This is a genomic window from Mesobacillus zeae (genome assembly GCF_003570705.1).
GTDB lineage: Bacteria > Bacillota > Bacilli > Bacillales > Cytobacillaceae > Mesobacillus_C > Mesobacillus_C zeae.
This window is the reverse complement of record NZ_QWVT01000049.1, coordinates 1-41266: the sequence shown is the minus strand read 5'-3', so window position 1 is coordinate 41266 and position 41266 is coordinate 1. Positions and strand designations below refer to the sequence as shown.

Below are 41266 nucleotides of genomic sequence, written 5' to 3'. Positions count from 1 at the left end.
TTTTTCATTTACACAAGATATTTTACGCTCTCAAATAAATAGTTTACGACTTTAATATAAAGGGATATTTTTATAATATATGATATGAAGTAAAGCGTGTTCCAATGTTTATTACCCTTTAAATGGCATGGTGAAAATCAAAAACGAGAAAAAGGAGAAAAAATGAAAATCTTAAGCAAACTAAAGAAGCTCACGATAATTCAAGAAACCTACAAGCTGCTGTTTACACTTGTTGGGCTGCTTCCGGCTGATAGGAAGCTGGTCATGTTCGAGAGTTATCTTGGCAAGCAGTACAGCTGTAATCCAAGGGCCATTTACGAATACATGAGAGTGAATAAACCTGAATATAAACTCTACTGGAGTATTGATTCTAGATATACAGAAACATTTAAAGAGCTAGACATTCCTTATATTAAACGATTTTCTATCAAGTGGCTTTTTTGCATGGCAAGGGCCGGTTATTGGGTAACCAACTCCCGTATGCCACTTTGGATTCCAAAACCCAAACATACAGTTTATCTTCAGACATGGCACGGCACCCCTTTAAAACGTCTTGCACAAGACATGAAGGAAGTTCACATGCCTGGAACAAATACTGAAGCCTATAAGGAAGAATTTTACCGAGAATCGCGCAACTGGGATTTTTTAATTTCACCAAATGCTTACTCTACGGAAATTTTCAGGCGCGCGTTTCAATACGATAAACAAATACTCGAAACCGGTTACCCAAGGAATGACATGCTCCTTTCCCCTGAAAAGGAGAGGCTTGCCCAAGAAATAAAAAGAAAACTGAAACTTCCGATGCATAAAAAGGTGGTTCTCTATGCCCCTACCTGGAGGGATAACCAATACTATGAAAAGGGCCGGTATAAATTTGATGTTCAGCTTGATTTAAAAGAAATGCAAAGAGAATTAGGGGAAGATTACGTTATCCTACTAAGAATGCATTACCTTGTAGCAGAAAATCTTGACTTAAAACCTTTCCATGGATTTGCATATGATTGTTCCAATTATGTGGATATCAGGGATTTATATCTGATTTCTGATTTACTAATTACTGATTATTCTTCTGTCTTCTTTGACTTCGCAAATTTATGGCGTCCCATTTTGTTTTACGTTTACGATATTGAAATTTATAGGGGGGAACTAAGAGGATTTTATTTTGATTTGGAGAAAAATGCTCCTGGCCCTTTAGTTACCACAACTGTTGAAATCATTGACTATATCAAGACGCTAGACCTGGATACGCATAATAATCAAGACTATCAAAAATTTCACGATCATTTTTGCCATTTCGAAACTGGGGAATCGACCCGAAAGGTGGTAGGGTCTGTTTTTAATTAAGATCTGCCTATTTTTGAAAAGGACAGTTGCTTAGGAATTTTATTGTAAAACTGGACACATTAATTCAGATCTTCTTTTCAGGTTTTTCCGGAAGAAAAGATCTATTATTTTATGCTACTCTTTCATTTTACTGCGGTGTGCAAATCCGGCATTATAAAAGGAAAAGAACCCCTTAAGGGGCCTCAACACACTAAGGTATCCTTTTTATTCGGACTTTATAATTTTTACTTATGGCTTGGTTCATACATTCCCCTCAATGTATGAACCAAGCCATATTTTTTTCAAAATACTTGAAAGTAGTTAAGACTAGCAGGAATGGAGCTCCCATCTTTACAAAAAAAACAATTGCAAGGCTGGCCCCATGTTATTAACACTTGACGATTAACCATCTATATTTTTGGTCCCAACTAAAAAGAAAGATGAATACTTAATTTAAGAGGATACCTTCTGCTTTCCCGATTATTAAACAAAAAGGAAATTCATATGTTGCTTATCAGGCTAATGGTCACAGGACAATATGATGATATCTGGAGTATTTCGAACAAAACACTCTTTTGCGGATAAAAGTGGGGGTTTGCAATATTAGCATTGTTAAAATGCATTATAGTATAATATATCACGGGTCATGTGGAAAAAAATTAGGAGGCCTAACAAACATGAAGCGTGATTATTTTAAATTACAATCTACAATTGCCGAGTATTTTTCCGAGCTGTCACAGGAAGAATTGAAGAAAGAAATTTTTCCAAAACACCCCGATATATTTAATGCAGTTGCCGAAGTTCGTGAGTACGGAATAACCTGGCAATACAAAAGGGCTGTAGAAGCCTTTGGTGTAAATGACAGAATGTTCTTTTTTGAAAGCAATCTAGGTAAGCAATACACAGGCAATCCGCGATATATTTACGAACGAATGCTTGAACGGTACCCTGACTTTACATATGTGTGGTGCTATTCGGGAGCAGAAAATATTCCAGGTGAACCAATGATTGTAAGCCGCGGGTCTGGAGAATACTACAAACTCCTTGCCCAATCAAGATTCATAATTAATAATACAACGTTCCCTCTTTGGTATCATAGGCCGGAAACCTTCTATTTCCAAACGTGGCACGGTACTCCCTTTAAAAGGCTTCACTGGGACCTTACCTCACGGCCTGTGGAACGCCGTTCAACACCTGAGTTTTATGTGAAATCAACATGCTGGGATGCACTTTTGTCACCAAATGCTTTTTCAACAAAAACCTTCAAATCAGCCTTCAGATATGATGGGGAAATTCTGGAGTACGGGTATCCAGCCAACGATATCTTCTTTGACAACAAACGCTACTCAAAGAAAAGGAAGCAAATAAGGGAAAAGCTTGGTATAATTGATGATTCTCCTGTTTTCCTTTATGCACCTACCTGGAGGGACGGAAAGCATATTGGAAATGCAATGTTTGAATTTGATTTAATGTTGGATCCCGAGCAGTTCCTGAAGCATGCTCCAAAGGACTCGGTATTGCTGATACGTTCCCATCACATGAGCAGCTCTGATGGAAAGCTAGAAAGGCTGAAAGGACGGGTAATTGATGTTAGCGGCTGGGACGATGCCATCGAATTAATGTGCGCGTCCGATGTCCTAATCACCGATTATTCATCCATTGTCTTTGACTGGTACTGCAGCCGGAAGCCTGTAATCTATTTTGTACCCGATTACGAGAAATATGTCGGTCCGATGAGAGGCTCTTATTTTGATCTTTTCGAGCTTAACGCTGGGCCGATATGCAAGACTCAAGCTGAATTATTTAATGAGTTGGGAAAAGCAGCCCAAATAAAGCATTCGTCATATGGTGATTTTTATTCTACCTTCTGCGCCTCCCATGATGGGACAGCCTCCGATAGGGTAATCGATTACCTTTTGTCTAAGTAAACCAGATCATTGTATTGTAAAAGCACACCCTTTGCAGGGTGTGCTTTTTTAGAATGTTATTCTCTCTCTACTGAATCACTCCGACATAACTTCCGCTTACCCATCCCGTTTGTGTTGTGCCAGGCACGTATACTTTATACCAGCCATTTTTCATGACTTTTTTGCCATAGGCATCAAGCGCTGTTTTTAGGTAAGTTCCATTCGGGACTGTTTTAATACTGGCAGATGAAGTTGTAGCATCTGTCCTAATATTTAAAAAGTCACCGACCTGAACCTTAACGAGGTTCTGAATGGTAATGTAGTCACCAGATACCCAGCCACTCTTCCCAAGGAAGTTGGCACGGTACCAGCTGTCTCTTACATCCGTATTATATCCTTCCACCACAATGGATGTACTTGACGGAATTTGCGCGATGTAAGTGGAACTTGATACATATGGCAGATTCCTAAAGTTCACACTTTGTGTTGTCACAGCTTTTATCCCTGCTGGAAAATTGATAACAATTGATGAAGGGACCGGACTGCCTGCCGGGATATTCCGGCTGTACACTGGCGGAACAGGCGGCTTTACCGTGTTGGCCGGAACTTTGTTATAATAGGCCGCATCAAATGGCTTAATCTGCTCCATAAGATTGGCGATACCATTTTTCCAGTTTGGGTCCGTAGCATATTTTACATTCATCCCAATCAAGTCTGGCCCGTTATAATATCTTCCTCCTGGGGTAAGATAATCAGTTTTCACCTGGTAGGCAACGTAATTGATAGAATCGTAGCCCGTTGGAAAATAGTAGGCGCAAGTGAACGGGCAGGAATCATAAGCCCCGTAACCAAAGAAGTTCCTTTTGTATTTGGTTAGGGTGGAAGATCCCCATCCCGTTTCCCAAATCGCGTGTGCAACCAAGTACTGGGCGTTGACGCCTGACTTGTTCTGGACGTCAATGAAATCCTGCGCATACGCCTTCAAAGGACTCTCAGGCTTTTTAACGTTAAAAAAGTTAACAATATCTTGTGCTGTTATATTTGATGGCTTCCTCAAGTCAACCTCTATGAATGTGGCCGCTTGTATCTTCTGAAGATCAAACTTAACTGATGCCCCGAGCTTGCCATCATAATACTCAATGGTAATGGTGTGCACTCCGGCGGGTAAACTCCTTAAAATAACCTGCCTTTTATTTCCGCTGACATACTGCCAGGAATCAATTTTTGTGATGCCGTCGACCTTTACCCTGACTCCGTCGTCTGCATAGACGGTCATTACATAATCACCAGTTTCCGCCATATACATCTTTTTGGTAAACCTTGCGCTAAAGTAGTCTGCTGGAATTAACGGTGTAGGGGCAGCCTGTCCCCAGTTAAAGTTAACCGAGTCAACACGGAAAATAGGATTCTTGCCGCCTATGATAACGGGATTTCCTGATAATGTTGTATTCTTATAGAATTCCCCAAACCATCCATCATTCGAACCGATATTCACTGCATCGCTGTACGGCTGCAGATAAGCCTCAACCCTGCTTGAAGAAGAAGCCTCCTTGTACCTTACTTCAATCCAGTGGACATCTTTATCGGCTACAGTTCCCCTATCACTAATGTTTAACTTAATTGAGTCTTCCCTAAAACTGTTGTTGGTAAAACGGTCCAATACCAATTCTCCATCTACATAAACCTGTAAACCGTCGTCTGCCCCGGTTCTAAGAACGTAATCACCAGCAGGAATACGCTTGGCCGTCACGTACCTCGCGGAGAAATTATCTGCCGGGACTACACCAGGGACTGGTGAGGACATCCCATTATTTTCTGCAAGCTTCCCGTATAAAGAGCCTGCCCTCAATACCTTTGCCGATACAGGAATTCCTGACAATGTCTGATTAGGATAATAGTAAGCAAGCCAGTCTCCAAACTTCACCACTTCAGAGTATAGTGCTGCGTCCTTTATACCCTCATAATAGGCAGTAGAAATCTTCTGGTTGCCCGCCGAAAGATTAGTCAACAACGCTCTGTTAATAATGGAGTCATTGGAATAGCTTTTTCTGTCAATCACTCTGTTCCCATTCACATCAACAGTAATTCCATCATCCGCGAGAGTTTGCAAAAAGTAATCTCCCGACTCCAAATACTGGCTCTGATCATACATTGCAGTAAAATAATCAGGTTGGACTTCAACATCAGGGCTGTCTAAACCCCAATTGTACCGCAGAGTTTTTTGTGCGGCACCATAGCTCGTTTTTCCTTTGACTAGATTTAAACTGAGCCTTGCGCCGAGCTTATTTTCGTTGTATTCCACTCTGACTGTATGGGTTCCCGCAGAAAGCTGGATACCAGACTTCCTCATGGTAGGCGATTGGTAGTTCCAGGAATCCATTACCAGCCTGTCATCAACATATACCCTGACGCCGTCATCCGCGTCAGCCTTTATGACATAATAGCCAGCATCAGCGATATTAATCTTTTTGGTGAATCGGGCCGAAAAACCGTCACTTGGTATAAACGGGCTCGGCGACTCAGTTCCCCAATTGAAATCGAGGCTGCCGATTAAAGACTTTGCTCCTTTTCCTCCTAAGATAACAGGATTGCCGGATAGTGTTTGGTTAGGGTACACTTCCCCGACCCATCCAAACTCCTGTTCAGCTTTCATGACATCTGCAAATGGCTGTAAAGATACATTTAACCTGCTGCCAAGTACACCTTCTTTATACTTCACTTCAACCCAATGTATGTCGCTTCCCTCTGAGCTATTGCTCACTGTCACTTTTGCTGCATCTTCCCTGTAACCTGCAGGAGAGAATCTGTCTAACACAAGCTCGCCATCGATGTACACCTGCAAGCCGTCATCAGCCCCGGCTCTTAAAACATAATCGCCAGCAGGAATCCTCTTCGCGGTGACATATTTCGCAGTAAAATTTTCAGCGTTCACCACTCCTGGAAGCGGACTGCCCTGTCCATTAGTTTCAGTGAGTTCACCGTACTCCACGCCAGCATCGATCACCTTCGCACCAGCAGGAGCACCAGAAAATGAATCATTATTGTAATAATAAGCAAGCCAATTTCCAAAAGGGACTATATCTGAAAATAGCATTGCCGATTTTGACCCTTCCCTGTACAACGTAGTTATATTATGGTTACCACTATCTACATCAGTGAGTAAATGGCGGTTCATTGTATTTGGGATATATGTCCACCGGTCAATCACTTTTTGACCGTCAAAGTCCATAAAAATACCGTCGTCAGCCAAGGTTTGAACAAAATAGTCACCAGCACCTAAATACTGTGATTGATTGAATTCACCTGTGAAATGATCAAGCTTGTTTATGGGACTGCCAAGGCCCCAATTGTAATGCATAAAAGGTTCTGTTTTTTCGAAGTCAGCTTCCTCTTTTTCTATCGCTAACTTAATTCGTGCATTATAGATTGCTTCCCCGTAATCTACTCTTATCTCATGAGCCCCTTTTATTACAGGAAGAGTTATCTTTCTGTAACTACCAGGTATATACTTCCACGAATCAACGACCATCTTGCCGTCAATATAGACTCTAGTTTTATCATCAGCCCAAATATTAATTGAATAAACACCTGTTTTGTCAACTTCCCACTTTCGGTAAAACCGCGCTGAAAAGTTGTCTTTGGGAATGTTTATCCCTGGTGATCCGGATTTCCAATCAAAATCAAGGATACCAATTTTATTGGAAGCATTTCTTCCCCCTAATATAATCGAAGAGCCAGAAAAATTGTCTTGTGCAAAAACTTCTCCGACCCAGCCATCTTCTGCTGATGGCTGAATGACTTCTCTATAAGGCTCTATAGATACATTCACCCTGCTTGAAAGCATGCCTTCCTTATACCTAACTTCAATTAAGTGGATATCCTTTTGAGAAGTATCATTGAGAGTTACCTTGACGGCATCCTCCCTATAGCCAGTTGGTGTAAACCTGTCCAGCACTAGCTTCCCATCAATAAATACCTGCAGCCCATCATCAGCGCCTCCCCGAACAACATATTCCCCAGCAGCTAACCTTTTTGCGGAGTAATATTTGACGGAAAAGTTATCAGACAATAATTTATCAGGAAGCGGGCTTCCAAATCCATTCACTTCCTTCAGGCTCCCATTTATGCCGCCAGAAATAATTTTGGCACCAATTGGCGCTCCTGAAAACGTAGTGTTCTGATAATAATAGCCAAGCCAACTGTCAAAAGGGACAACGTGAGAAAAAACAGATGCATTTCCAGTTCCTTCTTTATAATGAGTGATGATTTCATGATTTCCCTCTTGTACATCAGTTAAGTAGCTTCTGTCTATTAACTTGGAAGAGTAATTAATCCTATCGATTACTCTTTTTTTATCTACATCTACTGTGACACCATCATCCGCTAATGTTTGGATAAAATAATTGCCCTTGTTTAAGTATTGGCTTTGGTCAAAGTTCGCCTCAAAGTTGTCAGTATAACCAGCCGGACCACCTTTTCCCCAGTTATATTCAACAATTGGTGTTTTTTCATTATAGACAAAAGTTTCAGCCTCACCTTTTTCGTAAACTACTAATCCAATAATGAAAGACAGTATTAAAAGCAGCACCGTTTTCTGTTGTATTTTCATTAAAACTTGTTGTTCCCTCCTATAATTTTTTAATCAAATCGTAAAGCACCCAAAACATCGTAACATAATTGCAACTTTTTTAAATTAGTAATATAGTTTTGTTTTTACATCTTTCTACAAAATTCTACATTAGCTTATTGCCCGAATTTCCTATTAAATAAGGAAATTATACGAACTTCTTTCGACAATAGCTTCAACCATTGGCGCACGATAAAAAACCCCAATCCTTTATTCCTAAAGGATTGGGGTTTTAGTAATTATACATATGAAGGAAGGGGTATGGAGAACCACTATTCATTACATTTATAGGACTTTTTCGTCCAGCAGTACTCTTTTCACTACTTTTTCCGTCGCCTTTCCATCATGCCAGCTGCAGAATTTTTCATAGAAAGCCGCATAGGCCAGCGCTTTGTCCTTTATGACTTGATCAATATTTATGATATTGTCTATAACCTCATCACTTGTCCTTAAAAGTGGTCCAGGAGCCTCGTTTTCAAAATCGATATAAAAACCGCGAAGCTGATCCCTATATTTATCCAAATCATAGGTATAAAATAAAATTGGCCTTTGAAGATTCGCATAATCAAAAAAGACAGAGGAGTAATCCGTTATCAGAATGTCGGAGATCAGGTATAATTCCGCAATGTCATCATACTTGGACACATTGTAGGCAAATCCTTCAAACTCCTCAACATTTAAATTGTCAGCAATAAAGTAGTGCATTCGTAATGCTATTATATATTCGTCCCCTAGCTTTTCCTTCATCTTCTTTAGATCCAGCCTAAGGTTAAACTTATACTTACCAGGTTCGTAAAACTCATCATCCCTCCAGGTAGGGGCATATAAGATAACTTTTTTTCCATGAGGAATTCCTATTGAACCCTTCACACGGTTTGAAATCACTTCTTTATCTGGTGCATAAAGGATATCATTTCTGGGATACCCATATTCCAGCATCTCTTTATCAAACTTAAATGCGCTTTTAAATACTTCTGATGAGTACTTGTTTGGGGACAATAGATAATCCCATGCCCTAGATTGATGGTAAAAATCACTCTTATACCTAGGGTTTGCAGAATAGATATCTTTCATATCAAATACCAGTTTCTTCAATGGGGTACCGTGCCACGTCTCCAAAAATACATTTCCATCCCTTTTAACGAGGTGCAATGGCTGACGCATATTATTAATCCAGTATTTCGAAACCGCAAAGTAGTAATAATAAGCCAGGCTGAACCTTTTTACTACCTTCGCATTCCCTGGGATTTTTCTTCTCTTGTCAGTGAAAACCCATATACATTTAAAATCCAGGTTATTCTCAATAATGTATTCATAAATATTCCGCGGGCTGTCAGAGTAATTCTTCCCAAGGAAGCTTTCAAAAACAATATAATTGTTCTTTAGCGGTAATTTGAGCAGAATCTTTTTATAAATGTATTTTTTTATTCTAGTGACACCCAGTGCATTTTTTAACTCCAATACTTCAGCGTGCAGTCTTAAGACTTTGCTAAATGAACGTTTATTACCAGCTTTGAGAAGCTTTAACTCTCTCTTTGTATGCATGGGTTGGGAAGATATTGCTTTCACATTCAAATGGGCGGCAGCATTGGACAGTAGCATATAGTTTGAATCAAAATCTTCTTTTTGCTGGTAAAGATTCATTACATTCCTTCTATAATAATGTAGAAATACTTTATCTAAATACTCCCTTACCCGTCCTGTTTCCCCCTGTGTTTTGTATAATCCAATCATCACTTCAGTAAAGTCCCTAAGGTCGGCACTAAGCTCCCGTTGTGAAATCCCCGGGTTTGTTATCGGGTCATTCCTTTCACGTTTAAAATAAGTCTCGATATTTAAACGCGGCAGATCTTTCACATACAATACAAATGGAATAATACCTGTTAAATCTGTATAGCCCAAGGTTTTATTCGAGAAATTCAAGTTGTATTCCCTGATAAAGTCTTTATGGATAAGTACATTCAAAATACTCATATCCTTAAAAAAGTGCTCCGGATTGTCCCTCGTAACAGTAATGTCAGTCGAATTAGAAGTTTGCAGGAAGTCTGATGGACGCACAAGTTTTTTAGAATATGCTCCGATTGCAGGATGCCTCCCAATATGTTCTGCCAAATACGTAATTGCATTACCGAATAAGAGATCATCACAATCTAAAAAGTATACATAATCTCCTGTAGCCCTTTCCAAACCAAGATTTCGTGAAAAAGCCACTCCTCTAGTCTGATCATTTTTTAAATAAACGATCCTGCTATCATTTATCAAAGATTCGATTTCTGCTGTATCATGATGACTTGATCCATCATTTATAATAATAATTTCCAGGTTATTGTAGCTCTGGTTTATCACACTGTTTAAACAATCCCCAATAAATTCTTTACAATTATAATAAGGAATAATAATTGATACTTTAGGTTCCATTGAATCCATTTGGACATCCTCCTCAAACACCTGAAAGAAACTATTGTTGATTTTATCATACAAAAGATGAATAAAACAGACTGCCTAAACCAGGTGAGTTAACGTCAACTCTTAGAGTTTACTGATTGGATTCCCCCATGCCTTCCCCTAGAAAAATAAACATGTAAATTCACGGAAACAAGTTAATAGTCACAGGACTAGCAAATCCCTCCTGAATTTATCTCGTACTTTGTTACTGCATTCAAAAGCTAATAGAATTACAAACTAGTAATAAATATGTGTTTTATATTACTCCATTTACACGGAGGGTTCGTATGACGATAATTATATAGGAAGTTTCAATATTTCGACATTCTTTGTAATTAAGGAGGTAATAGCATTACATTCCGTACAGAAACTTCCTTTTGCATATTTGATATGTCAGGAAACCCGCGCCTTCAGAAGTAAATTAAAGGAAGTGTAAAAGTGAAAAAATTAGGGAAAGTTGTTCTTCTTTCAACAAGCCTCGTACTGGGTGGAACTGCAGCTTTGACACCCATTTCAACAAAAGAGGTTCATGCCGCAATCATCACAAAAACAGATTTTATTACAACAGCAAATGTTAATATGCGTACTGGTGCAAGCACGAGTTACAGTGTCGTTATGACTGTGCCGCAGGGAAAAAAGGTTACTGCTACCGAAAAGGTTGGGAGCTGGTATAAGGTTTCCTATACTTATTCAAGCAACGGAAGTTCCGTTACCAAATCAGGTTGGATGTCTAGTGACTTCCTTGCCTTTGCAACCACCAAATTCACGAAAACAACCTACAAGACTACCGATAACCTCAACCTTCGAACAGGGCCAGGAACAAGCTACAAGACAATCATGACCATCCCGCTTGGGAAGATTGTATCTTCTTCGGAACGAATGGGCAGCTGGTACAAAGTAGCCTACACGTATACGTTGAATGGCACCTCTGTTACAAAGTATGGTTGGGTGAATGGCAGCTACTTAAAAGCTTATGACCGGTATTCTACCATAACAGGAAGCTATTATTTTACAAACAAGACAGCAAGCCTCTTCCCTACGCCTGACACGAAAGGTACTGCTGCATTTCAGCTTCCTAGTAACAACGGTTTTTATACTACCCAAAAAGTGACGAATAGATATGGAGAAACATTGTTTAAAGTAACTTATCAAGGCAAAACAGTTTATCTAAAATCAGCTGATTCTACAAGATATTATGCCCAAACAATCACTAAAACAGGGTATAAAGCTACAGCAGATACTTATCTTTATTCATCATATGGGAACGCATATACAAAACTAGTAAAAATACCAAAAGATGCAGTTTTATACACAACCTATAAAGTTGGGAACTGGTATAAGTTTACTTACGGCGGAAAAACCGGGTATGCCAAAAGTAGCAGCTTTACTAAATACTCAGCGCCGACTCTGCCACCTTCTGTTACTGAAACGGCAGTCAGCGGCAAGACGTTCCTGACTACTTCAGGCCTGAACTTGAGGAAGTCATACAGCACGGATTCTGAAATTCTTACTACCGTGCCTAATTCAACTTTTGTCTTCCCGACAGCCGTAACATCAAACGGATGGTATAAAATAAATTATAGCGGCAAAACAGGGTATTTATTTGGGGACTATCTCCTCCAAGTTGTTACAGGGGATCCGATGCACCGTAACGGCTACCAATTTATCGACTTGCGTAAACCTTCTAAAGTAACCGCAACGCAAATTAATAATTATATTGATGGCTATATAGCAAAATACGGAAATATTAGTGTGCTTAAAGGAAAGGGACAGGCCTTCATCGATGCCGGAAACAAATATGGCGTCAATTCCCTATATCTAGCAGCAAATGCAATCCATGAGAGTGCCTATGGAACTTCAAACCTTTCGCTTGGAAAGTACAATTTGTTCGGCTTTGGAGCCTATGATGCTACACCTTTCATCGCCGCCTATCGCTTTGCCACTGTTGACCAGTGCATTGCCTATATCGCTCAGGAAATAAAAGCAACCTACCATAACCCATCGAACTGGAAATATAAAGGAGCCTATCTGGGTTTCAGCACAAAAACTGTTGCCACCAATACAAGGGTTGATGCAAAGAGTGGAGGAATGAACTTCTACTACGCGAGCGATCCGAAATGGGGTCAGAAAATTGCCTCGCATATGGAAAACATCCTTCCATACAACAAAGCTGATTACGATAGCGCAACCCCAAATACGGTTGTTCCATCCTACCCGGCTAGGCCAGCGGGCTATGACAGATTCCCTGCAGGGATTGTGGCTGGAGCCAAACAAAACCTTTACTTGACTAGCCAAAAAGGAAGTACGACAACTGTCAAAACGATTGGTGCCGGCACCACTTTTACCCTGCTTGAAAAACATAACGATTTTTGGGTGAAAATCAGAGTTAGTGGTGTCGATTACTGGACAAATTCAATCAAGTTTGACAGGTACAGTCAATATATTGCTGTTAAAAACCTTGGGAGGGTTACCGTGGATGCACTGAACGTCCGCCCTACCGCATCCACCGCACTTGCTCCAATCGGCAAGCTTTATCTGAACGAGTATGCCCATCTCAAGCTCGACAGCACTGGCAAGCCGATCATGGACAGTACCGGAGGATGGTATAAAGTGAAGCTCGCTAACGGAACTGAAGGCTGGGTCAGCAAAACGTATATCGTTCAGGAACTGAAATAAGACTGCGAACGGAAGAAACCAAAACAGGTTTCTTCCTTTTTTTCATCCCTCCTTTTTCCGCATTCCCATTCTTCCCTCTTTTTTTCTATATTTTTCATAGAGTATGCCGATATAAACAATAAGGACTATTTTTCGCTCGGGTAAAAACATTTATAAGTTCATGGAACCGAATCAAATTTTATATAGGAGGCCTTAAAGGACGAAATAAGATTACAAGGAGAATAGAAATGAAGAAAAAAATTGCACTAGTTTTTTTTACTTGCCTGTTATTGCTCACCGTATCGCTGCCCGGATTCTCAAGCTCGATAGCTGTAAAAGCAGCCGGAACTGTTAAAATTGCAAAAACAGCCTATATAACTACCAATAACTTAAATCTCCGAACGGGTTCAGCCACTAAGTTTCCGGTGATTGTGACCATTCCAAAGGGCAAGACGGTAATAGCAACCGAACGACTTGGCGGCTGGTACAAAGTTTCTTATACATATAAGGTGAATGGTAAATACATTACCAAAACTGGCTGGGTATCGGGTACATATCTAAAAAAACCTGTTGTTAAGGCACCTGCGGGTACGAAAATTGTTAAAACAACTTTTGTGACAACGGCCAATTTAAATATTCGCTCCGGGGCTGGTACGAAATTTAAAACAGTCTACACTGTACGCAAAGGGCAAACTGTTTCCGCCACTGAAAAAATCGGCAGCTGGTATAAGATTTCACATTCATATAAGGTAAGAGGGAAAAACATTACTGTTACCGGCTGGGTGAGCGGATCGTTTTTAAAAGAGTATTACCAATATATCAAGACTTCCCGCTTGGACTATTTCACAAAAAAAGTGAGTTATTTCTATCAAACTCCTGATACAAAAAGGAAGCCTACGGTTAAAATCCCTGGCAATACAAGGCTTCAATCAACACAGAAAGTTATCAATAGTATTGGACAGACATGGTATCGTGTGTCTTATAAAGGAAAAAGCGGATATGTGAACTCTGCGGATGTTACCAGGAATAGCAGCACTCCTCCAATTAATCAGCCAGTGACTCCTCCAGACGAGCCAAAATGGACGGAAACCAGCCTATCCGGAAAAACCTTTGTCACTACGGACAGCCTAAATGTGAGGAGTAAGCCTTTCTCCACTGGTAAGCTTCTCAATACTTTACCGGACTCCAAGCTCGTGGTTCCTGCAAAGAAAACTTCAAATGGATGGTATAAAGTTACCTATCAGCAAAAGACGGGCTATGTTTCGGGAAAGTACCTGAAAGAAGTCATTACTGGTGATCCAATGACAAGAAAGGGCTACCAGTTTATCGATTTGCGGACAAAGTCACCCGTAACTGCATCGCAGATCAACCATTATATTGCTGTTAATGTAAAAGCCAAAGGAAAGCCTAGCGTCTTGTTGAACAAGGGACAGGCTTTCATCAATGCTGGAAACAAATATGGTGTCAATGCCCTGTACCTTGCAGCGCATGCCATCCACGAAAGCGGCTATGGCACATCGAATATTTCTCTTGGCAAATATAATTTATTCGGATTCGGAGCATTTGACCTGACACCATTTGTAGGTGCCTACAGGTTCAGCTCCATCGAACAGAACATTGACTATATCGCACGCGAAATGAAGGCCACATACCTCAACCCGCACAGCTGGAAGTATAAAGGTGCCTATCTTGGATTTACTACAAAGTCCTTAAGCAACTCCAGGTTGGATGCCAATAGCGAGGGAATGAATTTTTATTATGCCAGCGACTCTTTTTGGGGAAAAGCCATCGCTTCCCATATGGAAAGAATTCTCCCTTATAATGAAAACTATTACCGAAATGCAAAACCAAACCTGACCTATTACTCCCAGCCGGGCAAGCCAGGAGGAAAAGATGTCTTCCCTGCTGATACGCAGGCTGTGTCAATGAATACTCTCGTTCTTTCATTGACTAAAGGCGGCCCTGCAGCCAAAACTTTAAAAAAGGGAAACACTTTCACCTTGCTCGAAAAACATAATGATTACTGGCTGACAGTAAAAGTTGGAGGAAAAACATATTATGCAGGCGTGAAAAACAGTAAAGCCACTTCTCCGATTCCCCTTCATGCTTACAGGGATTATTTCACGGTCAAAAACCTGGGCCGCGTAACAGTGGACGGACTTAACTTTAGGTCTCAGCCATCGATGAATGGGAGCAGAATCGATGTATTGAAAAGAAATCAATACGTCCACCTGTTACTGGACAAGAATGGTAAACCAATTGTAGACAAGAGTGGAAGCTGGTATAACATCAAGCTGGCAAATGGAAAAAAAGGCTGGGCCAGCAAATCGTTTATCGAGCAGGAGCTTAAGTAATATAGAAATGGGAGATACTCAAAAAAGAGTCTTTTCCATTTCCCTTTCTAGCGACATTTCCATTTTGTTCATGATTTGTTTTAAATGGACTTAAAATGCTATATCCAAAAGTCCATATTTTTGGTATCCTTAAACTTATCTTATGCAAATTTTGTCAAACAATGGAGGATTAATTAATGAGAGCCGAAAAACACAATAAAAAGAAAAGAAAAGGGCTCAAGATTTTTGGGATACTTATTCTTTTACTCGTTTTAGGGTTTGGAGCTTATGCTTTCTCAATTTATAGATCATTATCAGACGCTGTCGATACGATGCACGAGCCAATTGACCGTAAGACTAGGAATATTGCTTTCAATAATAAAGAACCTTTCTCCGTGCTCATGCTTGGCGTTGATGAGCGCGAAGGCGATAAAGGGCGCTCTGACACAATGATTGTCATGACCGTGAACCCTGAAAAAAATTCAGTTAAAATGCTTAGCATTCCGCGTGATACACGCACTGAAATTGTCGGTCGCGGCACCCAGGATAAAATCAATCACGCCTATGCTTTTGGCGGCGTAGAAATGTCCATGGATACAGTCGAGAACTTCCTGGACATCCCGATTGATTATTATATGAAAGTGAACATGGAAGGCTTCAAAGATATTGTTGACGCCCTTGGCGGCATCACTGTCAACAATACAATTGACTTCACGCAGGACGGACACCACTTCCCTGTCGGAGAGATTTCGCTTGATGGAGACCAGGCCCTGTCTTATGTACGAATGAGGAAAGAAGATCCACAAGGCGACTTTGGACGCCAAAACCGCCAGCGTCAAATCATCCAGGGCGTCATGGAAAAAGGCGTCAGCTTTGGTTCGATCACAAAATTCGATGATGTATTCGTAGCTCTCGGAGATAATGTCAAAACAAATATCACTTTTGACGAAATGAAGGATATTCAAAAGCATTATAAATCCGCTGCCAGCAATATCGATCAAATGAAAATTGAAGGAAGCGGAACATCCATTGGCGGCATTTATTACTACGCTGTCCCTGAAACAGAAAAACAAAGAGTCCAGACAGAACTTAAGACTCATCTCGGCAAGTAAAATAATGGAAGGCCTGTTTGGCCCTCCACTTCATAAATGATCTGCTAACCCCGGCGCTCCTCAGAGCAGCCGGGGTTTTTTTAGCATAATCCCCGCCCCAACTCTTAAACTGAGAAATTAGTCGGAATTTGTCTGATTATTTACCTATAGTCCGAAGGTAATAAAATGTATAATTTTAGTAGACTAAAAAAGAAAGGAGAATAGCACCACAGCTTCAAAAAAACAAGGGTAAAGGGGTACACTATGAAAAAATCAAAAATGCTTTCTGTTTCACTTGCGACCATGCTATCAATCTCTGCTATTGCACCTGGTACGCTGCTAGGAGCCACCCAGGCTGACGCAAATGGCGAACAAGTGAGAAAAAGCCAGCTTACCGGTTCACCGCAGGCAAAAAAACGCGTTTCCGAAACAAAGTCACCTATGAATCCCAACGCAAAAAAACTTCGGGACCTCATTAATAAAAACGCTAAGAAAGAGAACATTGTAAAAGGGGAACTGATCGTAACCTACAAAAACTCTGCACCTTCCTCTGCGGTCAAATCCCTGCACAGCAAATATTCACTTAAAAAGGTGGAACGCCTGCCCTCCGTCAAATCAGAGGTCGTGAAGATTCCTGTAGGGAAAGAAACAGACTATATCAATCTCCTGAAAAAAGACCCTTCAGTCGCTTCCGTACAGCCTAATTATAAGTACTATCCAACGAGTGAGAGCAAAGCCCCAAATTACTATAAAGAATTATGGGGAATGAACAACACAGGGCAGCCAATCAAAGGGATGCCAGGAACAGCTGACATCGATATCGATGCGCCAGAAGCATGGTCAAAATTAAATACCACTAATGGCGAGAAAGTCGTTGTTGGGGTTATTGACACTGGTGTTGATATCAACCATCCAGACCTCCAGGGAAAAATCTGGACAAACCCAGGGGAATCCGGCGACAAAGCTAATAACGGAGTCGATGATGACAACAACGGTTATGTCGATGATGTCCATGGCTGGGATTTTTTCAATAATGACAATACCGTGATAGACGCATTTGACGGCGATGAACACGGCACCCATGTTTCCGGCACAATTGCTGCTGGCATGGAAGGCCCTTCAGTTGATGACAATACTGGTGTTGTTGGTGTCGCTCCAAACGTGGAAATCATGTCCCTTAAGTTCCTCGGACCCGATGGAGGAGACACTGCCGGTGCCATTAAAGCGATTGAATATGCCAAGAAAATGGGCGTGAAGGTCACAAATAACAGCTGGGGCGGCGGTGAGTATGATGAGCTGCTTGAAAAATCCATCTCCGAAAGCGGCAGCCTGTTTGTCGCAGCTGCAGGCAATGATGGAATGGATATCGATGAGGAAGCAGTATATCCAGCAGGATACGAATCCTCCAACATCCTGACGGTAGCCGCACTGAACAATAGCGGCAAGCTTGCCTCTTTCTCCAACTACGGAGCAGATTCCGTGGATGTAGCAGCACCAGGGGAAGATATTTTAAGTACCGTTCCAAAATTCCCGCTTGATGAGTATGAGAAAAAACTTGGCAATATTGCGGCGACTGTCGCAATCGACAATCCTGAATTTAAGTTCAAGGCGATTGTAGATGGAATCGGCTATGAAAAGCTTTCAGAGGAAGACAGACCGGCAGTTTTCGGAAAAGCGCTAGATTACCTCCTTCCTGAGCCTGCAAAATCAAAGATTTTGCTTGTGCAGGATGACGAACATGACCTGGCTGATATTTTCAAAGGCGAACCGATGCTAGAAAAGTACTTCAAAAACTACCTGCCAGTCTATGAAAAACTCCTTGGCAGCTATGATTATGATAAAGTAACGCTTGATTCATCTTCCTCACTGCCGAAGGATACCGATCTGACTGCCTATGATGCCGTCGTTTGGTTTACCGGGCACGGAATCGGATTTACCTCTGATGAGGGCACAACGCTAACTGCCCAGGATATTGAGGGGCTCAGCGCCTACCTGAAAGCCGGCGGAAAACTGCTGCTGACTGGACAGGATGCACTGATGTCACAGGAAGACTCCAGCTTCACCAAAAAGTTGCTGAAGCTGAACGTACATTCAGACATGGCGCCGCATTTGAATACGATTGGAACTGAAGGCTCCATTTACGAGGGGCAGAAATATACTGTCGACCGTTCAGAAGCCTTATTCCCTTCCGCTGATTTCTTTACAGCAGTCAGTCCTGAAGTGAAACCGGCGCTGAAATACACCTCTGACTACAGCCAGTCTTATGATTACTACAGCGGAACTTCCATGGCGACACCGCATACAACAGGGACCGCCGCATTGTTTATGGGCATGCATCCGGAAATGTCACCTGAATTCGTAAAGCTGTATTTAAGCCACCGGGGCTCAAAGCTAGACAGCCTTAAAGGGCAGGTTGGCAGCGGGAAGCAAGTGAAAGCATCCACACTCGACGTGGCGGATGATAACAGCATTCCTGGAGTACCTCTTAAGAAGTATACCGAGACAGGAAGCCTCGATATCCTAGCTGACAAAAACGATGTTTTTGCTTTTTCACTGCAGGAAGGCGAAACAATCCAGCTAGCGCTCAGAGGAAAAAGCGGTACTGACTTCGACCTTTACGTTTATGGCGAAGATAATTCCGACATCAGCAATGCTAATGGCATGCTGGCACATTCGGAAAACATCGGAACATCGACCGAAAGCATTACATTCACTGCTCCGGAATCAGGCTTTTATTTTGTCAACGCCAGTGCCTTCAAGGGCAGCGGGGATTACCAGCTTTCCGTAGGTAATTTTGGCGGTAACTATGAAAATAGTTCCAAGATGCTGAAATATGATGGCGAGTGGGAAACGGCAAGCAACACCAAGCATTCCGGGAAATCCGCAAGCATCCTGAAGGAAAACGGCGAAATGAACTTTACTTTTGTCGGCTACAGCTTTGAGTGGCAAGGCTTCAAAAATGGGACTCAAGGGATTGCCGATCTCTATATCGATGGAGAGAAAGTGAAAGAAGTATCCCTTTATTCCGGTGTACAAAAGTACCAGCAAACACTTTACAAAAAAGATTTCGGATCTTACGGAAAGCATCATGTGAGAATTGTCTGGACGGGTAAAAATGCTCCGGAAGGGCGTAAAAGCTCGGTTGGAATCAATATTGATAGAATCATTGTGAAAAGCAATCCTTCCACACCAACTGCTGCCTATGACACGCACAGCAAGACTGTCAAGTTAAGATGGCCTGGTGAAAAATGGGCACAGTCGTACAATCTTTACCGAAAAGAAGCATCAGGGAAAGAATACGTCCTGCTCAACAAGGCGCCGCTGAAAACTTTATCATTCGAAGATAAAACAGCCGTTCCAGGAAAAACGTATTCCTATGCGGTCTCAGTGCTGACACAAGAGGAAGAAACGCCCTTTGCTTCATCGGAGTTTGTGTATGATGACGATATTAAGGGCGCCCAAGGTTGGGTTGGCACTGCTGCAAAAGGCAGCCTGAATGCTGCTCAAAAAGACAGCAATGATGTTTGGATGAAAAAGCTAGAAAAAGGTAAAACTTATGCGATTTCAATGAATGGACCAGCCAAAACGAACTTTAATCTGAAGATGTACAACCCTGGCACAAAGACCATTTACGGTGCGAAACCTGCCGCTGCATCGGCAAAAGCAGGCTCTGCCGAAAGCATTAGCTTCACGCCAAAAACAACCGGCACTTACTATATAGTGCCAACTGCGACTGACGGCTCAGGAGCGTACACACTGGGAATCAGCATAAAGACCATCAAAACTGCCGAGAACACTGCCTTAAAATATAGCGGCAAATGGACAACCGAGAAGACAAAAAGTGCTTCTGGCGGTTCCCTCGCTTATACCGGCAAAAAGGGCAATGCTGTGCAATATGAATTTACAGGATCAGCAATCACTGTCTATTCAAAAAAAGACAAACGCTCCGGCAAGGCTGACATTTATATTGACGGCAAGAAAGTAAAGCAGATCGACCTGTATTCATCAAGCACGAAACACAAGCAAAAAGTTTATACATCACCTTCCCTGAAAAGCGGAAAACACAGCATTAAAATCGTCGCAGCCGGAAAGAAAAACAGCAAGTCCTCCGGTACGAACATCTCGATCGACAGGCTCGAGGCCATCTCCTATGCGGCTGTGAAAAAATAAGTTCATAAAGAACCCCGCCAGCTTTAGTATGCTGGCGGGGTTCTTCAATGCTTGATTATTTCTTTTTCACTGTAACCTTTGTACTAGGGCTGAAATTCCCTGCTTTGTCTTTCGCAAATACGTATAGAACAGTTCCTGCTTTTTGCTTTTTGATTTTTACGGAAAAGGCTGTTGATTTTTTCAATGTAGTTTTTGCAATGACTTTCCCTTTTATTTTTACATATACAGTGGAATACGGTTCAGCTTTTCCTTTCACATACGTGGAGGCAGTGTTGAGACCGCTGACCGACGGCTTTGCAGGCGGTGTTTTGTCAATCACTGTCGTTTTATTCGTTGTGCTGGCGTTCCCGGCTTTGTCTTTAGCCTGGATGGCAAGAACCGTGCCTGCCTTTTGAGCTGTTTTTAATGTAACTGAGAACTTGCCGTACTGATCCGCCGTACCATACCCTAGGTACGCTTTTCCGGCTTGAACACTTACCTTTGCACCAGCCTCTGCTTTTCCAGTGACTCTTTTGTCATAATCCTTCACAGTGTTGACAGAAGGCTTCCCTGGAGGCGTCTTATCAAGGACAGTTATCCTGGCATCGCGGCTTTTGTTCCCGGCTTTGTCTACTGAATAGACTGTTAGAACAGTTCCAGCCTTCTGACGAGGGATCTTCACTATGAACCTGCCATCACTGCCTGCTGATCCTTTCCCCAACTCTTTGCTTCCCGCCTTAATATAAACTGTGGCTCCGGCAACCGTTTTTCCTGTTACCTGTGTGTCATTGTCATCCACTTGGGCGGCAACCGGCGCCAACAGAAGGACAGGAGTCTTGCCGGAATTGATCATTGTGTAAAAAATATTTCTGCCTTTATCCGTTGGAACACTGAAGTTTGCAGCAACCGGTTTGACAACGGCTCCTCCACCCCGCACGTCAAGAGGACCGCCAGTGTAAAACCGCTTTTCCAATTGGTTATAATCAGCGACTCCCTTAAAGCCGAACAGCCCAGAAGCCTCTTTTTGTAATAGTGCCAATCTGAAGTGGGTCATCAGCTGTCCAAAAGTCATCGATGGGTGGATATACTTTTTCGCCGCATTTTCAACAGCTCTGTAATCATTTTTTTTATCAGCGAGGATTTCTTTAAAAATAGAATTCCCCTTGTTTGACTGCAACATCATATACTGCCCAAAAAGGTAGGAGAGCGAATAATTTGCCAAAACATCGCCTTGCTCATCCCAATATAAAAGAGAATGTCCGCGTGCGATTGAATCAGATTGATTGTAATATTCAATTCTGTCTGTCAGCACCTTGCCTGAATAGATTTGCTCGGCAGCCATGGCAAATGCTTCATCAAGCCAAACATCCATCTGCGTATGGCTTTGTTCCTTTATCACATTCTGATTAAAGTTCACCATATGCTGAAATTCGTGCGCAAGCGTTGTATAAGCGGCTGTCACATCCCGGCCAGTTCCCGTTTCCATAAGCGGATAAGTATCTATGTAGAATATTTCTGATTCGTTGGAATTTGGTTTATACGATTGATTAAATAGATCACCAGGATTGAAATACCCTGCAATAAATCCATCGCCAGGCCCGGCAAAGCCGTCCTTAATATCGAAACAAAGGATATCAATTTTGCCGTCTCTGTTTACATCAGATTCCGTCCCAAAATTGTTGGTCACGGAAGAATGTATTTTTTGGTCAAATTCTCTGCCAAGCTTCTCCGCTTCCAGCTGAGTAATTTTTCCGGCACTTACCCATACATTTGATTTTTTGCCACTATACAGTAATTTTGCACTAATCTTCTCATTGGTGCCATTCTCCATGTTGCTGGTCATAAATTTTTTAACATCGCCAACCTTAAAAACTTGCTGTTTTGTGTAGGAACCCTGATCAATCTGCCCTTCCCCATTTTGAGGAATTTTGAATGGTTTGATCACGTCAAGCTTGTAGGCTTCCTTCCCCAGCTGCGGATTGACACTGAATTTGCTGTTGCCCGCCGGGATACTGCCTGTGTATTCCTTTGCAGCACCAGACACAGATTCATTGCTGATAACAGCATAATTGCCTTCAGATGGTGCATTCAGCATCTCCGCAGCACTTTTCACCCCAGAGTTTGGGCCTGCATGAGCTGCAAGCGGAACTAAGAATAATGACGTTAGCAGCACAGTACCACTTATAATCTTCGAAAACCTTTTCATTCTCTCTCCTCCAGCATGGAATATTTCTATTAAAATATGTATTTCAAAAAAACAGACTCTTCCAATCTATACCATTTTATCACAAATAAACGTTATTTTTAAAAAATAATTACATCATCTATTTTGCAAAAAAATAGTGCGGAAGGCATATTCCATACCACCCACACTATTCCTTTGTTTGCCCAGCTTCAAATGATTTATCTTGTCGAAAAATACCCCACAAGGCCGTTGTACATTCCCTGAACGGCACGCTGCTGATAGCTTGCACTTGCAACGAGCTTTTCTTCCGCCGGATTAGACAGGAATCCAAGCTCAACAAGAATGGCAGGCCTTCTGTTCTCCCTTAGGACATGATAGTTTCCAAATCTAGCTCCCCTGTTCTTCATCCCGGTTGAAGCCACAAGGCCTCTCTGAACATAGTTTGCCATTCCACTTTCTTTTGCGTAGCTGTAGTAAAAAGTCTCGACACCAGAGGACATGCTGTTAAAAGAATTATAGTGCAGAGAAACGAATGCATCCGGGTTATATGCATGGCTGATGTTCACACGGGCGCTTAAGCTGAGATACACATCGGAAGTCCTTGTCATAATCACTCTCGCACCATTCCGACGGAGCAGCGATGCGAGGCTGTTGGCGCTGTTTAAGGCCAAGGCTTTTTCCTTGAAAGACCGGCCACTTGCCCCTGGATCCACTCCGCCATGCCCAGCATCAACAACAATTGTTTTTCCTCTTAACGCTGAAGAAGATGTTGGTGTCGTGGGTGGGGTTGGGGTTGGCTTTGGCTTTGGTGCTGGGACCTTCCCGGATGGCTTTTTCTCAGTTAGGTAAGAGGATGCGGACCAGCCTGTCAATCCATTGTTTTTAATTTTCGACCAAGTTCCGCTTTTGCTCAAAACCTGTACTGCCGTGTTTTGTTTTACACTTCCAATGACAGAGCCAGATGTGGACGGTTTATTTCTCACATTCAGCGACGAGGCAGTTACATAGCGCGTTCCCAGGCTTGTGGGGGCAACAGTGGGCTGGTTTTTCGAAATATAAGACTGCGACACCCAGCCAGTTTTCTTTTTGCTTGGGACATAAACCTTTAGCCAGGAAGATTCAGTTCCCTGGACTGTGACAACCGTACTTTTAGGAAGTGAAGCGATCACTTTCCCTCTTGTTGTTGGCAGGCTCCGCATATTCAGGCTCGTGGCATTGACATAACCTCTCCAGTTCACAGAGGAGATATACTTTGACGATGCCCACCCAGCTGTTTTTCCAGATGAAACTTTTGCCCAGCCATTTTGCTGAGCGGAAACAGTTACAGTCTGGCCACGCTTTAGCTTTCCTGCAATGGCGTACGATGTACCAGGCTTGACTCTGACATTCAGCACATCTGCGGTTACTTTCCCCTGATAGCTATATGCAGCCTGCGCCTCTCCATGTGGCAAAATATTGATCATGAAGAAAGTGACCAGGACGATTAAACACAAGGTTTTCTTGACAATAGATGCAGTTTTCACTTCTTCCCCACCTTATATAAATTTCCAGCGGACAGCGGCAGTTTCATTCACAAGTGATGACTGGCTGAAATATATCTCTGACCCTTTCAGTAAAGTCATCAATTTTTATATCGGCTGTAAAATTATTTCCTTAAGGAATTATTGATAGAAAGTTGAAACAGCCTGTTACGTATGGAATTATTTTTACAAAATAAAGCTATTAAATAGAGGGAAGATGTCTTATATTTAAAATGATGGTAAATTCAATATGGGGGAAAAAATATGAGAAAACTAATGGTAGTTTTGCTGGCAGTTATAATGATGGCTGCAGGTCCGGCGGGGCAGAGCCTTGCTGCAATAAAGAGCCAGGATCTTGGGAATTTCCTGAAAACGGAAGGAATAACAAAGGACCAGCTTGTTGATCATCTCGAATATTTTTATGACAGTTCTGTCACTGACTTTGACACTGTCAAGGAGCTAGACAGCTTTTTAGGCGCAAAAATTACTACTACAAACCTGAATGCTATTCTATCGGAATTTGGCTTTGCAAACGAGAAAGAGCTTGTTGCTTTCCTTGTAGAAAATGGAGAGATGGAGTCAAACGAAAATATCAGGTCGATCTTCATTTATGTAAATGCGTTGAAATCTACTATTGAGTTCTATGTGGGAACTCCGATTACAGATAAAAACCTCCAGGAGCTTCTTGATGAAAACGGGATTACACTCGAACAGCTGAAAGAAATTCTGAAACAAAACGATGATTCGCTCGGCAACTATGATTCTATCGAAGACCTTGAAGATACACTTTATAACTATGACCTTCCTATTAATGAAGCAACTTTGAATAAATTCCTTGAAGAAAACGGATTGACATTGGAAGAGTTAAAGACAATTCTTTCTGACAATAATGACTCACTTGATTCGTACAAATATATCAGCGAGCTTGAAGAAGCGATATCGAAATACGGTACGCCAATTACGGATAATACGCTGGGCAATCTGCTGGAAGAGTTCGAACTGACACGCGCAGAACTCGACAGCCTGCTTGCTAAATACGGTGATTCGATTGACAACTATAAGACAATCGACCAGCTTTATATGTCTGTCATGATTTACTCTGTTCTTGATGATCCATCAACATTCGAGGACGGCCTTGGAATTGGTTTGACACAGGAAGAAACAGTAAAGCTCGTTAAACATTTCATGGACATTAACCTTTCTGATCCTGCAATGGAAGACAAGTGGATGGACCTTGCTTCAAAGGTTGAAGCGATTGGCGAGTTTGACAGCGCCAGTGACCTGACTCCTCAGCAGCTTCAGGCACTTGTAAGCATCTATGATGAAATGATGAACCTTTTCCAGCTTAACGCTAAATACTTCCTCGTAAAGGATGGCGTTCAAACGCCAATTTCCAAGCAGGAGCTGCTCACGCTTCAAGATACAAATGGAAGCGACCTCCTGATCCAGCTTTACGATTTGAAGGGTAACTTCCTTGCAGATATTTTGCTTACCGCTGAAATGTTTGGTTCTGAAATCATTGAAAAAGTAACAGAAGAAGTTACAAAGGTTGAAAAGGTTGTTAACCAGAAGCCTCAAGTAAAAAGCGCTACCGCGAAGCCAAAAACTGTAAGCGGCGGAAAACTGCCGAATACTGACGGCGGATATGCGGAACGAGCACTTGCTGGAGCCGCCCTTCTTGCGATCGGCATCTTCATCTTCCGAAAAAGGAATGCCCGTTTGCTTTGAGGCCAAGGAAAAAACGGAAAAAGAAACTGAATATCACATCCATTGCCAGTCTATTGTGCATCATTGCAGGCGTGTGGCTGATTTTTTCAAATGTCACCCACCTTTTTCCCTTTTCTGAAGCTTCAAGCCCACCGGTAAAAAAGGCTGCGGCAAAACCAGCCGCACCAAAAGAGACCAAGAGTGAACCTGTCCTTTATCCGGAGCGCCCTTCAAAAGGCGAGGTGATTGGGGAGCTCGTCATCCCAAAGATTGAGGCAAGCCTCCCGATTTACCACGGGACTGATGAGGACGAGCTCGATCAAGGTGTTGGGCACTTTGCCGGAAGCGTCCTTCCTGGAGAAAAAGATAACTCCGTCCTTTCCGGACACAGGGATACAGTTTTCCGCAAACTCGGAGAAGTTGGCAAAGGCGACTTGCTTATTGCGAAAACAACGGCAGGAGAGTTTACGTATAAGGTCAGGAAAGTGCGGATTGTCTCTGCCGATGACCGGACAGTGATTGTTCCAAAACCGCGCGCTACGCTGACAGTCACCACCTGCTATCCCTTCTCCTATATCGGCGATGCACCGGATCGGTATATTTTAATTGCCGATTTGGCAGAAAAGAAACTGAATTGAATTCCTAAAAGAAATACAGCCGCAGCTATTATAAGCTGCGGCTGTATTTTTCATTGCTATGTGTACGTTGCGTTTGTGTTGTGTATACATAGATAGGTGCTGTGTATAAGTTGATCGTGTAATTGGTATACGTTATTGCTGCATTTTTTCTTATATAGCTTCGTCAGCGCTTGCCGTGCCGTCTGGCTCAACGCTTGGTTCCGGATCTGGTGTTACAGTTGCCGGCCATTTTAAATGGATCGTTCCACTGAAGGTATGTGACAAAGAATAATTGTCTTTAATAGAAATCTTAAAGGCGTAATCTCCATCCACACCAGGATTGCCACTATCGTTTTTTCCGTCCCAAACGAACTGGTGGCTTCCCGCTGTCTTAGCGATGTTTTCTTCTATTTTTCTAAACGGCTGGCCGTCTTTAAATATTTGGACTGTCACTGTTCCAGGCTTGCTGACGCTGTACCCAAACACCGTTTCCCCTTCAGAAGGATAGTTAAATTCAGCCTGTGAGCGCACAACTGGAGGGTGTACGAGTTCAAATACGCTGCTTTTTGCAATGGTTTTGTTCCCTGCAGCGTCAGATAGTTCAATCATATATCTGTATTTCCCTTCAGGTACTGCCTGAGCTTTATCATTTTTTCCGTCCCAAGAGAAATTTATGGTGCCGGGATTAAAGACTTTTTTCGATGCGAGCGTTTTCAGCTTTGTATTTTCACCAGTAATCACGTATGCGTTTACGGTAACTTTTTCCTTAAACTCACCTGAAAAAGCTGTTTTTGATTTGCCATCAATCACAAATGGTGAGGTTTTTACAACCGTTTTGGCAGTCGGCCCTTTAGTATCGACTGTTATAACCATTTTCCGCGTTGTTCCTCTTCTCTTAGCTGAATCAACGACCGACAGTGACAGTGTATACTTTCCGTCAGCCACTCTTTTCCCTTTGCTGTCTTTTCCGTCCCATGTAAGCTGGCGGGTTCTGGAGAGTACAGTGTAACGGTTCAGCAGCCTGCGGACTTCTCTGTTGCTGCTGTTTGTAATGACAGCTGTTACCATCGCCTTTTTATTCACTGTATAAGGAATGGTGAGCTTTCCGGTTACAGCTGGTGAATATAATGCGGACGACGCGGCCTTGATGGAAGGTACAACATTGTTCGTTACCTTGATGTCAGTACGTTTTAAAGCAGAACGTTTCCCATTGGATGCTTTCACAACCAGCTTATAATTGCCGGTCCAAGCATATTTGCCGCTATCAAGCTTTCCATTCCACGAAGCGGAGACCTTTCCGCCTGTCCATTTCTTATTTGTAATGATTTTCTTGACTGTTTCACCTTTTGAGTTTTGGATATAAAGCGAGAACTTTGTACCGCCCTGCAGTGTAAATGAAATGCCGTTTTTGCGCTCAGCATCAACGGAAAAGCTTGGCGCTGTTTGCGAGATAGATGAGATTGGCGCTGGCGTTTTCATCAAGGCCTTGTTGACATCAATTCGGCCAAATCCGTACAGACCGTCCCAGCCTTTATCGCCTAAATCAACGGATGATTTTTTCAGGATTCCCATCACTTGCGATGGTGTCAGCAGCGGATTCTTGGACAGAACAAGAGCTGCAGCACCTGCTACAACAGGTGAAGCCATCGAAGTGCCGCTTAAATATGTATAGGAGCTGCCGGAAACGGTAGAGTAGATTCCGTTGCCCGGTGCGGCGAAATCAATATAGCTTCCAAAGTTTGAAAAATAAGTGATTCTGTCGCGGATATCAGTGGCACTGATTCCAACAACATGTTTCAGCGCAGCTGGGTACGTTTTTGCATCGGTATCTTCATTCCCTGCCGCAGCGACCACCATCACACCCTTTTTAGCAGCATAATTCACCGCATAGTCAACAATATAGCTGTAGCTTCTGCTCCCAAGGCTCATATTGATGACATCCGCCTTCCGGTCTGCTGCGTAAATAATCGCATCGGCGATGTTATACATCTCAGCATCATTTCCGGAGAAAACATTGATTGGCATGATTTTGACATTGGGTGCAACACCCGATATGCCAATTTTATTGTTGGAGGCCGCGATGATTCCCGCCACATGCGTTCCATGCACATCAGGTGCCATGCGTGTTTTGCGGGATACCATATCGTATGGAGAAACAATTTTTCCGATCAAATCGGGGTGGTTTGTCTGAACTCCCCCGTCGATAACTGCCACAGTTATCTTTTCGGAACCTTTGTTTTGGTCCCAGGCTTGCGGTGCATTGATTTTTTTCAGGTACCATTGCTTTGTATATCCAGGGTCTCTTGGCACATAAGCGGATTCCACCCGGTAGTTTGGCTCGACGAACTCCACTTGGCGAAATGAAAGGAGGTTTTCAGCCAATTTTTCCAGGTTTGTCCCTTTTGGAACCTTTACAAGCGAGAATTCTGCTGATGGAAGGCTCTCAATTTCGACACCTTCAATCGAATTAAAAACAGCCTGCTTTTCTTTTTCCCGGACCGTTTCCCGGAATTTAATGATTAGCTCCCTGCTGGCAAAATCATTTTCCTTCTTGTCGAATAATTCTTCAGTGCTGAACTTCGACACTTTCGGGGTTACATCAAGATCTGCTGCAGATGCAGCTGTCGGCACCAAAAAGAAAGCCGACGCAATCAGGAATAATAAAGGACGTTTCATGACTGTCTTTCCTCTCGTATTTTATCTATTTCTCTTTATATCGGTTAATAGAAAATATTCTTTTCCGATAGTAACCAATATTTTGAAAGATAGTCTAATAGTATCGCTTTTTGGGGATCAGGGAAAGCAAATAGCTGTGTGGGGCGGGGATGAAATGTACGGAAGGGGTGGTGAATTGCTTGGGTTGGTTGCGGAGGTGGATGGTTGGCTGGGGAGGTGGATGGATGGCTGGGGAGGTGGATGGATGGTTGAGGGGTTGAGGGTTGGATGAATGGGGAATGGCGCGGGGCTGAGAATGGCTGAGTGGCCTCAACAACACTGGGGTCCTGAGTTTTGCTGTTTGGCCTGGGGAAGCCGGGGCGATTAGCGACTGGGTTGACAGGCGGCTGAAGGTTGGCGTTTGGGGAGATTTTTCAAACAATCAAGCCTGAAAAATAAAAAGATCCCCCAGAATCTTTGGAAGATCAATCGACCATATCAATATAATTGGGATCAAATGTCATACCTTAAAGAGCTTGCCTTGACGCGGTGGTAGCTTGCTTTTTCGGTAAGCTTTGATTTGAGATGTACGCACAGGGCGTCCTTCAGCAATGCTTCATTGTGTTTTTGAAGAAAATAGTGCCAATGATATTTTAGTTTTTGGACTGTTTCGTTCATACGTTTCTCCTCCTCTTGCTTTGGCGAAACTTATTCGTCCCTCGTCCATGTGTAATCTATAATTATTCGATAAGTGCATTTTTTATGTACAAAAATAAAAGACAGTAAGTAATGGATTTATAGATTAGAGGGCAATCACTGCAAACCTTCCCTCTTTCTATCCCGTTTGCTCTATTATGCATGAAAGAAGAGTTTTAATTCCAGTGGAAATCACCGCATTTTCTGCCATAAGTTTCGCCAAACGGGATTTACACCTTAATATTCCCCAAAAAGTCTTCGAATATACCAAAATCTTTACTTATTTCTCGGGAAATATGTAGAAATTTTTGTTGTTTGATTTTCGTTTAATGGCGGTATAAGGTAATATAAATTCAAATATTACCCAGACACCAAGCCAGTGCGTATTTTGATATATTTTAAATAGGAGTGGTTGCAATGAAAATAAGGGTTGGAAGCTGGAGTATACTGTCAAAACAAGAAAAGCTTTTCATCCTTGAGGCGATCAGCTATCGTTCTCAAAAGACAATTATCCATGGTGCCTAACAATATAGAAGTTTTTATTTTCATATAATAGAATGAGAGGCAGTTTGAAAGCTGTCTCTTTGTTTTGCGTTGTTACGGGAGTTTACGACAAAAATACTTATACACCGTGTCGGTGCGTGTAATATAAATGTAATTTTGCTGTTATTTGTCTGTAACCCCTTACAGATTATACTAAGTTTACTATCTAGCAATCGGGGGTAAAACAACTTGTTAAAGAGAATACTAGCTGTCTTGTTTCTTTTCGCATTTGCTGCTACTGTAGCACCGTCCATGGACAAGGCTCACGCCGCAGGAAAGACCTATTATGTAAATATTGACTCTGGTTCTTTAAACGTCCGAAAAGCTCCTTCGACAAGTGCTTCTATCATTACAAGAATGACAAAAGGAAAAAGTCTCACAGTGTATTCTCAGTCAAATGGCTGGGCAAGGGTTTCAGCCAATGGCAAGCAAGGTTATGTCAGCTCTCGTTATATTACGACTAGAAAGACTACTACTAGTAACTACCGCTCAAAAGCCATCGCGGTTGCTAAAAACAACCTTGGTGTTAGATACAGATACGGAGGAACGACTCCTAGCGGTTTTGACTGCTCCGGCCTGGTAGGCTATTCCTACAGGCAAGCTGGAAAATCGCTGCCCCGCTCTGCTGCTGAAATGGCAACAAGAGGAACAGCGGTAACATCCTTAATTCCTGGAGATTTGATGTTCTTTGCAACAGGTTCACCTGGAAGAGTATCACACGTTGCTATCTACATAGGGAACGGACAAATGATCCAATCGGCTTCTTCTTACGGAGTATCGATTGCAAGCACAAAAAATTCTTACTGGAAACCTAGATATCTCGGTGCAAAACGCATCTAATAAATATATTAAAAACCGGCAGCTGTTTCCCAGCTGCCGGTTTTATTTGTGTTGTATGACTTGGGGAGAGAGCACGCGACGCTTTACCACACCACCGCACCGGGGGTCAGGCACGCTTTGATACTTCACAGCACTGGGGTCGCACGCTTTGAGAGAGTAAAGTAAAAGAGCAGTCCGCTGGGGAGCTGCTCTTTTGTTCTGGTAATTTCTTTTTATTGCTGCTTAGGCTTTTAACTGTTTACGCTTTAAGGTTTTATTTTAGGCTTGTACTTGGCTGACTGATGCCTTTGGTCTTTCTGGTGATGCTATTGGACTTGATGGAAACATTGGTGCAATGCGATATACCTCTGTGATTCGCTGCGGAAGCGGTGGATGTGTTGAGAGAACGGTGCTGAACCACGTGAAAAAGCCGCTTTCAAATTTTGCGTTCCCGACGTACTCTGCATAGTTGAGTTCCCTAACAAGTGTCTTGCCAACAGCAAGGATGCCTAACGCTTTAATTGATGACTCTGGATTATTAATATAGGCTGCAGCCAGTTTGTCGCATGTATGCTCACAAGCCCTTGAATAAGCATTTCCCAGTAACGGGAACCACATGGCAGGCAATATGAACATCTGCTTAGTAATATGCTTTCTCTTGATATGGACCAATTCATGAGCAATGATGAAATCCAATTCTTTCTCGAAGCCATTTTCAGCAATTTCAACAATATCTGAATACAATATAATGAAATTTTTCCCGAAAAACCTTGTTGCAAAAGCATTCAAAATACCATCAGATTGCAGGATATAAATATTCGGCACTTCTCGAATTCCCATATCAAAGGCGATTTTTTCGGCTCGTGCATATATTTTTGGGAATTGATTTTTATTGAGTCTAACTCCATTGTTACGAATGTTTCCGATGGCAATACCGTGTATAAACAGTGTGACCCCAAAAATCAACGGTATATAGAGGATTCCTACAAATGTAATCAATAAGAGCAAATAAACCAATACGCTGATGATCACACAACAAATAAAAAAGGCTTTTTCCTGTTCGTGAACAAGTCGCTCTTCTATTTGATTCATTTTGCCCACCCCTTTACTCCTGCAAATGCCTCAACGTCCCCAACGTTTTGCACTCGCTTGGCTTTCTCCTTGCAACAAGATAATCCATTCCCGCAGGAGGTTATCCCTCGTTTTGAAACATTTCTCCCCATTTAAAACTTCCCCCTTTAAAAATTAAAACAAACATATATCTATTTTAAAAAATAGAAAAGGAAATTACTAGGAAAAAACCTATAAATTTTCTATTATTTCCTTTTTACTGTGAAAAGTGTCATTGAATTTCATATAAAGTAATTACTTGGGGAATACAAATTCACTTGAATAGTGCATTAATCATACTGAACCAGGCCATCTCTCCGGTCTAATAGCTCGTTTAGGGACATAAAATGGGATAAACACTCCTGGCGGAGGCGATGCCGTGAGAAGAAGAAATACCCCTCCATTATTCAAATTATTACTTTTTGTGGTACTCTTTTTGCTGATCGTCTTATTAGGTTTTGGGTTATTTTCTCCAGAGAGACAGGCCAAACGTACAGTAGAGAAATTCTATTCTCAGGAACAGGAAGGGAATTTTTCGGAGTCGTGGGAATTGCTCCATCCTTTTCTAAAGGAGAAATTCCCCAAGGCAGTGTTTATACAGGATCGTACCCATGTTTTTATGGGGCACTTTGGGGCCAATACTTTTTCCTATACAATAAGTGGCGGTGACAAGATTAAAGCTTGGAGGATGGAGAAGGGACGGAGGGCTTTCAAGGAGGGCTTTAGATTCCAGGTAACGCAGAGCTATCAGGGAAAATACGGGAAATTCAACTTTCAGCAGGACGTGGTCGTAACAAAAGAAAAAGGTCAGTGGCTGATTCTATGGGATTATAATCAGTGAGTTGGTCGTTCGCATTAACGCGTTAACAAAGCGGGGGTCAGGCACCCTTTACTGTGGTAAAGGGTGCCTGACCCCCGCTTTTTGTTTTAATCGAATAGTTTGATTCCGTACACTTGAAGGATTTGATTTAGGACGAAGAAGCGGGCAGTCATGAGCGGATCGACAATTTGCGAAACCTGAACTTGGCCCGCAGCGGTAAATAGCATGACTAATTCAGGAAGGCTTAAGTCTGTATGCAGCAGAAACATAACTGCGAAGATTTCCATTGCCTCCTTTGCCGCCTCATCGAGTGTTTTACTGGAAACGATGACTGCCATCCCTTCCTTATTTTCAACGAATGGAAACGAATAGATTTGTTCTTGATTACACCCAAGGTTATAGTTACTCTTCCAGCAATCTCGATTCCCGAGACGCATACTTCCCTGTCCCCCATGGCTACGTGCAAATCGCCCAGACCAAATAATGCTCCAGGGTGGAATACCGGTAAATACAGTGTAGCCCCTTCCGTAATCAGTGTCGTATCCATATTGCCTCTGTGTGCACCGGGGGTTCCGCACAAAACTGGTTCGCCTTGGGGAGCGACGCCTATTACGCCAATCATGGGATTCAACGGAAGATGGAGCTTATCATTGAAGACTGCTTTTCCATTTATAATCGGTACAGTCTTGATTGCGAACTCTTCTAAACGGTGGCCCATTACCCCAAGCCCTGGCCCTGTTGCCATGATCCCTTCTTGGGCAAGCTCAATAGAATCGAATCGATACTGCCTTCAACACATCTCCTAGTTCGGCCCCTTTTATATAAACAGGACCTGTAGCCGGATTGGTTTGGCTCAAGCCAATTGCATGATACCTCGCATTCTCCGATTCAATTTGGTTTTTGAAGCAGTCGTAGGTTTCCAGGGTAACCTGTGAGCCTGCGGCAACCCTCAAAGCTTCCTTATTGTCTTTACTAAATGCGTAAATATAGTGTTCTTTCTGTATCAGCTGCGGCAACGCGATTCCTCCCCTGTTCTGAAGTTTTTCATGCAGTACTCTGTTCTTATAATTGTTTGAATAATATTTCAAATCACACAGAGGTCATGGCGAGGAATATTCCGTGGAATAGAAAAAGGGTGCCTGACTCCCTTTAGCGCACTACCGCGCCGGGGGTCAGGCACCCTTTAACACTTTAACCCACTGGGGGTCAGGCACCCTTTAGGCACCCTTTATTGCGTTGGTGCTTTATTTTACTAGTTCGAGTTCGACTGGGATGAATTTTTCTACTTTTTTGCCGTCTTTTACGTCTACAGCTGTTTGGACTGCTTTTTGGCCGATCATTTCAGGCTTTTGGGCTACTGTTGCAGCCATTGTTCCGTTTTTGACAGCTTTTACAGCATCATCTGTAGCATCAAAGCCGACGACTATAACGTCTTTCAAGCCAGCTGCTTTCAAAGCTTCAACTGCTCCAAGAGCCATTTCATCGTTGTGGGCAAATACTGCCTGGATGTCTTTGTTGCTTTGAAGGATGTTTTCCATTACAGACAGGCCTTGGGAACGGTCAAAGTTTGCTGGCTGCTTAGCCACAACTTTTACGTCTTTTCCGGCAATCGCGTCGTTGAAGCCTTTGCCGCGCTCACGTGCTGCGGAAGATCCAGGAATTCCTTCTAGTTCAACCATTTTACCTTTGTTGCCAAGCTTCTCAAGTAGGAATTCTCCCGCCATTTGACCGCCAGCTGCGTTGTCAGAAGCGATATGGGAAACAACTTCCCCGCCTTCTGCACTTCGGTCAACCGTGATGACCGGAATGTCTGCTTGGTTTGCAGATTCAATCGCCGCAGCAATTGCTGAAGAATCGGCCGGATTCACAAGAAGTACGTCCACGCCTTGCTGGATCAAGTCTTCGATATCGCTGACTTGCTTCGCAGGGTCATTTTGCGCGTCAACTGTTGTAATATCAATGCCTTGTGCTTTTGCTTCTTTTTCAGCACCATCCTTCAATGTCACGAAGAATGGGTTGTTCAGTGTTGAGATTGACAAGCCGACCTTGATTTTTTTATCTTTTGAAGATGCATCATCGCTTCCGCTTTCCTTTTTCCCTTGGTCAAGCGAGCAGCCTGCAAGAAGTACCACAGCAATTAGAGCAAATAAAAATCCTTTTATCAGTTGTTTCACTTTATTTCCTCCTAAAAATTTTTTTATTATTAAGCCGCCTTTTTGCGGTCTAACAATACTGCCAGTAAGATAACTCCGCCTTTGACGACCTGCTGGTAAAAAGAAGATACGTTCAGCAGGTTAAGTCCATTGTTCAGAACACCGATAATCAGTGCACCGACAAGCGTTCCAAAAATCCAGCCTTTACCTCCGGAGAGGCTTGTTCCGCCAAGCACAACTGCCGCAATGGCATCAAGCTCATATGATACACCCGCAGTCGGCTGTGCAGAATTCAATCGTGAGGCTAGCGTGCTTCCTGCAAGCGCTGCCAGAAAGCCTGTCAGTGAATAGACGCCAATCTTGATTCTGTCGACTCTAAGACCTGACAGCAGGGATGCCTCCTCATTGCCGCCAATCGCATACACGCCGCGGCCAAAAGTTGTTTTCTTGAGCAGGAAGAACAAGATGAAATACGTAATCAGCATTGTGATGACCGGAAAAGGAATCCCAAGGACGTAGCCTTTGCCAAGCATTTGAAAAGATACGCTTTCAGACAGTCCAGTAATCGGACGCCCTTCTGTATATACGAGCGTCAGCCCGCGGAAAATTGTCATAGTTGCCAATGTAGCGATAAATGGAGCCACTTTCCCTTTTGTGATGATTATTCCGTTGACTGCCCCCATTGCGGTACCCGCAAGAAGTCCGACGAACAAAGCCAGCATTGGGTCTGTGCCGCCTGTCAGCATTCCGGCTGTCAATGCCGAGGATAGAGCAAGAATGGAACCAACTGATAGGTCGATGCCGCCTGTCAGGATGACAAAGGTCATACCGAATGCAATCAGCGCATTAATTGAAACCTGTCTAAGGACGTTAAAAATATTGTTGGTTGTTAGAAAATCCGGACTCATAACAGTAAGGATGATGACGATGGCAAACAATCCAAGCAACGGTCCTAATTTTTGAATAAGATTAATTTTCTTCACGGCTGTTCCCCCCTGTGGCGGCCTGCATGATTTTTTCCTGGTCTGCTTCTTCTCGATCCAGAATCGTGGTGACTTTGCCTTCGTGAACGACCATAACCCTGTCGCTCATCCCAAGAATTTCAGGAAGTTCAGATGAGACCATGATAATGGCCACTCCTTTTTTAGTAAGTTCATTCATGATGTTGTATATTTCTTTTTTCGCCCCGACATCGACTCCCCTTGTCGGTTCATCAAGGATAAGGACTTGAGGATCAATTCCGAGCCATTTTCCGATAACGACCTTTTGCTGGTTTCCTCCGCTGAGCGACTTCACCGTTTGTTCCCTTCCGGAAGTCTTCAGCTTCAGTTTTTGAATCATGTTATCTACAAAATCAGTCTCTTTTTTCGGATTCATGACACCACTGCCTGAAAAACGCTTCAGGTTGGTAAGGACCATATTTTCGCGGACTGACAGCCCAAGAACAAGCCCTTCATCTTTCCTGTCTTCCGTGATATAGCCGATTCCCGCTTTAATGGCATCATGCGGATGGCGAATCTTCATTTTTTTACCATCGATAAAAATACTTCCCGACTTGATCGGTTTTTTACCAAAGATGGTATCCATGATCTCGGTCCGGCCGGCTCCCATCAATCCTGCAACTCCAAGGATTTCACCGCTGCGGACTGAGAAATTTATATTTTCAAAACGGCCTTCGCTTGTAAGTCCTTCAACCCGGAACTTATCTTCGCCGGGTGTTCCAGTCCGAGCCGGGAATCTTTCGCCAAGCTCACGTCCGACCATCATTTTTACAATTTCCTCAAAATCTGTGGCATCTGTCTCTCTGGTGCCGATCGATTGCCCATCGCGAAGGACGGTAATCCTGTCGCACATCGTAAAAATTTCTTCCATTCGGTGCGAGATATAAACAATGCCGACCCCTTGCCTGCGAAGTCCATCAATGACAATGAAAAGAGCGTCGATTTCACGGTCTGTAAGTGCTGCTGTCGGTTCATCCATGATCAGGATGTCAGAGTTCGCAGCTACCGCCCTTGCGATTTCGACCATTTGCTGCTGGCCGACCGATAAAGATCCTGCCTCCGCTTCAGGGTCAATCTCGACCCCAAGCCGCTTCAAGTATTCCGCTGTCTTAACATTCATTTCCTTCGTTTTTAAAATTCCGGTCTTGCCACGAGTCAATTCTTTTCCAAGGAACATGTTTTCGGCAACCGTCAGGTAAGGAATCATATTCAGCTCCTGATGGATAACGGAAATTCCGCCTGCTTCCGCTTCTTTAGCGGATTTATACTGGGATTTTTTTCCTTTCACATGGATAATCCCAGCATCACGATGATATATCCCTGTTAAAATTTTCATCAAGGTTGATTTTCCGGCTCCATTTTCACCCATGAGGGCATGAATTTCACCGGCCCTGAGGTCGAAGTCCACACCGTTCAGCACCTTATTCGGCCCAAATGCTTTGCTGATCCCTTTCATTTCAATTACTGGTGATGTAACCATTAGAAAATCACCCCTGCATGGAGAATAATGTTAGCGTATGGCGTTGCTTCTCCTGTCCGAATCACCGCTTTCGCTTTGGCAGTTTCCTGTTTGAATGCCTCATGTGTCAGCTGGGAAATCTGCTCTTTTGAAAAATGTTTTTGAATCCCTGTAAGTGTTTCCGGATTATATTCCTGTATTTCACTCGCAATCGTGACTTTTTCAACTGACATGTCTGCAAGGACAGCTTCAAGCGTTTCGATAAATCCAGGCGTTCCAATTTTTAGCGAAATATCAATCCGCTTAACGCCATCGGGAATCGGAAGTCCACAGTCACCAATCACAATGGTGTCCGTGTGCCCGAGGTTGGCGAGCACCTTCGATATGTGGCTATTCAATATCCCTTGTTTCTTCATGCTGTTCACCTTTCCTCTCTGCTAAAAATGCCTCGAGTTCAGCTCTTGTTGGCATTCCAGTCTGGGCACCGAGCTTTGTGACTGAAAGCGCCCCTGCCGCTGCCGCGATTTCACAAGCTTCCCTGACGGTTTTGCCTTCGAGAATTGCGACCGCAAATGCTCCGTTAAAAGTATCGCCGGCTCCGGTTGTATCTTTTACTTCAACTTTATAACTGCTTACATGCTGCATTTGTCCATTTTCATGGAAAGTGACACCTTGCGCACCTCTTGTGATGATGAGTTTATTTTTTAAAATATCCGGTTGGGCAGTGCTGGCGAGCAGAAGTTCAGCTTCGTACTCATTTGGTGTGATGTAATCAACGAGCTGGAGCAGTTCCTCAGGAAGCGGCTGGAATGGCGCCGGATTGAGGATGACCTTCACTCCGTGCTTTTTTGCCAGCTCGGCGGCCCGGATGACTGATTCAAGCGGAATCTCAAGCTGGAGAAGCACGAGCGAGCTTTCAGCAATTGTTTTTTCATTCAGGTTAATAATTTCCGGAGTAAGGAGGTTATTGGCCCCCGTGACAACGATGATGGAGTTGTCGCCCTCCGCCAAAATAATGGATGCAATGCCTGTTTTCGCATGTGTAACCGGTTCCACATTGTCCGTATTGATGGAAAATGACCGAAGATGCTCGATATACTCTTCCCCAAAGGCGTCTCCGCCGACGAGGCCAATCATGTTGACGTCAGCGCTCAGACGGGCCGCTGCGACCGCCTGGTTGGCACCTTTGCCGCCGGGGATGGTATGGAACGCTTCGCCCATGACCGTTTCCCCGATTTTTGGAATAATGTTGGTCTGGGTCACCAGGTCCATGTTGATGCTGCCAATGACTGTGATTTTTCTATCCATTTTCCTGTCCCCTTTTATCAAAGTTTTGTGGATTGGCGAGGTATTAATTCTGTGTTGAATACGTTTTCCTTTTTTACATCAAGCCTGCCGTCGATCAGTTTGAGAAGCATTTCAGCGGCGGTGCTGCCCATTTCGTAAATTGGCTGTGCTACAGTTGTGAGCTCAGGGCTGACAATTTCGCCGAACTGGATACCATCGAAGCCTGCGACCATAAGGTTTTCAGGGATGCTGTAGCCTAATTTTTCCGCGGTCTTGATGATGCCGATAGCAATGACGTCGTTGCTGGCGAAAATCCCATCAATATCAGGGTGCTTGGCCAGCAGCTGAAAGGCTTTCTTTTTTGCGCTGTCTAGCTGGTAGGATGATGAGATGACCAGTTCTTCGTCAAAGACGCCTCGACACAAGGCGGCATCCTTGAAGCCTCTGTACCTGTCCTCGGCGTTAAGAACGTTTTCCGGCCCTCTGATGTGGGCAATTTTCTTACAGCCGCAATCGAGCAGGTGGTTCGTTGCCAATTTGGCGCCTTCGTAGTTGTTTGCCGTCACGAACGGTATGTCGGAATCGAGCGGCCTGTCGAGCGCCACGATTGGAAAGTTAAATCGGTTGATATGCTCAGGCTTCAGCGTGTTGGAAACAAAGAGAACGCCGTCCGCGCCGTTTTGCTGAAGCATTTCAAAATAACCTATTTCTTTTTCAAGCTTGTCATCGCTGTTGCAGAGGACGACGGTAAAATTGGCTTCATTCGTAACATCCTCAACCGCCCTGGCGAGCTGCGGGAAAAACGGGTTGTTGATATCCGGCACGATAAGGCCAATCGTCTTCGACTGCTTTTTAAAAAGGCTGCGGGCCACATTGTTTGGCCTATAATTCAGCTCTTCGATCGCGGCAAGCACGTTTTTTCTTGTATCTTCATTCACGTATCCTTTTTCGTTGAGGACCCTGGAAACCGTGGCTACAGACACCCCCGCCTTCTTCGCCACTTCCTTAATTGTCGTAACCACTTAAAAGTCCCCCGTTTCTTTTATTTGGTTTGGATTGGATTGGTGGTTGGTTGAGTTGTGTGATTGCTTAGTTGTTTGGTCGATTTGTGACTTGTGTTAGAACTTGTGTTAGAACTTGTGTTGCGATTTGTGACTTGGTTGGTTTTTGTTAGTTTTTTAGTGAAACACTATGAATTATAAAGTTGGATTTTCTGTTAGTTTTACGTCTAGATTGTTGCGGTGTAGAGAGCCTGTCTTGAGTGGCGGTTTTTTATTGGCTTGTGTGTAACACCGTGTGTAACCGGTTACATATATTATAGTCTAGGAATATTCAGCCGGTCAAGCCGTTATTCGAAAACGCTTTCTAGTAAATAACGGAAAAATACTTTACCGCACTGCCGTACCGGGGGTCAGGCACGCGGGGGTGGTTTAGTGTGTTAATGCGGCACCCATAGTATTTCGCCTTTTTCACCTATCAGTTTTTCAGTTGGGGTTTCTACAAAGTTTCGGTACTGCTCATGAACCGGTTCAAGGAAATAGGAGTAAGTTTTCGATGGGTCAATATGGGGATTATTCTGACCGTGGATATAGGAGGAGAAGCTGCTCCAAGGGTAATCAGCCATATCTTCAACCAATCCAGGCTCTAATGGATTACGGTGAATATACCGGCTTACCGTCAGGAAGTAGTCGGTGTTCTCAATGATTTGCGCTCCATATCTCCCTTGAAACAGATGGCCGTCCAGATCAAACTTTTGATTAAAGTAAATGGCGTATCGTGATTGGATGTCTTTCATGATTGATTGAATTGGGTCTTTGAGGGTTTCCATTTGAAGGTGAAGGTGATTGGTCATTAAACAGTAGGAGTGTAATACGAATGGCTGGGTACTGCGAACGTCTTCAAGGATCATTAAATACTTATTATAGTCTTCGGCTTCATCAAAAATGACGGCCCTTCGGTTTCCCCTTGCAGTAATATGGTAGGTTGCGCCCGGGTACCAGACTCTGTGCCTGCGTCCCATAAAAATCCCTCCTGTCATTAATTTGGTAGAGTTTTTCAAAACTTACAATCCCATTTTATTCCTCCAACACTGCCCTCGTCAATATAAAAAAGCGAGCCTTTTTACCCGAGTTAAACCAGCTAATAGTTTGTCAACATTTTTCAA

Annotated in this window: 27 protein-coding genes and 1 pseudogene; 11 read left to right on the top strand and 17 right to left on the bottom strand. The window is 43.0% G+C overall.

Features of this window, described 5'->3' with window-relative positions; all coding sequences use genetic code 11:
- Positions 1 to 150 precede the first annotated feature (150 nt).
- Both D1970_RS21080 and D1970_RS21075 read left to right on the top strand, forming a co-directional pair.
- A pseudogene (locus tag D1970_RS21080) lies at positions 151 to 1344 on the top strand (CDP-glycerol glycerophosphotransferase family protein); the annotation flags it as partial.
- Between the two features lie 656 nt (positions 1345 to 2000).
- Complete coding sequence (locus D1970_RS21075; protein ID WP_181213482.1) at positions 2001 to 3251, top strand: CDP-glycerol glycerophosphotransferase family protein; 1251 nt, start codon at positions 2001 to 2003, stop codon at positions 3249 to 3251.
- Positions 3252 to 3318: 67 nt separating this feature from the next.
- Here D1970_RS21075 and D1970_RS21070 read toward each other — a convergent pair whose 3' ends face one another.
- Entirely contained in the window at positions 3319 to 7839 is a 4521-nt protein-coding gene (locus D1970_RS21070; RefSeq protein ID WP_119114814.1) for a PA14 domain-containing protein, read from the bottom strand.
- Between the two features lie 303 nt (positions 7840 to 8142).
- The gene (locus D1970_RS21065) at positions 8143 to 10284 is read right to left on the bottom strand and encodes a bifunctional glycosyltransferase/CDP-glycerol:glycerophosphate glycerophosphotransferase (RefSeq protein ID WP_246370333.1); all 2142 of its coding nucleotides are present in this window, start codon (positions 10282 to 10284) and stop codon (positions 8143 to 8145) included.
- 456 nt (positions 10285 to 10740) lie between these two features.
- Between D1970_RS21065 and D1970_RS21060 the strand changes: the two genes are divergently transcribed.
- The 4 genes from D1970_RS21060 (at position 10741) to D1970_RS21045 (ending at position 20551) form a co-directional block, all read left to right on the top strand.
- Positions 10741 to 12978, top strand: coding sequence for an SH3 domain-containing protein (locus D1970_RS21060; protein ID WP_259339730.1), 2238 nt, complete (start codon positions 10741 to 10743; stop codon positions 12976 to 12978).
- A 227-nt stretch (positions 12979 to 13205) separates the two neighbouring features.
- Positions 13206 to 15311, top strand: coding sequence for an SH3 domain-containing protein (locus D1970_RS21055; RefSeq protein WP_119114813.1), 2106 nt, complete (start codon positions 13206 to 13208; stop codon positions 15309 to 15311).
- Between the two features lie 176 nt (positions 15312 to 15487).
- Positions 15488 to 16402 (top strand): polyisoprenyl-teichoic acid--peptidoglycan teichoic acid transferase TagU, encoded by a 915-nt coding sequence (tagU, locus tag D1970_RS21050; protein WP_119114812.1) that lies wholly within the window; start codon positions 15488 to 15490, stop codon positions 16400 to 16402.
- Between the two features lie 243 nt (positions 16403 to 16645).
- Positions 16646 to 20551, top strand: a complete 3906-nt coding sequence (locus tag D1970_RS21045) for a S8 family serine peptidase (protein WP_119114811.1) — start codon at positions 16646 to 16648, stop codon at positions 20549 to 20551.
- A gap of 55 nt (positions 20552 to 20606) precedes the next feature.
- Here D1970_RS21045 and D1970_RS21040 read toward each other — a convergent pair whose 3' ends face one another.
- Positions 20607 to 22736 (bottom strand): Ig-like domain-containing protein, encoded by a 2130-nt coding sequence (locus D1970_RS21040; RefSeq protein ID WP_119114810.1) that lies wholly within the window; start codon positions 22734 to 22736, stop codon positions 20607 to 20609.
- A 197-nt stretch (positions 22737 to 22933) separates the two neighbouring features.
- Positions 22934 to 24238, bottom strand: coding sequence for an N-acetylmuramoyl-L-alanine amidase family protein (locus D1970_RS21035; RefSeq protein ID WP_119114809.1), 1305 nt, complete (start codon positions 24236 to 24238; stop codon positions 22934 to 22936).
- 261 nt (positions 24239 to 24499) lie between these two features.
- Here D1970_RS21035 and D1970_RS21030 point away from each other — a divergent pair, with 261 nt between their 5' ends.
- Positions 24500 to 25963, top strand: a complete 1464-nt coding sequence (locus tag D1970_RS21030; RefSeq protein WP_119114808.1) for a processed acidic surface protein — start codon at positions 24500 to 24502, stop codon at positions 25961 to 25963.
- Positions 25960 to 26580 (top strand): class D sortase, LPxTATN-specific, encoded by a 621-nt coding sequence (srtD, locus tag D1970_RS21025; protein WP_246370334.1) that lies wholly within the window; start codon positions 25960 to 25962, stop codon positions 26578 to 26580. Before D1970_RS21030 ends, srtD begins: the two co-directional genes overlap by 4 nt.
- A gap of 150 nt (positions 26581 to 26730) precedes the next feature.
- Here srtD and D1970_RS21020 read toward each other — a convergent pair whose 3' ends face one another.
- Positions 26731 to 29235, bottom strand: coding sequence for a S8 family serine peptidase (locus D1970_RS21020; RefSeq protein ID WP_119114807.1), 2505 nt, complete (start codon positions 29233 to 29235; stop codon positions 26731 to 26733).
- On the opposite strand from D1970_RS21020, the gene D1970_RS21015 reads away from it, so the two are divergent.
- Positions 29234 to 29506: a hypothetical protein gene (locus D1970_RS21015; RefSeq protein ID WP_119114806.1), complete on the top strand. Its 273-nt coding sequence runs from the start codon at positions 29234 to 29236 to the stop codon at positions 29504 to 29506. The two genes, D1970_RS21020 and D1970_RS21015, sit on opposite strands and share 2 nt — an antisense overlap.
- 221 nt (positions 29507 to 29727) lie before the next feature.
- Here D1970_RS21015 and D1970_RS22565 read toward each other — a convergent pair whose 3' ends face one another.
- Complete coding sequence (locus tag D1970_RS22565) at positions 29728 to 29892, bottom strand: hypothetical protein (protein ID WP_181213483.1); 165 nt, start codon at positions 29890 to 29892, stop codon at positions 29728 to 29730.
- A 750-nt stretch (positions 29893 to 30642) separates the two neighbouring features.
- Here D1970_RS22565 and D1970_RS21010 point away from each other — a divergent pair.
- Positions 30643 to 31293, top strand: a complete 651-nt coding sequence (locus D1970_RS21010; protein ID WP_209796957.1) for a C40 family peptidase — start codon at positions 30643 to 30645, stop codon at positions 31291 to 31293.
- 258 nt (positions 31294 to 31551) lie between these two features.
- On the opposite strand, the gene D1970_RS21005 is transcribed toward D1970_RS21010, so the two are convergent.
- A complete protein-coding gene (locus tag D1970_RS21005; protein WP_219915790.1) occupies positions 31552 to 32364 on the bottom strand; it encodes a M48 family metallopeptidase in 813 nt (270 codons plus the stop codon).
- A 397-nt stretch (positions 32365 to 32761) separates the two neighbouring features.
- On the opposite strand from D1970_RS21005, the gene D1970_RS21000 reads away from it, so the two are divergent.
- Complete coding sequence (locus D1970_RS21000; RefSeq protein ID WP_119114805.1) at positions 32762 to 33223, top strand: hypothetical protein; 462 nt, start codon at positions 32762 to 32764, stop codon at positions 33221 to 33223.
- Between the two features lie 86 nt (positions 33224 to 33309).
- Here the strand turns inward: D1970_RS21000 and D1970_RS23305 are convergent, their stop codons facing one another.
- From D1970_RS23305 to D1970_RS20960, 10 genes are all read right to left on the bottom strand, one after another.
- Entirely contained in the window at positions 33310 to 33489 is a 180-nt protein-coding gene (locus D1970_RS23305; RefSeq protein ID WP_310648629.1) for a hypothetical protein, read from the bottom strand.
- Positions 33447 to 33749: an acetamidase/formamidase family protein gene (locus D1970_RS23300; protein ID WP_310648630.1), complete on the bottom strand. Its 303-nt coding sequence runs from the start codon at positions 33747 to 33749 to the stop codon at positions 33447 to 33449. Before D1970_RS23300 ends, D1970_RS23305 begins: the two co-directional genes overlap by 43 nt.
- Positions 33750 to 33966: 217 nt before the next feature.
- Positions 33967 to 34218: an acetamidase/formamidase family protein gene (locus D1970_RS23295; protein WP_310648628.1), complete on the bottom strand. Its 252-nt coding sequence runs from the start codon at positions 34216 to 34218 to the stop codon at positions 33967 to 33969.
- Positions 34219 to 34446: 228 nt separating this feature from the next.
- Positions 34447 to 35376 carry a ribose ABC transporter substrate-binding protein RbsB gene (rbsB, locus tag D1970_RS20990; protein WP_119114804.1) on the bottom strand — a complete coding sequence of 310 codons (930 nt, stop codon included), beginning with the start codon at positions 35374 to 35376 and terminating at the stop codon, positions 34447 to 34449.
- A gap of 29 nt (positions 35377 to 35405) precedes the next feature.
- Complete coding sequence (locus D1970_RS20985; RefSeq protein WP_209796966.1) at positions 35406 to 36338, bottom strand: ABC transporter permease subunit; 933 nt, start codon at positions 36336 to 36338, stop codon at positions 35406 to 35408.
- Entirely contained in the window at positions 36325 to 37836 is a 1512-nt protein-coding gene (locus tag D1970_RS20980; protein WP_119114803.1) for a sugar ABC transporter ATP-binding protein, read from the bottom strand. The genes D1970_RS20985 and D1970_RS20980 overlap by 14 nt, the downstream gene beginning before the upstream one ends.
- Positions 37836 to 38231, bottom strand: a complete 396-nt coding sequence (rbsD, locus tag D1970_RS20975) for a D-ribose pyranase (protein ID WP_119114802.1) — start codon at positions 38229 to 38231, stop codon at positions 37836 to 37838. The genes D1970_RS20980 and rbsD overlap by 1 nt, the downstream gene beginning before the upstream one ends.
- The gene (rbsK, locus tag D1970_RS20970; protein WP_119114801.1) at positions 38206 to 39123 is read right to left on the bottom strand and encodes a ribokinase; all 918 of its coding nucleotides are present in this window, start codon (positions 39121 to 39123) and stop codon (positions 38206 to 38208) included. The genes rbsD and rbsK overlap by 26 nt, the downstream gene beginning before the upstream one ends.
- Before the next feature lie 17 nt (positions 39124 to 39140).
- The gene (locus D1970_RS20965) at positions 39141 to 40124 is read right to left on the bottom strand and encodes a LacI family DNA-binding transcriptional regulator (RefSeq protein WP_119114800.1); all 984 of its coding nucleotides are present in this window, start codon (positions 40122 to 40124) and stop codon (positions 39141 to 39143) included.
- A gap of 416 nt (positions 40125 to 40540) precedes the next feature.
- Entirely contained in the window at positions 40541 to 41122 is a 582-nt protein-coding gene (locus D1970_RS20960; protein ID WP_119114799.1) for a transposase, read from the bottom strand.
- Positions 41123 to 41266 lie beyond the last annotated feature (144 nt).

Coding starts and splice junctions, on each gene's coding strand:
- D1970_RS21070 (WP_119114814.1), bottom strand. CDS start 7,839: ATGAAAATACAACAGAAAACGGTGCTGCTTTTAATACTGTCTTTCATT.
- D1970_RS21040 (WP_119114810.1), bottom strand. CDS start 22,736: ATGAAAAGGTTTTCGAAGATTATAAGTGGTACTGTGCTGCTAACGTCA.
- D1970_RS21030 (WP_119114808.1), top strand. CDS start 24,500: ATGAGAAAACTAATGGTAGTTTTGCTGGCAGTTATAATGATGGCTGCA.
- D1970_RS21020 (WP_119114807.1), bottom strand. CDS start 29,235: ATGAAACGTCCTTTATTATTCCTGATTGCGTCGGCTTTCTTTTTGGTG.
- D1970_RS21055 (WP_119114813.1), top strand. CDS start 13,206: ATGAAGAAAAAAATTGCACTAGTTTTTTTTACTTGCCTGTTATTGCTC.
- D1970_RS21015 (WP_119114806.1), top strand. CDS start 29,234: ATGACTGTCTTTCCTCTCGTATTTTATCTATTTCTCTTTATATCGGTT.
- D1970_RS21075 (WP_181213482.1), top strand. CDS start 2,001: ATGAAGCGTGATTATTTTAAATTACAATCTACAATTGCCGAGTATTTT.
- rbsK (WP_119114801.1), bottom strand. CDS start 39,123: ATGGATAGAAAAATCACAGTCATTGGCAGCATCAACATGGACCTGGTG.
- rbsD (WP_119114802.1), bottom strand. CDS start 38,231: ATGAAGAAACAAGGGATATTGAATAGCCACATATCGAAGGTGCTCGCC.
- D1970_RS22565 (WP_181213483.1), bottom strand. CDS start 29,892: ATGAACGAAACAGTCCAAAAACTAAAATATCATTGGCACTATTTTCTT.
- D1970_RS23300 (WP_310648630.1), bottom strand. CDS start 33,749: ATGGATACGACACTGATTACGGAAGGGGCTACACTGTATTTACCGGTA.
- tagU (WP_119114812.1), top strand. CDS start 15,488: ATGAGAGCCGAAAAACACAATAAAAAGAAAAGAAAAGGGCTCAAGATT.
- D1970_RS20980 (WP_119114803.1), bottom strand. CDS start 37,836: ATGGTTACATCACCAGTAATTGAAATGAAAGGGATCAGCAAAGCATTT.
- D1970_RS21045 (WP_119114811.1), top strand. CDS start 16,646: ATGAAAAAATCAAAAATGCTTTCTGTTTCACTTGCGACCATGCTATCA.
- D1970_RS23305 (WP_310648629.1), bottom strand. CDS start 33,489: ATGGAAATCTTCGCAGTTATGTTTCTGCTGCATACAGACTTAAGCCTT.
- D1970_RS21005 (WP_219915790.1), bottom strand. CDS start 32,364: ATGAATCAAATAGAAGAGCGACTTGTTCACGAACAGGAAAAAGCCTTT.
- D1970_RS20960 (WP_119114799.1), bottom strand. CDS start 41,122: ATGGGACGCAGGCACAGAGTCTGGTACCCGGGCGCAACCTACCATATT.
- D1970_RS21065 (WP_246370333.1), bottom strand. CDS start 10,284: ATGGATTCAATGGAACCTAAAGTATCAATTATTATTCCTTATTATAAT.